Origin of the sequence: Nostoc sp. C117, assembly GCF_043099735.1 — a bacterium.
Classification (GTDB): domain Bacteria; phylum Cyanobacteriota; class Cyanobacteriia; order Cyanobacteriales; family Nostocaceae; genus Nostoc.
Map to the genome: position 1 here is coordinate 6,924,084 of NZ_CP170991.1, position 57,671 is coordinate 6,981,754.

46 protein-coding genes and 1 pseudogene (2 of these 47 cut by a window edge) are annotated in these 57,671 nt (G+C 39.3%); 27 read left to right on the forward strand and 20 right to left on the reverse strand.

The window, feature by feature from the left end:
- The 12 genes from ACFG4S_RS29660 to ACFG4S_RS29715 form a co-directional block, all read left to right on the forward strand.
- Positions 1–309: the 3' portion of an NAD(P)H-dependent oxidoreductase gene (locus ACFG4S_RS29660; RefSeq protein ID WP_392532472.1), read on the forward strand. It extends 1,005 nt beyond the left edge of the window; the window shows 309 of its 1,314 coding nt (coding positions 1,006–1,314); its start codon lies beyond the left edge, outside the window; its stop codon occupies positions 307–309.
- Between the two features lie 173 nt (positions 310–482).
- On the forward strand, positions 483–1,583 hold the full coding sequence (locus ACFG4S_RS29665) for a glycosyltransferase (RefSeq protein WP_392532473.1): 1,101 nt from the start codon (positions 483–485) through the stop codon (positions 1,581–1,583).
- A gap of 158 nt (positions 1,584–1,741) precedes the next feature.
- Entirely contained in the window at positions 1,742–3,970 is a 2,229-nt protein-coding gene (locus ACFG4S_RS29670) for a GumC family protein (protein WP_392532474.1), read from the forward strand.
- A gap of 685 nt (positions 3,971–4,655) precedes the next feature.
- Positions 4,656–5,375, forward strand: a complete 720-nt coding sequence (hepC, locus tag ACFG4S_RS29675) for a heterocyst development glycosyltransferase HepC (protein WP_392532475.1) — start codon at positions 4,656–4,658, stop codon at positions 5,373–5,375.
- 168 nt (positions 5,376–5,543) lie between these two features.
- Positions 5,544–7,385, forward strand: coding sequence for a heterocyst formation ABC transporter subunit HepA (gene hepA, locus ACFG4S_RS29680; RefSeq protein ID WP_392532476.1), 1,842 nt, complete (start codon positions 5,544–5,546; stop codon positions 7,383–7,385).
- Between the two features lie 229 nt (positions 7,386–7,614).
- A complete protein-coding gene (locus ACFG4S_RS29685; protein ID WP_392532477.1) occupies positions 7,615–8,454 on the forward strand; it encodes a hypothetical protein in 840 nt (279 codons plus the stop codon).
- Positions 8,455–8,524: 70 nt separating this feature from the next.
- The gene (locus tag ACFG4S_RS29690) at positions 8,525–9,727 is read left to right on the forward strand and encodes a glycosyltransferase family 4 protein (RefSeq protein ID WP_392532478.1); all 1,203 of its coding nucleotides are present in this window, start codon (positions 8,525–8,527) and stop codon (positions 9,725–9,727) included.
- Positions 9,728–9,762: 35 nt separating this feature from the next.
- Complete coding sequence (locus ACFG4S_RS29695; RefSeq protein ID WP_392532479.1) at positions 9,763–10,746, forward strand: glycosyltransferase family 2 protein; 984 nt, start codon at positions 9,763–9,765, stop codon at positions 10,744–10,746.
- Between the two features lie 214 nt (positions 10,747–10,960).
- Positions 10,961–12,205: a glycosyltransferase family 4 protein gene (locus tag ACFG4S_RS29700; RefSeq protein WP_392532480.1), complete on the forward strand. Its 1,245-nt coding sequence runs from the start codon at positions 10,961–10,963 to the stop codon at positions 12,203–12,205.
- Entirely contained in the window at positions 12,123–13,073 is a 951-nt protein-coding gene (locus tag ACFG4S_RS29705; RefSeq protein ID WP_392532481.1) for a glycosyltransferase family 2 protein, read from the forward strand. The genes ACFG4S_RS29700 and ACFG4S_RS29705 overlap by 83 nt, the downstream gene beginning before the upstream one ends.
- Positions 13,074–13,120: 47 nt before the next feature.
- Positions 13,121–14,551 (forward strand): O-antigen ligase domain-containing protein, encoded by a 1,431-nt coding sequence (locus tag ACFG4S_RS29710; protein WP_392532482.1) that lies wholly within the window; start codon positions 13,121–13,123, stop codon positions 14,549–14,551.
- Positions 14,552–14,648: 97 nt separating this feature from the next.
- Entirely contained in the window at positions 14,649–15,770 is a 1,122-nt protein-coding gene (locus ACFG4S_RS29715) for a glycosyltransferase family 4 protein (RefSeq protein ID WP_392532483.1), read from the forward strand.
- A gap of 227 nt (positions 15,771–15,997) precedes the next feature.
- On the opposite strand, the gene ACFG4S_RS29720 is transcribed toward ACFG4S_RS29715, so the two are convergent.
- The 3 genes from ACFG4S_RS29720 to ACFG4S_RS29730 all read right to left on the reverse strand — a co-directional run bounded on the left by ACFG4S_RS29720 (position 15,998) and on the right by ACFG4S_RS29730 (position 17,959).
- Complete coding sequence (locus ACFG4S_RS29720) at positions 15,998–16,189, reverse strand: hypothetical protein (RefSeq protein WP_392532484.1); 192 nt, start codon at positions 16,187–16,189, stop codon at positions 15,998–16,000.
- A 115-nt stretch (positions 16,190–16,304) separates the two neighbouring features.
- Positions 16,305–16,844: a DOMON-like domain-containing protein gene (locus ACFG4S_RS29725; protein WP_392532485.1), complete on the reverse strand. Its 540-nt coding sequence runs from the start codon at positions 16,842–16,844 to the stop codon at positions 16,305–16,307.
- Positions 16,841–17,959, reverse strand: coding sequence for a phosphotransferase enzyme family protein (locus ACFG4S_RS29730; protein WP_392532486.1), 1,119 nt, complete (start codon positions 17,957–17,959; stop codon positions 16,841–16,843). The genes ACFG4S_RS29725 and ACFG4S_RS29730 overlap by 4 nt, the downstream gene beginning before the upstream one ends.
- 361 nt (positions 17,960–18,320) lie before the next feature.
- Here ACFG4S_RS29730 and ACFG4S_RS29735 point away from each other — a divergent pair, with 361 nt between their 5' ends.
- The 3 genes from ACFG4S_RS29735 to ACFG4S_RS29745 all read left to right on the forward strand — a co-directional run bounded on the left by ACFG4S_RS29735 (position 18,321) and on the right by ACFG4S_RS29745 (position 21,201).
- Complete coding sequence (locus ACFG4S_RS29735) at positions 18,321–20,351, forward strand: FAD-dependent oxidoreductase (RefSeq protein ID WP_392532487.1); 2,031 nt, start codon at positions 18,321–18,323, stop codon at positions 20,349–20,351.
- 196 nt (positions 20,352–20,547) lie between these two features.
- On the forward strand, positions 20,548–20,874 hold the full coding sequence (clpS, locus tag ACFG4S_RS29740; protein ID WP_392532488.1) for an ATP-dependent Clp protease adapter ClpS: 327 nt from the start codon (positions 20,548–20,550) through the stop codon (positions 20,872–20,874).
- Between the two features lie 6 nt (positions 20,875–20,880).
- A complete protein-coding gene (locus ACFG4S_RS29745) occupies positions 20,881–21,201 on the forward strand; it encodes a DUF2103 domain-containing protein (RefSeq protein WP_392532489.1) in 321 nt (106 codons plus the stop codon).
- Between the two features lie 70 nt (positions 21,202–21,271).
- Here the strand turns inward: ACFG4S_RS29745 and ACFG4S_RS29750 are convergent, their stop codons facing one another.
- From ACFG4S_RS29750 to ACFG4S_RS29765, 4 genes are all read right to left on the reverse strand, one after another.
- Entirely contained in the window at positions 21,272–21,592 is a 321-nt protein-coding gene (locus tag ACFG4S_RS29750; protein ID WP_392532490.1) for a hypothetical protein, read from the reverse strand.
- A 205-nt stretch (positions 21,593–21,797) separates the two neighbouring features.
- A complete protein-coding gene (locus ACFG4S_RS29755) occupies positions 21,798–22,286 on the reverse strand; it encodes a molybdenum cofactor biosynthesis protein MoaE (protein WP_392532491.1) in 489 nt (162 codons plus the stop codon).
- A 409-nt stretch (positions 22,287–22,695) separates the two neighbouring features.
- Positions 22,696–23,124, reverse strand: a complete 429-nt coding sequence (locus ACFG4S_RS29760; RefSeq protein ID WP_392532492.1) for a KTSC domain-containing protein — start codon at positions 23,122–23,124, stop codon at positions 22,696–22,698.
- 128 nt (positions 23,125–23,252) lie between these two features.
- Positions 23,253–24,098 (reverse strand): class I SAM-dependent methyltransferase, encoded by an 846-nt coding sequence (locus tag ACFG4S_RS29765; protein ID WP_392532493.1) that lies wholly within the window; start codon positions 24,096–24,098, stop codon positions 23,253–23,255.
- Between the two features lie 74 nt (positions 24,099–24,172).
- Here ACFG4S_RS29765 and ACFG4S_RS29770 point away from each other — a divergent pair, with 74 nt between their 5' ends.
- Entirely contained in the window at positions 24,173–24,526 is a 354-nt protein-coding gene (locus tag ACFG4S_RS29770) for a cupin domain-containing protein (protein WP_392532494.1), read from the forward strand.
- 9 nt (positions 24,527–24,535) lie between these two features.
- Here ACFG4S_RS29770 and ACFG4S_RS29775 read toward each other — a convergent pair whose 3' ends face one another.
- The gene (locus ACFG4S_RS29775) at positions 24,536–26,152 is read right to left on the reverse strand and encodes a 2-isopropylmalate synthase (protein ID WP_392536108.1); all 1,617 of its coding nucleotides are present in this window, start codon (positions 26,150–26,152) and stop codon (positions 24,536–24,538) included.
- Between the two features lie 76 nt (positions 26,153–26,228).
- On the opposite strand from ACFG4S_RS29775, the gene ACFG4S_RS29780 reads away from it, so the two are divergent.
- Positions 26,229–26,909 carry a GntR family transcriptional regulator gene (locus ACFG4S_RS29780; RefSeq protein WP_392532495.1) on the forward strand — a complete coding sequence of 227 codons (681 nt, stop codon included), beginning with the start codon at positions 26,229–26,231 and terminating at the stop codon, positions 26,907–26,909.
- A gap of 84 nt (positions 26,910–26,993) precedes the next feature.
- Positions 26,994–27,413, forward strand: a complete 420-nt coding sequence (locus tag ACFG4S_RS29785; RefSeq protein WP_392532496.1) for a hypothetical protein — start codon at positions 26,994–26,996, stop codon at positions 27,411–27,413.
- A gap of 59 nt (positions 27,414–27,472) precedes the next feature.
- Here ACFG4S_RS29785 and ACFG4S_RS29790 read toward each other — a convergent pair whose 3' ends face one another.
- From ACFG4S_RS29790 to ACFG4S_RS29800, 3 genes are all read right to left on the reverse strand, one after another.
- Positions 27,473–28,165, reverse strand: a complete 693-nt coding sequence (locus ACFG4S_RS29790; protein ID WP_392532497.1) for a nuclear transport factor 2 family protein — start codon at positions 28,163–28,165, stop codon at positions 27,473–27,475.
- A 446-nt stretch (positions 28,166–28,611) separates the two neighbouring features.
- Positions 28,612–34,035 (reverse strand): AAA family ATPase, encoded by a 5,424-nt coding sequence (locus tag ACFG4S_RS29795; RefSeq protein WP_392532498.1) that lies wholly within the window; start codon positions 34,033–34,035, stop codon positions 28,612–28,614.
- A gap of 453 nt (positions 34,036–34,488) precedes the next feature.
- The gene (locus ACFG4S_RS29800) at positions 34,489–35,025 is read right to left on the reverse strand and encodes a nucleotidyltransferase family protein (RefSeq protein WP_392532499.1); all 537 of its coding nucleotides are present in this window, start codon (positions 35,023–35,025) and stop codon (positions 34,489–34,491) included.
- A 158-nt stretch (positions 35,026–35,183) separates the two neighbouring features.
- Between ACFG4S_RS29800 and ACFG4S_RS29805 the strand changes: the two genes are divergently transcribed.
- From ACFG4S_RS29805 to ACFG4S_RS29820, 4 genes are all read left to right on the forward strand, one after another.
- Positions 35,184–36,452: a plasmid pRiA4b ORF-3 family protein gene (locus ACFG4S_RS29805; protein ID WP_392532500.1), complete on the forward strand. Its 1,269-nt coding sequence runs from the start codon at positions 35,184–35,186 to the stop codon at positions 36,450–36,452.
- Between the two features lie 137 nt (positions 36,453–36,589).
- Positions 36,590–37,045, forward strand: coding sequence for a GFA family protein (locus tag ACFG4S_RS29810; RefSeq protein ID WP_392532501.1), 456 nt, complete (start codon positions 36,590–36,592; stop codon positions 37,043–37,045).
- A 346-nt stretch (positions 37,046–37,391) separates the two neighbouring features.
- Positions 37,392–38,069 carry a cob(I)yrinic acid a,c-diamide adenosyltransferase gene (gene cobO / locus ACFG4S_RS29815; RefSeq protein ID WP_392532502.1) on the forward strand — a complete coding sequence of 226 codons (678 nt, stop codon included), beginning with the start codon at positions 37,392–37,394 and terminating at the stop codon, positions 38,067–38,069.
- Positions 38,070–38,563: 494 nt separating this feature from the next.
- Positions 38,564–39,619, forward strand: a complete 1,056-nt coding sequence (locus tag ACFG4S_RS29820; RefSeq protein ID WP_392532503.1) for an acyltransferase — start codon at positions 38,564–38,566, stop codon at positions 39,617–39,619.
- 183 nt (positions 39,620–39,802) lie between these two features.
- Here ACFG4S_RS29820 and ACFG4S_RS29825 read toward each other — a convergent pair whose 3' ends face one another.
- Positions 39,803–40,480 (reverse strand): hypothetical protein, encoded by a 678-nt coding sequence (locus ACFG4S_RS29825; protein ID WP_392532504.1) that lies wholly within the window; start codon positions 40,478–40,480, stop codon positions 39,803–39,805.
- Positions 40,481–41,605: 1,125 nt separating this feature from the next.
- Between ACFG4S_RS29825 and ACFG4S_RS29830 the strand changes: the two genes are divergently transcribed.
- Positions 41,606–42,814, forward strand: coding sequence for a hypothetical protein (locus ACFG4S_RS29830; RefSeq protein ID WP_392532505.1), 1,209 nt, complete (start codon positions 41,606–41,608; stop codon positions 42,812–42,814).
- A gap of 34 nt (positions 42,815–42,848) precedes the next feature.
- On the opposite strand, the gene ACFG4S_RS29835 is transcribed toward ACFG4S_RS29830, so the two are convergent.
- Complete coding sequence (locus tag ACFG4S_RS29835; RefSeq protein WP_392536109.1) at positions 42,849–43,529, reverse strand: S-layer homology domain-containing protein; 681 nt, start codon at positions 43,527–43,529, stop codon at positions 42,849–42,851.
- Between the two features lie 526 nt (positions 43,530–44,055).
- On the opposite strand from ACFG4S_RS29835, the gene rpiA reads away from it, so the two are divergent.
- Positions 44,056–44,766, forward strand: coding sequence for a ribose-5-phosphate isomerase RpiA (gene rpiA / locus ACFG4S_RS29840; RefSeq protein WP_392532506.1), 711 nt, complete (start codon positions 44,056–44,058; stop codon positions 44,764–44,766).
- Positions 44,767–44,947: 181 nt separating this feature from the next.
- Here the strand turns inward: rpiA and ACFG4S_RS29845 are convergent, their stop codons facing one another.
- From ACFG4S_RS29845 to ACFG4S_RS29860, 4 genes are all read right to left on the reverse strand, one after another.
- The gene (locus ACFG4S_RS29845; RefSeq protein WP_392532507.1) at positions 44,948–45,406 is read right to left on the reverse strand and encodes a hypothetical protein; all 459 of its coding nucleotides are present in this window, start codon (positions 45,404–45,406) and stop codon (positions 44,948–44,950) included.
- A gap of 9 nt (positions 45,407–45,415) precedes the next feature.
- Positions 45,416–46,039, reverse strand: coding sequence for a hypothetical protein (locus ACFG4S_RS29850; protein ID WP_392532508.1), 624 nt, complete (start codon positions 46,037–46,039; stop codon positions 45,416–45,418).
- Complete coding sequence (locus ACFG4S_RS29855) at positions 46,029–46,787, reverse strand: TIGR04255 family protein (protein WP_392532509.1); 759 nt, start codon at positions 46,785–46,787, stop codon at positions 46,029–46,031. The genes ACFG4S_RS29850 and ACFG4S_RS29855 overlap by 11 nt, the downstream gene beginning before the upstream one ends.
- Before the next feature lie 260 nt (positions 46,788–47,047).
- Complete coding sequence (locus tag ACFG4S_RS29860) at positions 47,048–48,649, reverse strand: peptide ligase PGM1-related protein (protein ID WP_392532510.1); 1,602 nt, start codon at positions 48,647–48,649, stop codon at positions 47,048–47,050.
- 740 nt (positions 48,650–49,389) lie between these two features.
- On the opposite strand from ACFG4S_RS29860, the gene ACFG4S_RS29865 reads away from it, so the two are divergent.
- Entirely contained in the window at positions 49,390–50,262 is an 873-nt protein-coding gene (locus ACFG4S_RS29865) for an SDR family oxidoreductase (RefSeq protein ID WP_392532511.1), read from the forward strand.
- Positions 50,263–50,415: 153 nt separating this feature from the next.
- Entirely contained in the window at positions 50,416–50,673 is a 258-nt protein-coding gene (locus ACFG4S_RS29870; RefSeq protein ID WP_392532512.1) for a hypothetical protein, read from the forward strand.
- 129 nt (positions 50,674–50,802) lie between these two features.
- Here ACFG4S_RS29870 and ACFG4S_RS29875 read toward each other — a convergent pair whose 3' ends face one another.
- Together ACFG4S_RS29875 and ACFG4S_RS29880 are read right to left on the reverse strand one after the other, a co-directional pair.
- Positions 50,803–50,970 carry a magnesium transporter gene (locus tag ACFG4S_RS29875; RefSeq protein ID WP_392536110.1) on the reverse strand — a complete coding sequence of 56 codons (168 nt, stop codon included), beginning with the start codon at positions 50,968–50,970 and terminating at the stop codon, positions 50,803–50,805.
- A 479-nt stretch (positions 50,971–51,449) separates the two neighbouring features.
- Positions 51,450–51,758: pseudogene (locus ACFG4S_RS29880) on the reverse strand (CBS domain-containing protein); the annotation flags it as partial.
- A 949-nt stretch (positions 51,759–52,707) separates the two neighbouring features.
- Between ACFG4S_RS29880 and ACFG4S_RS29885 the strand changes: the two are divergent.
- Positions 52,708–56,232, forward strand: coding sequence for a PA14 domain-containing protein (locus ACFG4S_RS29885; RefSeq protein WP_392532513.1), 3,525 nt, complete (start codon positions 52,708–52,710; stop codon positions 56,230–56,232).
- A gap of 213 nt (positions 56,233–56,445) precedes the next feature.
- On the opposite strand, the gene ACFG4S_RS29890 is transcribed toward ACFG4S_RS29885, so the two are convergent.
- On the reverse strand, positions 56,446–57,671 hold the 3' portion of the coding sequence (locus ACFG4S_RS29890; protein ID WP_392532514.1) for a mercuric reductase. Its footprint extends 325 nt past the window's final position; 1,226 of the gene's 1,551 nt are visible here — the last part of the coding sequence; its start codon lies beyond the right edge, outside the window — the gene reads right to left on this strand; it ends in the stop codon at positions 56,446–56,448.

The following is a 57,671-nucleotide window of genomic DNA, read 5'->3' on the forward strand; positions in this document are numbered from 1 at the left end:
TCTCCAATCGCAGGTCCCTTAGTAGATGTGATTACCACCGCCAAAATCGACTTGAAAGCTGGAGAAACCTTGGATGGCATCGGTTACTACATGACCTACGGACAGTGTGAAAATTCCGATATCGTCCAACAGCAAAATCTCCTACCAATCGGTTTAGCCGAAGGATGTCGCTTAAAGCGAGACATTTCTAAGGATCAAGTCCTGACATACGAAGACGTAGAGTTACCTGAAGGCAGACTTTGCGATCGCCTCCGAGCTGAGCAAAACATCCATTTCGCCCCAGAAAAAATCCTGGCGACAGTTGGGTAATAGCGTTTCATATTATTAACGTGGGGACGGGGGGGGACGGGGGGATGAGGGAGACAAGGGGACAAGGGGACAAGGGGACAAGGGGACAAGGAGATAAACAAAACTCCTAACTCTTAACTGCTAACTCCTAACTCCTAACTCAGCACTCAGCACTCCCAATGTAGGTAAAATTCATGAAAATTGCTCTAGTCCACGATTATTTAACCCAGCGCGGTGGGGCAGAGCGTGTATTTGAATTGCTTTGTAAGCGCTATCCGGAAGCAGACATTTTCACATCTCTGTACGATCCGCAAAAAACTATCGATCTAGGCGATCGCGTAGTTAATACAACTTTCTTACAAAAGATTCCCTATGCAGCAAAGTATTTTAGGTCAATGGCTCCTTTGTACTTTCCTGCTTTTCGTGCCTTGGATTTACAAGAGTATGATTTGATTATTAGTAGTAGCACTAGCTTCGCCAAAGCAGTGCGAAAAAATCCCAATGCTCGCCACATTTGCTTTTGCCATAATGTTACCCGTTTCTTATGGGATACGACAACTTATTTAAAGGAGTATGGAGACTATAAATATTTTGCTCCTTTAATCGAGCAAGTCTTCCAAGTAATGAGAAAGGTAGACCTGAAATATTCACAGGAACCTGACCTTTATATTGCTAACTCTAGTGTTGTTGCCCGCCGGATTGAAAAGATTTATGGCAAACAGGCAATGATGGTTAACTATCCAATTGATACTAGTAAATTTGTTTTTTCCGATATTAAAGATGAATATTATCTTGCCTCTGCTCGAATGATTAGCTATAAGCGTCTTGATATCATAGTCGAAGCTTTTAATTGGCTAGGGTGGAATTTATTAATATCAGGTGATGGACCAGAACTCGAACGTTTAAAATCAAAAGCATTACAAAATATTCAGTTCTTGGGACATGTAAGTGATAAAATCCGCAAAGACTTGTTTTCTCAAGCAAAATCAATTATTGTTGCAGCTTTAGAAGACTATGGATTAGTTCCAGTAGAGGCTAATGCTAGTGGTACACCAGTTATCGCTTATGGAGCAGGTGGAGTATTAGATACTCAAATACCTGGTGAAACAGGAGTCTTTTTCAAAAGACAAACACCAGACTCATTGCAAATTGCATTATTAGAAGCCAAAGGAATCTCTTGGGATTACGATCGCATCCGTAATCATGCAGTTGCCAACTTTTCCGAAAATGCCTTCTTTGGTAAAGTTGAGCAAATTATCAACCAAGCTTGTGGTGTGCATCAATTATTCATTTAATTTCTGAATCTCTTCCGACTACAAGATTACCTATTTATTTTATCTCTCTTCCTTGGTGTCATTCTTTTAGGAGATGCTATATGAAGAAAGTTAGTTAAAAAAATAGGTATTCTTCGGAGTATCTCTTAGCGTAAGTCTCGAAGACAAGGATAATAAAAGTGGTTCAAACGAGTCTAAATCCTCATATAACTCCAGCTTCTGAAACTGAACCAAGCTATGGACAAATTTTTACCGTATTTATACGAAGATTCCCTTGGTTTTTAGTAGTCTTTATTAGCTCTCTTGCGATTGCAAGTATGGTAACTTTAAAGACCAAGCCAACTTATAAAAGTTCCATGCAACTGCTAGTAGAACCTAACTATCAAGGTAAGACAGAAGGTGCTGGGTTAGACAATCAATTTACCGATTCTAACGTTGTTATAGATACTGCAACTCAGCTTAACTTGATGCAAAGTTCAGGACTTATCCAAAAAGCAGTTGATAAACTTCAGTCTGATTATCCAGACATCACCGCAGGCGAGATTAAAGGTTCTTTGGTCTTAACTCAATTAAGAAGCAAAGAAGATAATGTTGCAACTAAAATATTTCAAGTTGAATACACTGCTGGAGATCCAGATAAAACACAAAAAGTTCTGGCTGCAATTCGCCAAGTTTATCTTGAATACAACAAAGAACAACAGGATTCCCGTTTACAAAAGGGTCTGCAAATTATCAGGGAACAGTTAAGTAAAGCCAGTGAAGAAGTAAAAGCAGGTGAGACAAATTTACAAAGATTTCGTAGAAACCAAAATTTAATCGATCCAGAATCACAAGCCAAAGCAATTGAGACCGCTTTAAATAATATTGCCCAAGAACGTCAGACAACTCGTTCTCAATATGGCGAGGCTTTAGCACGCCAAAAATCTTTAGAAGAACAACTTAATCGTTCTCCACAAAATGCCTTAGTAGCTTCTCGTTTGAGTCAATCTGTTCGCTATCAAAGCTTACTTAATGAAATCCAAAAAACCGAACTAGCACTAGCACAAGAACGCTTACGTTTTACCGATCAAACTCCCAGCGTCCAAAAGCTCAAAGAACAGCTTCAGAGCCAGAAAGAATTATTGCAACAAGAGGTAGGAAGAACTTTAGGTGGACGTTCTGCTAGTGCATTCACTTCTACAGATTCTCTCTTAGAAAAAGGACAGCTTGGTCAAATTGATCTCAGTCTTGCTGGTCAGTTAGTAGAAACCCAAACAACCATAGTTGCTTTAAGTGCCCGCGATCAAACTTTAGCTCAGAAAGAAAACGAATTGCGTTTTGAAATCAAACGCTTTCCGCCTCTATTATCTTACTACAATCGGATGCTACCACAGTTGCAATTTAGTCGTGAAAGATTAGAGCAACTTTTAAGAGCAGAACAGCAATTGCGGCAAGAACTTTCTAAAGGTGGATTTAATTGGGAAGTTGTAGAAGAACCTCAAAAAGGTGGACAATTAGGTCCTAATCTTCAGCAAAATTTGCTGTTAGGTGCAGTGGTTGGGTTTATGTTAGGAGGTATTGCTGCCTTTATTCGAGAATCAGTTGATGATGCAGTCCATACCACTGCTGAATTAGAGAAACAAATACCCCTACCATTGTTGGGAATAACTCCCAAATTACCGCCAGCTAAACCAAAAGAATCAATGATTAAGTTGCCTTTTGGCAAGCCAGAAGTTCTCGCTCCTTGGACAATTCAAGTATTGCAATCTCCACCGCGTTGGGAATCGCTGGATTTGATTTACAAGAACATTGAACTTTTAAATACTGTTTCTAATTTAAAATCTTTGATGGTAACCTCGGCTTTGGCAGATGAGGGTAAATCAGCTTTAGCATTGGGTTTGGCAATGAGTGCTGCTCGTTTACATAAAAGGGTACTGCTGATTGATGCCAATTTACGCGATCCCAGTCTGCACGAACAGCTGAATCTTCCTAATGAACAAGGGCTTTCAACTCTACTGGCTAGCGATGCAACTCTACCCAACCAGATTAGTATTCAATACTCAGGCTCAGCCTATATCGATATTTTGACTGCTGGTCCCAAACCTGCCGATCCAGCTAATCTGTTGAGTTCTCCTCGGATGATGCAACTGATGGCAGCATTTGAAGAGAACTATGATTTGGTACTCATAGATGCTTCGCCAGTCCTCGGTATGGTAGATGCCATGCTCACCGCATCATCTTGTCGTAGTGTTGTTATGGTGGCAAGTATCGGTATTGTGACACGAAGCCACCTGACTCAAGCTACAGCCATGCTGAGCAAGTTAAACCTGATTGGGGTTGTAGCTAACGGGGTATCAAACTCTAGCAGTAATTACGTACCTTATATCAAACAACAACAGTTAGCCCTGCGCCAGGCTGTAGAAAAATAGATTTATTGGGCATTGATTAGTCGGTGCATTGTGCGCGTTGGCCTAGATCCCCCACTTCTTCAAGAAATGGGGGATCTAAATCCACATATCTTTTTAACTGAGCAAGAAAATTTGGGGTGGCACAGCTGTGCTACCCTACTTTTTTTGGGTAAAAATTTCAATTTGTTACTATCAGGAAAAATTAAGTATATTTATGCTATCTTTATGGCTTTCGATAAAAAATACTAACCATTTAAAGAGTGAATAAAGAAATTATTTAAGCGATCGCTATTTCTACGGACTCTTATATTCTAGAGATTAAAGGACTTACGAAAACTTAGAAGACAAGAGTGAACTCGTTTTGTTAAATCTCTCGACACAAATAACACTTCAGTACAATTAAACGTAGATATAGATTTATAAGTAATTTCCCTCTACATTTCTCTACTGTCAGTAGTTTCCGGAAAAATACCAATTACCCATGAATCTTGATAATAACGTTGCTCGTAATTCAGCATCAGGTTTTAGACCCGACTCTACCTATAAATTTCTTTCAGCTAGGGTTTAAATCTCCATTTCAAACATAATTACGAATTAGTTTTCAATTATCTCCAACTTTTTGGATTAACAACAAAATTTGGGTCTTTGGCATTCATAGCCTCTGATAACGCCTCAGCAATTCACTCTTGTATAAACCCAAAGACATATGACAAGTTCAATAATTCCAACTCTAGAGAATTTCTATGATCTAACCCAGCCACACCGAGATAATCATTCTGGGTACTGCACACTCCAGTGGCGACGGGGTAAACTGTTGGTGAAGTCACCTGGCCAAGTGAAATTACCATATTTACCTTTATTAAATAGTGAGCGATCGCTAGTAGAATGCTTAAAACGTTCTCCTGTAAGTTTGGTTAGCATAGATCCAAAATTAGGTGAAGGTTTACTACAGTTTTGGGCTGATGCGTGTGAACAAGCTGATAAACCAATATTTCTACGCATACCTGTTAGTAATAAATTGCCAAAACAAGGTAACCAAACTTTCAGATTGTTACAGCGAGTAATTGATTGGATGATTGCTTTAGTGTTGCTGCTATTACTCAGTCCAGTTATCCTAGTATTGATTGTATTGATGCAAATTTACTCGCCAGAGTCAGTTTTTTGCCATGAATGGCATGTTGGAGAAAGAGGTAGACTTTTTCGAGCAATTAAGTTTTCTAGAACTGCAAAGCACAACATCATACCGCTAGCAGCTTGGATGCATAAATACAATCTCGATAATCTGTCACTGTTATTTAATGTGCTGCGAGGTGATATTAGTTTGATGGGATCTCGTTCTTGGACTTTGACGGATGCAATAGAACTCAGTTCACAAGGACAACTAGTTGAAGAAGAATTCAGAATGGGCTACGCCCCCCTACGCTAACATAATTCAGAATTCAGAAATTTATCTGTACGCTAATTGATAGTTTCATTGTCATGATTCAGGAGTTAGAATTCAGAATCTAGAATTCTGACTCTTTTACAGACGTGATTAATTGCGTCTCTCCTAACTCTTCACTTTTTAGATGCCAAATTATTATTAGAACAATCAATGCTCTTGAAACTTACTCAATCACTCCGTAATGTGTTTAAAGCTACCAGCTTTTGGAAAGAAAACTATTTGATATTGCAGGAATTTAAACACTTTCGCAAAATTGCAATCTTAGCTCTGGTATTCTCGATTTTGGCAGCGACATTTGAAGGTATCAGTATTGGTTTTTTACTTTCTTTTTTGCAAAGTTTGACTACTCCAAATGCTCAACCTGTCCAGACCGGAATAGAATGGTTTGATATTTGGATTTTAGGAGCTAAGACATCTGCACTTAATCGTCTATATCGCATATCTTTGCTGATTTTATTGAGTACTTGGTTACGTGTTGCCTTCAATTATTTTTCGCAAGTCTATATTGAATTATCTCAACTTCATCTTGGCGATCGCTTACGCAAGCAAATTTTTGAACAGTTACAATCTTTATCGCTAAGTTACTTTTCTAAAACTCGCTCTGGCGAACTAATTAACACAATTACCACAGAAATTGAAAGAATAAGACAGGGTTTTAGTGGCGGAGCATTTTTGTTTACTAGAGGACTAACAACTGTTGTCTATTTAATATCAATGTTTTTGATATCATGGCAACTAACTTTGATTTCAGCATTACTATTTACACTTTTGGGTGTAGGATTATCCAATCTAAATGCTAGGGTCAGAGAATCAAGTTTTGGTCTAACAAATGCTAACGCTAATTTTACATCAACAGCCGTAGAATTTATTAATGGCATTCGCACTGTTCACTCTTGTGGTACTCAAGAATTTGAACGCCAACGTTACTATAAAGCTAGTGACAAAATAGTAAGTAGTACAACTAAAGTTGTATTCACTTGGACACTTGTTAAGCCAATTGCTGAAGGCGTAGCTACTACAGTATTAGTAGGAATGATTATTTTAGCATTCACTAGTCTAGTTAGTAATGGAACTCTACAAGTTGCTTCTTTACTAACATTCTTCTTTGTGCTATTTCGTTTTATTCCATTCGTTCAAGATATTAATGGCACAAGAGCATTTCTCAGTACTTTACATGGTTCAGCAGACAACATTAAAAATCTGTTAAAAAGTGAGAAGAAAAATTATTTTCAGAATGGCAGAATTAAGTTTAATGGGTTACAAACATCAATAAATTTAGTGTGTGTAGATTTTGGCTACGATGATGAAAATCTAGTGCTGCATAATATTACCCTAACCATTGAAAAGGGAAAAATGACAGCATTAGTTGGAGCCTCTGGTGCTGGTAAAACAACCCTTGCTGATTTAATTCCGCGATTTTACAATGCTACAGAGGGAAATGTTTACATCGATGAAGTTGATGTGCGGCTGTTTGAAATTAATTCCCTACGTCGCAAAATAGCTGTGGTTAGTCAAGATACTTTTATCTTCAATACTAATGTTTGGCAGAATATTGCTTATGGGACTCCAGACGCCACAAATGATGAAATTCAAGAAGCTGCTCAACTAGCAAATGCACTCGAATTTATTTTAGAAATGCCCGAAGGTTTTAATACCCAATTAGGAGATCGGGGTGTTAGATTATCTGGAGGACAAAGACAGCGAATTGCGATTGCGCGGGCTTTGCTACGGAACCCAGAAATTTTGATTTTGGATGAAGCAACCAGCGCTTTAGATTCTTTATCAGAAAGGTTAATTCAAGATTCATTAGAAAAGCTATCTGTTGGTAGAACAGTAATTGCGATCGCTCACCGTCTTTCTACTATTGCTAAAGCCGATAAAGTCGTAGTTCTAGAAGCAGGGCGGATAGTAGAACAAGGGAAATATCAAGAATTACTGGGACGCCAAGGCAAGCTTTGGGAATATCACCAGATGCAATACTATAATTCTTAATACTTCTCTACGAGAGGCTGCGCCAACGGCTACGCGGTAGTTGAGCATAGTCGAAACTCAGTACAAGTTCGTAATACTTCGGCTCCCTTCTCCTGTCGGAGACGCTGCGCGAACGGCTTCGCGGTAGTTGAGCGTAGTCGAAACTCAGTACAAGTTCGTAATTCGTAATTGAATAATTACGAATTAATTCTCCTATCCGATTATTTATAGTTTGAACGAGGAAAAATAAATGGTAAATATAGGATATCACACTGCTAAAATGCATGGTAAATTTAATCGCTCTGTATATAAAGCAGCGATTTCTCAGATTGTCAGCATCCCCATCAAACAAAGTCGGAAAGTTTCGATAAGTGTTTATGCTTTATCATGTGAACGCGATTTGCCAGAACAAGTTGCAAGTATTCGCTCATTCATTCGTCATGTTGGCATTCCAGATACATTCACTGTAGTTTCTGATGGTAGTTACACGGATTCTAGTTGTAATTTACTCTGTCGCATCCATCCTTGCGTTGAGGTAATACCTTTACAAAAGTTCGTGAGAACTGATTTACCTCAATGTGTTCTTGATTATGCCCAACTACATCCAATGGGCAAAAAATTATCGGCACTAATGTCAATTCCTGTTAATGGTACTACGATTTACACTGATTCAGATATTTTATTTTTTCCCGGTGGAATTGACTTAGGTAATTTGAGTAAATCGGACAATAAATACTCTCTTTATCTACCTGATTGTTCTAGCTCACTAGATGAGCGAATTATTTATGATGATTCTGAGAGGTTAAATCCAGTAAATGGTGGATTTATCGTATTTAGGCATGAACTTGACTGGACTTTTGCTATTGAACGTTTAGCGAATCTTCAAGAAACTCCTTCTTATTTTACTGAACAAACAATTGTTCATTTGACAATGCATCACAATCATGGTGTACCTCTCTGCTCAAAAAAATATGTTCTCAATGTAGAAGATCAGTTCATCTATCCAGATAAATTTGCAAGTAAAAAAAATGCTCTTAGACATTATGTTAGTGATGTCAGACACAAGTTTTGGTTTAATGCTGGCATATAAAATTATGAGTTTCAGCATCTATTTATATGAGCATTATAATGGATAATTACGTGAAAATAACTGGTGATTAATGCCTAACTCAATCAATAATCTCAAGCAAAACGAGAAACAATTGCACAGTCAACTTGTTGAAAAAAACCTGATTTATCAATGCTCTAATTTTGAGGTAGGTGAAGGCGGGGGTGTTGAAACCTATTTAGGTTCTCTATTTGACCATCGTCCACCTAATGTTAGCGATCGCGTGATCAAATCGCTTAAGGGTGTTGACCAAAGTCAGTTTAGATTACTCCACATCCACAGCCCAGACCTATTATTGCAGCTTACAGGTGAATGTCCTACAGTCTTCAGTGTCCATAATCATGGGCTGTATTGCCCTAGCGGTACAAAGTATTTAGCCGGACAGCGCACAATCTGCGATCGCAACTTCTCTTATTTAGGATGTACCTGGGGTAAACTAGTAGACAAATGTGGTACCCGTAGACCACTAAAAACTGTCAAAGAGCTTCAAACCACTCAACAGTTTTTAAATGTTTTAAAAAAGAGAAAAGTTACTTTTATTGCTAATAGTGAATATGTGCGTCAACAGTTAATTAAAAATGGCATATCATCTGAGAAAACTGTAACAGTACATTGTGGTATTTCTCTACCCCAAACACCAACTGCACCTCTAAGTTTAGAAGTTCACCAAAATCAGAGAATTTTGTTTGTTGGTCGGATTGTTTCTGATAAAGGTTTGGAATGGTTGATTAAAACATTAATACATACAGACCCACAAATTAAACTTGATATTGCTGGTGAAGGTTGGGAACGACCACGGTTAGAAAAGTTAGCAAATACGCTCAAATTGAATAACCGAATCACTTGGCATGGTTGGTGCGATCGCCATCAAATTAATCAACTTTATCAACAGTGTTTTGCAGTTATTTTCCCCAGTGTTTGGCCTGAACCTGCCGGTCTTGTGACTCTTGAAGCTTATGCTCGTTATCGACCTGTAATTGGTAGTGCAGTAGGAGGGATTCCAGAGCATTTACGAGATGGAGAAACGGGTATTCTTGTTCCAGGCAATGATATTCAAAAAATGGCTGATGCCATTAATGATTTGTCTAAAGATTATCAAAAAAGCCGACATATGGGCGAACAAGGTCATGCTTTATTGATGAAAGAATTCACAATGGATACTCATGTTAAAAATCTGCAAAAAATTTATGCAGAAACAATAGCTGAGTTTGATTATCACAGGGAAAAAATATATAGTATCCCTCAATCTAAATAATTATTCTTACTTAGAAAAATCAGCAGAGAAAAATTATGTCATTGTATCAACAACCATTAGTCAGCGTTATTATCCCTACTTATAATCGACCTGAATATCTTAAGCAAGCGATCGCTAGCGCTGTTAAACAAACTTATCAAAATATTGAAATTATTGTTTCTGATAATTGTAGTCCACAAAATACCCAAGCTATTGTTGCATCTTTTGGTGATTCACGCATTAGATTTTGGCGACACGAGCAAAACGTGGGTATGCTTCCTAATCAGCAGCATGCGTTCAAAATGGCGCAAGGTAAATATGTTGCTAGCCTTCATGACGATGATATGTGGAATGAAGACTTTCTCACAAAGTTAGTACCACCCTTAGAAGCAAACCCTGAGTTAGTTCTCGCTTTTTGTGACCAATATATCATAGATGCAAATGGTATAATTAATAATATTGGTACTGAAGCAAATACACGCGGTTATAAGCGAGACAAACTAACACCAGGAATTCATAAAACTTTCTATAAAATTGGGTTAATAGATAAAAGTATACCCACTGCTGCATCTTGTGTAATTCGTAATAACTTTGTTGATTGGGATAGTATTCCCTCAGAAGTTGGTGGAATGTGGGATTTATATTTAACCTACCTTTGCTGTATATCTGGTCGTGGTGCTTATTATTATCCAGAAAGATTAACGCGATATCGTGCCCATGAACAAACTGATACTATGCTCAGTGGTAGCCGAGATGTACAGGCAAAAATTCGCAAGGCTAAAAGCGAAATGTTTTGTTATCAAGCCTTTCTCGAAGATGTTCGTCTACAACAATTTAGAACACACTTTCAACAAAAATGGTTGGAAGCTAATACCACATTGGGAATTGGTTTACTACGAAGTGAACAGATAGCAGCAGCACGTCCTTATTTTTGGCGAGCGCTGAAAAAACAAAAATTTAATGTCCGAACTTTAGCGGCGCTTACTCTGAGTTTCACTCCGCATTTTTTAGGAAATAAGTTAATAGGAGCATCGAAATAATCAAGTAATCGGAAGTTATTTGTTTAAACGAACCGCATACCCCTCTGGGGAAGCAAGCTACGCGTTAGCGTCTCCCCTTCTCCCAAAGGGAGAGGCTAACGCCAAGGGAGAAGGACGCAAAGAGCGCAAAGGGAAAGAAAGAAGATTATTTTTTAAGTCTTTTTCTGCGCCTCTGCGTCTCTGTGTGAAATTTTATCCTTCAAAAAAGTAGTGTATGAAACTTTGTATTGTTACCCATAAAATCAAAAAAGGCGATGGTCAAGGCCGGGTAAACTACGAAGTTGCTCAAGAAGCAATTCGTCGTGGTCATCAACTAATATTATTAGCAAGTGAAATTGCACCAGAATTAGAACACAATAGTCAAGTTGATTGGGTTGCAATTCCAGTCGAAGGCTATCCCACGGAATTTGTGCGTAATTTCATCTTTTCCCAAAAAAGTGCAAATTGGTTGCGTCAACATCGCTCTGAGATTGATTTAGTTAAAATCAATGGTGCGATTAATCTGGCTGCGGCTGATGTGAATGCTGTACATTTTGTCCACAGTTCATGGTTGCGATCGCCAGTTCACATTTCCCGCAACCGCCGAGACTTATATGGCTTGTACCAGTGGCTATTTACGGCTTTTAATGCCCGTCGCGAAAAACAAGCTTTTCAAAGAGCTAAGGTTGTTGTAGCAGTATCCGAAAAGGTCGCCCAGGAATTAGTCAACATTGGTGTACCCCGTTCTGGGATTCAGGTAATTGTCAATGGTGTAGATCTAGAAGAATTTGCTCCTGGTAAAAGCGTAGGCATATCCCAACCTAGCGATGCCTGCGGCGGGCTACGCCTACGCCAAAAGTTAGGTTTACCAGAAAAAGAAAATGTCACCCTAGCACTGTTCGCCGGAGATATCCGCACACCAAGAAAGAACTTGGATACAGTGCTGCACGCCCTAGCGAAAGTTCCCGATTTACATTTGGTCGTCGTTGGTCATACCGAAGGTAGTCCTTTTCCCCAAATGGCAGCATCTTTGGGGTTAAATCAACGCGTTCATTTTGTGGGATTTCGCCGTGATATCCCCGAAATTATGCGAGCGGTAGATTTATTTATTTTTCCTTCCCGATATGAAGCTTGTAGCCTCGTATTGTTAGAAGCACTTTCTTCAGGATTGCCAGTAATTACTGCCGCAGCTACCGGTGGCGCAGAGTTGGTGACACCAGAATGTGGCATCGTTTTATCAGACTCAGATGATATCGATGCTTTGGCAATGGCGCTGATGTCTTTAGACGCGCAGCGGATGCAGCAAATGGGTGAAGCTGCTCGTTCTGTGGCAGAACAACACAGCTGGAGTACTATGGCAAAAACTTATGTGGATCTATTCGAGGAGTTAAGCAAGAATGCGGAACACCGTTCTCATACCAACTTATCGCCGTCCACAAGACCTATCACGCTGCCTTTTGGCGCTACAGAAGCAAACTAAACCCGTCGCTCAGGTGATAGTGGTTGTCCGCGATACGGATGCACAAACGTGGGAATTTCTCGCCCAATTTAAAGCCGATAACCTACCACTACAACCCGTGAAAGTTACACAATCGGGGGTAGTCGCAGCCTTGAACGCCGGACTGGCTGCGGTGGAGGGCGATATTGTTTCTATTACTGATGATGATGCTGCACCTCATCCTGATTGGTTAGAGCGCATCGCCGCTCATTTTACCTCTGATAGTCGCCTTGGCGGTCTTGGGGGGCGTGATTGGGTACATCACGGCAGTAAATTAGAAGACGAATCGCGCTTAGTTGTCGGACAGTTGCAGTGGTTTGGGCGTGTGATTGGTAACCATCATCTCGGAGTAGGAGAAGCTCGTGAGGTCGATGTTCTCAAAGGCGTAAACATGAGTTTTCGTAAAGAGGCCATCGGACAATTGCGCTTTGACGAGCGAATGCGGGGGACAGGAGCGCAGGTACACTTTGAAATGTCATTCACCCTGGCATTAAAGCGAGCTGGTTGGAAGATAATTTACGATCCAAATGTTGCTGTAGATCACTATCCAGCACAACGTTTTGATGAAGATCAACGAAATAACTTTAATGAAGTTGCCTTTATTAATTTAGTTCATAATGAAACCTTAGTTTTGTTAGAACATTTGTCATTTATCCGCCGAATTGTATTTTTATTCTGGGCAATCTTAGTTGGAACATGTGACAGTTTGGGCTTAGTACAATGGTTGAGATTTTTGCCCAGCCAAGGACAGTTGGCAAGTAAAAAGCTGTTAGCATCTTGGCGGGGGCGTTGGCAAGGATATCAAGAATTCAAAATTCAAAACTCAAAACTCAAAATTAAGGAAATTTGAATTTATTGCAAGCTGCCAAATTTATTTATGTGTAAATCTAAAATTGAATGAATTCTAGACAGATACTTTTTAATAGTTTTTCAGAAGAAAACTATTCTCCTGAAGAGCGATCGCTACAAGGATGGATGGCGATCGGAGGCTTCATATTATTAACTGTGGTTTGCTATTTTGCTGGTGCGGCTGCATTATTGCGTCTAGTTTATCCGGTAATAGCTTTAGTAGTAGCGGTCTTTTTATACTTACGCCATCCCATTCTCTACATCAGCTTTACTTGGTGGATTTGGTTTCTCACACCCTTAGCTACCCGCTTAGTTGACTATCGAGTTGGCTGGGATGCTACCCGCCAAATGCTCATAGCACCTTATTTAGTGGTGTTTGTCACCATAGCAACTTTTTTCCGACACTTTCCTCGCGCCTCTCGCCAAGGAGGTTTAGCATTTGTTTTGGCTTTTATCGGAGTCTTTTACGGCTTCTTAATCGGTCTAATTTATAATCCACCAATTCCTGTAGCACGCGGTTTATTAGATTGGCTCAGTCCCATAATCTTCGCTTTTCACCTATTTATAAACTGGCGAGATTATCCCAGCTATCGCCAAAATATTCAGCGAACATTCCTTTGGTCTGTCTTGATTTTAGGGACTTATGGTGTCTATCAATTTGTTGTAGCTCCTGAATGGGATAGGTATTGGCTTATACAATCAAAACTATTCATGAGTTCTGGAAACCCTGTACCTTTTGGTATGCGGGTTTGGAGTACATTGCACTCAGTCGGTCCTTTTGGTTCAGTTATGCAAGCTGGCTTGCTGTTGTTATTTACTAGTTCTGGAAATTTAATTTTTCCCGCTTCAGCCGTTGGTTATTTATCCTTTTTATTGACACAAGCGCGGACTAATTGGGGAGGCTGGTTATTGGGAATAATTATGATTATTGGTTCAGTCAAAGCCAGAATTCAAATGCGCTTAGTTACCATAATTTTGGTGATGGCAATTTGTGTTGTGCCATTGACAACAATCGAGCCAATTTCTGGGATTGTCGCAGCTCGGTTAGAAACTTTTTCCAATCTTCAAGATGATACCAGTTTTAAAGATAGATCCGGGAGTTATGACAAAAACCTGAGTCTAGCTCTTTCTAATGGTCTAGGAAATGGGTTAGGAAATATCTGGAAAGTTAATGAAAAAACTGGTCAAATTGAAGTAGTAGTAATTGACAGTGGTATTTTAGATATGTTTTTCACCCTTGGTTGGTTTGGAGCAATCTTTTATATGGGTGGATTAATATTGTTAATTATTAGTGTTAGCCAATATGGTGAAGGTCGTTTTGATAGTTTTATCAGTGCTGCCCGTGCCATTGGTATTAGCTCTGCGACACAACTAATTATTGGTAGCGGCATGTTAAGCGTCGCAGGTATGATTCTTTGGGGATTTTTAGCGATGGCTATGGCAGGGCATAAATATTATCAAAATCAAAATAATTTATAATTATGAATTATTTTGATTTTGATTTGACTGGATGGGAATTATTTTTGTCGCTCGTTAAAAACAAAATCTTACAACTTAAATAGGATTACTATAGGTTATGAAAGTAATTATTGTAATGCCACTAGCCGAACAACGAGGCGGCGGTGAAATGATGCTCTGGGATTTAGTGCAACAGGGACGTAATGCTGGTGTAGAGTGGCTAGTAATATTTTTAGAAAACGGCCCGATGGTCGAACAAGTAAAGTCACTTGGCATTGATGCGCGAGTTGTGGAAAGTGGACGTTTACGCCAAATTCACCGTTTTATTGCTGCTGTTTTTCGGATAGCTGCGATCGCCCGCGACGAACGTGCAGATATAATTGTCAATTGGATGTGGATTACCCACATATCTGGAGGTCTAGCGGCGATGTTGGCGGGTTTACCTGCTGTATGGTATCAGCTAGAAGTTCCTAGTGATAAAACCTGGTTAGTCCGACTTGCTACTTTAATTCCAGCCCAAGCAATTATCACCCTCTCCCAAGATGGTAAGCAAGCACAGGCAGAGATTTGGCCCCACAGACCAACACCTTTGGTTTATCCTGGTGTCGCACTAGACCGATTTGAACCTAATGCTTTACCAACTCCTGAAGAAGCACGGCGTAAATTAGGCTTACCTTTGCACGGGCCATTGATTGGAATTGTCGGACGATTGCAACGCTGGAAGGGAATGCACGTATTGGTACAAGCAATGCCCAAAATTTTACAGAAGTATCCTGATGCCCATTGTGTAGTGGTTGGCGGTAAGCACGATTTAGAACCGGATTATGAGGATTTTTTAAAAGCAGAAATCGCAGGTTTAGGCTTGAAAGAGCAAGTAATTATGGCTGGGTTACGGCGCAATATCCCAGAGTGGGTGCAGGCGATGGATGTATTTGTTCATGCATCGGATAAAGAACCCTTTGGTATTGTGATTATTGAGGCGATGGCGCTAGGAAAACCTGTGATTGCTGGCGACGCCGGGGGACCGACGGAGATTATTACCGATGGGATGAATGGCCTATTAACACCTTACGGCGATGCGGATAAATTAGCGATCGCTATTCTGCGTTATCTTGATGAGCAAGAGTTTGCCCAAAGTGCGGGAATCGCTGCACGACAACGCGCGCTGGATTTCTCAACCCACAATTATGCTCAAAACTTTATCAATGCCCTTCGTTCTGTAATACCAAGCGTTTCATAGATTACAAAGACACGATAAATCACCGTCTCTACAACAATCCGTATTTCGTAGAGACGGCTATTTATCGCGTCTCTTGCTTTAACCCTATTTTAGTTTTGTGAGTTGCGCTTAGCTTAACCCAGGCTAGTTAATTCAAAATCAAAACCTCAATCTTTATTAGAGTAGACACCACCTCCATAAACTGCAAAGCCACCGTATACAAAAGCTGGCATAATTAGAACAATCCATCATTTTCCGAACAGCCACCATTGATTTACAGGTGTACTCGGATCAATATTGTTAGTGATAAAGAACCCCAAAGCAGTTGCTAAACCCGCTATCACATGAATGTAGAGAGGGCATCTGAAGCCAGCTTTCCACCACGCCACCATAGCAGATATCAAGATAAAAGCGATAAAAATAACTTGGATCGTACTCACGTTTAGTCCTCAACAAATTGAACTCCTTCAATCGTGTTCAGTAATCTCAATATGTGAGTGCTTTACACTCAGGAGTCGATCCCTATAGTATTCGCATATTAATTTCAGACATAACTCACAACTCAACAATAAAACTATCTCGCAAATGAAAATCAGCCTCCGCGCCTCTATGAATTAACGCCCAGTAACTCACCTCACTATCTCTATGTTTAATAACGGTAGTAATGGCAACTTCAATAGCTTCTTCTGCCAAGATAATTTTATCTAAATCAACATTTAAAGCTAGTGTTAAATTATCAGCTTTATTTTTAACATTAAATGTCAATGTTGTAAAAGCTTTTTCCTCTTGCATTCCTTGACGGTATCCATCAAAGCGATAAACATTCCAGTGTCCGGCAGGGGAGAGGTTAAATTCCCAATATTCTGGAGAATTTTTGATGCCCAAAAAAAACTCAAAGCACGTATCTTTCCACAATTCATGCTTGCGTGATGGTGTATTTGATGGTGGGTTGATGGCAATTTCTTTTAAATCGCCTGCAAGCATATAACAGATGGTAAGTTGATGAGAATTTCGAGCAATATCACCGACAATTTTCAAATTAGCTAGGGATTCTGTAGAAGGAAACGGTTGCAGAGAAAATGTCTGGTTATTCATTTAATATCTTTGATAATTTTGCGAATCTGTATTTCTTGGGATTCGATACTCTCGGTTAATTTAAATTGCACGATCGCCCTTGCTAAATTATGTTCTGGGTGCTTCACTTTAAAATAGACATTTCCGGCTAAATAATCAGCAAAAAATCTCAATCCTAATTCAAAGGCGATGAGACGAATTGCATCGTAGATGTAGGCATAATCATTGTCGGTGAGAAACGCCTTTGCTACACCGAGATAACCTGCTAAAATTTCCTTGCACAGATCAGTATCAAAATAAACATTTTCCCACTTCTCCGTTTCTTCTCCACCCGGATTGCAACCCGATCGCAAACAATCGCCAATATCGTAATGTACTAAACCGGGTTTCACTGTGTCGAGGTCGATCACACTGACGGCTTGCTGGGTAGCAATGTCGAACATGACATTATTTATTTTTGGATCGCCATGCATCAAACGTAGAGGTAATTTGCCTTCAGCTTTCGCATTTTCTAGGATATGTGCAAAAATTTGGCGATCGCTAACAAACTGCAAGCAATAATTAATCTCAATATTTTTACTTACATTACTTATCGCTAAAACTTCCTCGTAATGTTGGAGGTAAAGCGGTGTAATATGGAAACCTTCGAGAGTATCGGCAAGTTTTTCTGGTGGTAAATCGCTGATCAGATTGTGGAACATTCCCAAGGCATAACCGATTTCTTGGGCGTGTGAGCGATCGTGCATAGTATCAAAAGATTGTGAGCCTTCAATAAAGCTAATCGCCCGCCAAAAGGAACCATCTACATCTTTCCAGTGGTCTTGAGCATTCTTGGTTAGTAATACTCGCGGTACTTCCCAGCGACGATTCAGAGGAGTAGATTGTAATCTTTTACGAACATGCTCCGTAAACATACACATGTTCTGCATAATTAGTTGAGGCTGACGAAAAACCTGTGTATTAATCCGTTGTAGGACAAAATGCTGCAATTCTAAAGAATCCAGAGTCACCAAGAAGGTGTCATTGATATTACCACTTCCAAAGGCTTTAACGTCTGTAACCTTACCCTGTTGGGCGAATTGATCGGCGATCGCCACCAAATTTTCTGTACCCTGTGTATTCAATTCTTTTATCATGTTCGTGTTTGACCTGCACTATTGCTCATCTACCTTGCACAAAGGCAATAGGGGATATCCTAGCGCAAGTATCAAGATAATTTGTAATTCGTAATTTCAAACATCCTCTTAGCTTGACTTTATCCATTTTTTGGTATGAAAGCTTTGTGGGACAGTAGCTTTAGTTTTTCGATTTCACCGATAATCAGTGAGATGGAAAAAGTTTTTGCCAAAAAGTTAGGATTTTGCCAGATCAAGGGAACAGAAAACAGGAAAAACTGTTAAGCGTTCCCTTTTTTTGAGCAAAAATTTCTTGTGATCGACATTTGTTGAATGCTACCGTCTACAAGGTGACAGAGGATTTCAAGGGGTTTCTTTAACAATGAACCACAGACACAAAGTAGCTTTTGGCTTGACATCGCTAATTAGTCTCAATTTAATATCTAGTTTTGTTGCATTTAATGGGGTGAACGCTACACCACCGAAAACGCCAGATAAAAGTGTCAATTGCGAGATTTTAGTTGTGGGTGGTGGACTATCGGGTGTGGCTACAGCTTACGAAGGTTTACTTGCAGGACGAACGGTTTGTCTCACAGAAATTACCGATTGGCTAGGAGGACAAATTTCTGCTCAAGGGACATCTGCGTTAGATGAACGTCCAACCCAACGAGCTCTTAAATTCTATTCTCGCGGCTACTTAGAATTGCGAAACCGCATTGGGCGTAAATACGGTAAACTTAACCCTGGTGATTGCTGGGTAAGTGAATCTTGTTTTCTTCCCCGTGATGCTCACAACATTTTGATTCAAATGCTTAAAGATGCCCAAAAGCAGGGCAAAGGTAAGCTGGAATGGTTTCCCAACACAGTAATTAAGGATTTAGAAATCAGTGCTGATGGCAAAATAATTAATAGTGCGATCGCTATTCAACATCAACCAGCAAAAGGCGCACCAGCCCTCAATACTTTTACGTTATCTCAAGTTATTGAAGACGCCTATACCTACAATAACTCGTCTCGATTTACCAAAACTATTGTCCGTTTTGTTCCCAAGACAGTTAAAGAGGATGCTCCAAAATGGTACGTCGTAGACGCCAGCGAAACTGGGGAAATTATCGCCCTAGCTGATGTCCCCTATAGATTGGGTATTGATGGGCGTTCTTACCTAGAACCTTCAGCTTCCAGTGCCACCAACGATCCCTATTGCCCTCAAGGCTTTACCTACACCTTTGCAATGGAGGCAACTAAGGAACCGCAACCGCAGAAAATGCCTCCATTTTATGGACAATACTCGTCATATTTCAGCTATGAATTAACCAGACTAGCTAATTTCGACTTAGTTTTTACCTACCGTCGCATTTGGAATCCCCACAAAGGTAAACCAGCAAAATTCGGTGGTGTAAACTTTACCGCGCCGACACCAGGGGATATCTCGATGCAAAACTGGACTTGGGGTAATGACTATCGCCCCGGAACAGCTAATGATAACCTAATTTATACCCGCCAACAGCTAGAGGCTACTGGGCAGTTACAACCAGGAGGTTGGATGGGAGGGCTGCGAACAGAAACCCTCCACAAAGCTGAGGAAAATGCCCTATCTTTCTATTACTGGCTGGTAGCTGGGACTACAGATTCTCAACTAGGGGAAGGTGTCAAGCAGCAACAAAGTAATAATCGCTTGTTATCAGGGCTAAATTCCCCAATGGGGACAGTGCATGGCTTATCGAAATACCCATATATGCGAGAAGGACGCCGCATCATTGGCCGCCCTAGCTGGGGACAACCAGCAGGTTTTACTATCGGGGAAATTGATATTTCTCGGCGAAATTACAATGACGAGTATTACCGCAAAACTTTGCCAGGAGATATGTATCGGCAGTTAATAGCCGCAGTGGCTGGATTAGAAGCTACATCTGTAATTGCGGGTGAAATCTCACCAGACAAAGCAATGCGCCGGACTCGTTCTACCATCTTCCCCGATGCTGTGGGTATTGGTCACTATGCCATAGATTTTCATCCTTGTATGACAAATAGTCCTCCAGAAGCCCCTGGGAATACAGAACGTGCTGGAGAAAGACGTGGTGCTGGTCAAGCTTATCCCTTCCAAATTGCTCTGAGGGCAATGATTCCCCAGAAAATTGACAATTTGCTGGTGGGAGGTAAAAGCATTGCTACTAGTCATATTGCTGCTGCTGCCTATCGAGTACATTCATTTGAATGGTCAGCTGGCGCAGCTGCGGGGACTGTTGCTAGTTTTGCCATCAAAAATGCGATCGCACCCTACCAACTAGTCGATGACTTGCCCAAACCAGAACCACAACTGGAAGCACTCAAAAAGTTGTTAGAACAAAATGGCAACCCCACCGCCTTCCCCGATACATCCATTTTTAACGAAAACTGGGATAATTGGCGGTAGGGGATTGAGTACTGGGTATTGGGGACTAGGTACTGGGCATTGAAAATTTACCCATTACCCATTACTTATTCCATTCCCTACTCCGTCATCTTCCCCAGTCCCCAGTCCCTAGTCCCTAGTCCCTAGTCGCCAGACAATAGACTAGACTAGTTACTTGTAATGTAGTTTTGTAAAATCCTATTGACTAAATTGTTCTATGGTTACGACACTTTCAGCAGATGTTTACGGGATGGCCACAGCACCAACTGTAGCTCCTGAACGGTCTAATCAAGTTACCCGTAAGACTTATCCGAATTACAAAGTGATTGTATTAGACGATGATTTTAATACATTCCAACATGTGGCTGAATGTTTGATGAAATATATTCCAGGAATGAGTGGCGATCGCGCCTGGGATCTAACTAATCAGGTACACTATGAAGGTCAAGCGATCGTCTGGGTTGGTCCCCAAGAACCTGCGGAACTTTATCACCAGCAGCTGCGCCGCGCAGGTTTGACAATGGCACCTTTAGAAGCAGCTTAAATCATTATGGGCAAACCCACCGCAGATCCTGACCGAACGGCTTCGCAAAAAGCTGCCAGACTAGTTTGGAACCACTCCACACACCTTTCTGGACTTATCCCAATTTTAGAACGTCTGTGTCAACAGGATGGTATCCAAACTGTCACGCCCGGAGTCATTGGACGAGTCAGAGGTCATTGCCCAAAAATGCAACTGCGCGTGTCAGTACCAATTCGAGGTGGCTACAAAGTCATCGCACGCCAGGGGAAAACAGTGCAAGAAGTATTTATTTTAACTACTTTGACCCAAGAACAATTAGAGGCGGGATTAGCGATCGCTATGAGATGATAATTCTGTCATGTGTCATTGGTCATTTGTGAAAAGCTACTATAATACCCAATGCTCGATGCCCCATACCCTATTCCTCGACACGATGTACTGCAAATTTATGTAGCGGCAGACTAACTATGCAAGAAAATGTTAAGAAATATGACAGAGCGGTAGTTATTCTTAAAGTCATTAATACAGATTCCCATTCGGATAAAACTATTTTTTCTATGCCGAAAGCAATACAATAAACTAACCAATAAGAAAAGCTCATTCTAAACAAAATGCACTCTGTTTCTTCCACATCATTTTTTTGATGCTTCCCATCCCAGAGTAATGCTAGCCCAATGATGCAAGCTACAAAAGAAACACCAACTACAAATTCGTGAGAAAATATATTTAACGAATGCATTTGTATTTATCTCCACATTCTTTATATTAAAATTCAGTCTAAAGGAATATTCCTTGGAGAAATACAAAATATTTACAAACCTCAATAAAATCAGGGAGTTGATGTAAACAAATGCAACATATAAATAATCATTTGTGATTTGTCCGTTGTGCGTTGTCCTTTTTTATTCACAAATGACAAATGACAAATGACAAATGACAAATAACTAAGAACAATTTTCTCCTAACTGTTCGCAAGCAGCAATACTCACCCAGCGGCTAGAACCATCTTCCCAATGTTCTTTTTTCCATATAGGTGCATTGTGTTTAAGGGTATCAATAGCATAGCGGCAAGCTTCAAATGCCTCATTACGGTGAGGACACCCGACTGCTACTAAAACGCTGATTTCCCCAACTCGCAAACGTCCGATGCGATGATGAATTGCTACTCGATTCACATCAGATGCAGATAAACGAATATCAGCAGCAATTTGATAAAATATTTGCAATGCCATCGGTTCGTAAGCTTGATATTCTAAGGCAACCACAGGTTTACCGTCGGTTTGATTCCGAACCATTCCACTCATCACAACCACAGCCCCATTAGCTGGATCGTCAGACTTTGTGTAAATATCTTCAAGAGACAATGGTGCAAAGCTAATAGCAAAACTATCTTCAGTTCTTGGTTTAACAGGAGAGGCAAATGTAGTTGTCATAACTGGGTTGATATTATGTGGGCTTTTTCTATTCTCCCCGAACAAAGCACTGCCGATCTATCTTGACTTGCTTTTGGTGTTTGCTCAAATACCCAAAATTTGGCATTGCTGAATAAGGGGATGATTGTGGCTGAGACGGCGACGCGGTGACTATGTATTGATTGATCCAAATTCTCAAATCATCCCCCAATTATGCGACGCCCAAAATTTGCTGTTATCATCGTTTAAGCGTTCGTCGGTTTCTGGCAACCTTACACAACGCAAGAATTATTGAACACTTTATATGCAGTTATTAAGCTGATGCGTGTCTAAAGTATATAAACACTCTTGATGGTCGTTGACTGTTAACTGTTGACGGGTTTTCAGTCATCAGTCATCAGGTAAATGTACAAATTAAATGCGTAACAGCTTAATCATTAGTATAATCAGCGTTATCTATCCGATCGCATTCATATCTACCTTTGATCTCGCAATTGAAAAAGCTGCCAATTGAATCAGCGGAATGTAAATCTTCCCAAGTATCCTCGTCTACGCCTAAGTACTGATAAATGGCTCCATTTTGAAATTGAACTTGCAAAATTTGTTCGTCGCTATGGTAGCCTACAGCAGCTGCCATTGTTGAGCTAACTGGTAACATCGCAATTGGTTCTTCTTCAAAGTGTAGTGCAGTAGTTTCAGCGATCGCCTCGTTTAGTTCTTGCAATCCTTCATAAGCTTGTATCGGTGCCGGAATTTCCAAAAACTCTATTTCGTCGCCTCTATCGAGTAACAACTGCAAATATCCATCAGAGTGAGCGATCGCTACTAAACTGCTCAAGTCTACCTTAGATAGCCTCATTTATTTTATGCTCTCCTATTGGCGTAGTCGGGAGTGTTAAAGTTTTATACAACACGAAATTATTTATAGTATAAATGTACTATAAAAATGGTTGTTTGTCAAGCTTTTACTGAGGCTAAGAATCTTGCTTATCGGCTGTAGTTTATTGGTTTGCGCCCAAAGGTATAAAAGATTGTCATATCATTCCAGATGCCTTGTTCAGTTACTAATGTTTCCAGTTCTGCGTCAAATTCTGCCTTAACTTGCTGTATTTGCTCAGATGAAAGTTGTGACAGGGGATTTGGGAATTGTCCGGGTGCTGGATGAGAACCGCCAGTCCACATTTGTTTTGCTTGCTCTAGACTGATATATTTACCGTCTGGCTCAACTTTAATGTCAATCTCCTCAAAGCTTGCTGTTGCCATTAGTTCGTGGCATTTTGCAACTGTGCCTGTTGGTTCGCTGAATGCCAGTGAAACACCATACTTTTGGGCGACCTTCTGCGAAATTACGCCTTCCACAAAAGCAGTGTCTGCAAATGCATGAAAGCCAATTAAGCCCCCAGGTTTCAGTAAATGACGCCAAAGGCTTAATGCACCAGGGATGTCAGCCATCCAAATCAGAGCCGAGGAACACAGTACCACATCAAAACTGTTAGCTGGAAAGTTGAGTTTTTCGGCATCTGCGAGTACAAGCTGAATATTATTTAGTCCCAACGCCTCAATTTTGCGTTTTGCCCGATCGAGCATTCCAGTTGAAATGTCAACTCCAACAACTTGACCTGCAAAACCTACAAGCTGTGCTGCTTCAATCGCCACCATACCTGTGCCAGTTGCAATGTCCAACACATACTGTCCTTGGCTAATGCGTGCATGTTCAACCAGACGATGAGCAATTCGAGGATGCCAATCGCCTTCATCATAAGTTTGGCTTCTGCGACTGTATAGATCTGCAATGTGTTGCTTGTATTCATTGAGATTGAGTTGTTGATTCATAATTGTCTTGCAATAGTGTCTTTTCTTTTACATAATGCTAGAACATTGATTCAGTATTGAAAACAGTAAACAAAATGTCAGAACAAAGCTTTATTCAAACTGACTCTGAGCGATTGCTCGATATTGAGCAGTTTCCTGGCGCGAAGTTTTTGCCTTTAGCTGAGCCTGTACCGCAAGGTTCAATACACCTGTTGACAATGAAAGCGGGTACTACGATTCCTATTCATACTCATCCTTGCGATGAGTATGTTTATGTGATGAAAGGAGTTGTGGAAACTGGGGGAAAAAGTTGTTCTGCGGGAATTTTTTGGTTCACCCCAGCCCACACCCAACAAGGTCCCCACGTAGCGATCGCCGATGTGGAAATACTCACGATTCGCCTTGGGGCAATGGGCGTATTTGAGTCATCTGCCCCAGATGCAATTTAGCGATCGCCTTTACCCAGAAACCATCGCAGTGTCAACCGTCTGAGGCTGAGATTTCTCAATCTGCAAGTAACGATAAAGACGATTCAGGGCATTCATATGGGCATAAGCTGCCGCTACCACAATATCAGTATCAGATGCTTGTCCGGAGAAGATCCGCTCCTCATACCTCAAGCGAACTGTGACGGTTCCCAGTGCATCAATACCGCCAGTCACAGATTGCACCGAAAATTCAATTAGTTGATTGGGAATCTGCACCAATCGATTGATTGCTTGATACACTGCATCCACTGGCCCCGTACCTACACTTGCATCCGTGAGGATTTTGCCTTCAGGAGTGACAATTGTGATGGTTGCAGTGGGGCAAGTGCAGTCACCGCAGATTACTTGGACGTGTTCAATTTGAAAGCCACTTTCTATTTGAATTTGGGTTTCATCTCGAGCGATCGCCTCTAAATCCCAATCCGATATCTCTTTCTTCTTATCAGCGACTTCTTTGAACCGATTGAAGGCTTTGTTCAAGTCTGCTTCGTTCAGTTCAAAACCCAATTCCTTCAGTCTGGTACGGAAAGCATTTCTTCCCGAATGCTTGCCTAAAACAATACGATTTTCTGGCAAACCGATGGTAGCAGCTTCCATAATTTCGTAGGTTTCGCGGTGCTTAATAATCCCATCTTGGTGAATTCCCGATTCATGGGCGAAAGCATTTGCCCCAACGATCGCTTTATTTGGCTGAATCAACATTCCAGTTAGTTGAGAAACCAAGGATGAAGTTTTGTAAATCTCTTGGGTTTTGATATTGGTTAAAGAGACATCTGATTCAACAGAACGGCCAAAATAAGGGTTAAAAAAGGGTTTGCGAACCTGCAACGCCATGACAATTTCTTCCAATGCCGCATTCCCGGCTCGTTCGCCAATGCCATTAATCGTACATTCCACCTGACGGACGCCATATTCAATTGCTGCTAAGGCGTTAGCTGTCGCCAAACCCAAGTCATTTTGGGTGTGAATGGAAAGAATTACTCCCTCAATGTTGGGAACATGCGAGCGAATTCCCTGAATTAAATTACCAATTTCTTTCGGCGTGCAGTAACCAACCGTATCAGGAATGTTAATTGTACTGGCACCAGCGGCGATCGCTCTTTCCAAAACTTCATAAAGAAACTCTGGTTCAGTGCGACTCGCATCCATTGGTGAAAATTCTACATCGTCTACAAACGATTTGGCATAGGCAATCATTTCTGATGCGATCGCCAATACTTCGCTGCGGGATTTTTTCAACTGATATTTCAAGTGAATATCAGAGGTAGAAATCATTGTGTGGATTCTCGGACGAGCCGCGCCTTTCAAGGCTTCGGCGGCTGCTTGAATGTCTTGGCGAACAGCTCTTGCCAAACTGCAAATTATTGGACTACCAGGTATCCCGACTTGTTGGGCAATGGTTTTCACAGCTTGAAAATCTCCAGGACTAGCAGCGGCAAAACCTGCTTCAATCACATCGACGCCAAGGAGAGACAGTTGATGAGCGATCGCTAATTTCTCTTCTACATTCAAGGTTGCGCCTGGTGACTGTTCGCCATCCCGTAGCGTGGTGTCGAAGATGATAATTCGGTCTGGTTGAGATGCAATGCTCATAACTGTCTCCCGAAGAATACTATTCTGGATATTGTATACAATTTTATGTATATTGTATACAATATAAAATATGAACTTAAATGATTTAGCAGCTAACGTGCTGCAACAACAACGCAGTACTCCAGATTTAATTGCCGATGCTTTGCGGGAAGCGATTCTGCGGGGAATTTTTCAGGAAGGACAATCCCTGAGACAGGATGAAATCGCCACTCAGTTTGGAGTTAGCCGCATTCCCGTGCGTGAGGCGCTGAAGCAGCTAGAAGCAGAAGGATTGGTGACACTGCATCTAAATCGTGGTGCTATAGTATCGGTGTTGACAGCCTTAGAGGCGCAAGAAATCTGTGAAATTCGTAGCGCCTTGGAAGTAAAAGCGATGCAGTTGGCAATTCCCAAGTTGAGGGAAACAGATATAGAAAAAGCTGCTGTGATTTTATCAGCAACAGAACAAGCAAGTGATGCTGGTGCCTTGGCAAAACTCAACTGGGAATTTCATGCGACGCTGTATGCTACTGCCGAACGTCCGCGGTTGTTGGGGATGATTAAAACTTTACACGTTAATTGCGATCGCTATGTTCGGGTACAATTAGCCCAGATGGATTACCAAGAGCGATCGCAAAAAGAACATTATCAACTCTTAGATGCTTGTCGCCAGCGCGATTCAAAAACTGCTATTCGGCTACTAAAACGACACATTGACACTGCTGGAGAACAGCTAGTTGCATACTTGCAGCAAATTGCTAAGAAAGGCTGATTTTTGTTGAAACGAGATGATCTACCAGAACAGACCCAACAGGAAATTTACACTATCCTATCAGAGAAGTCAGTCGGGTCATCCATGAAAAAATTGATCCAGCGTCTTAACGCATTGCTCAAACGTATCCTGAAAAAATATTCATCCAATTCTCAGCAACCATCGCCTTTAATAAATGTTCGCCCATTAGACACTTCCATTCCTACTGTTGCTGTGCAATGGGAATCTGGTTTGGTACTTGTGTGTTCGCAATGTGCAAACGAGCAATCAGGCTCAACAGCTTCCGCAAACTTAGAGAATTGGTTGAAATCGTGCCTGAAGTTTGAGGGATTATGGGGTGAATTTCGGGTAGTTAGCACCAGTTGTTTAGGAGTTTGTCCGCGAATGGGGATTACTGTGGTGGTTGTCAGTAATGCAACTGGTGGGAAGAGTCCATGCTTAATTGTAAACCCTCGGAGCGATCGCGAACTTCTCTACTCATACATCAAACATCACAAAGGTTAAAAAGTAAAAAGCAAAATTTGCTTTTTACTTTTTATTTTTACCGTGTCCAGTCGTAAATATTAATGCTTTAAGCGAGGTATATTTGGTCTGACAAAGGTACTTTCAGAATCAGTGCTTTCAGAATTAGTAGTTAAAGAATTAGTGGTTCGGGCATTAGTGCTTGAGGAATTAGTCGTTGGGGAACTCAGATTTAAGAAATCGATGAGTTTGAGAGTACGATTACGGATTTGCCACTTTCCATTTTTCTTGACAACTTCATCTTCATAAGTGCCATTAGCAACATCAATACTAGTTTCCGAACGTTTGTGAGTCGCATGGAGGTAAGAAGTCATCGTTGCGTCATTACCTTGAACTGAAATGTTTATCGTACCCATTAAGTGTTGAGTAGCTGTATAACCATTTCCTTGGAATACTGAAGAGACAAAATCTGCCCAAGAATCTGTCCCATAACGTGTTTCACTCGCGCCATCAGGAAAAATGGCAGTGAGGACTGCATCCTGAGTAAAACACTTCCGATAAATATTCTTTCCCTCTAGCAGATTTCCTCTACCAATAGCATCAGTTCCCAGTGAGTAACAGGATGCTAATTGTTGAATCTCAAATTCCGCGTTAGGTTGAGTTGCACTTGCTAATTCAAATCTACCTCCAATAAACAGCACAAGACTGACTGCAACCACCATCAAAGCTATATTTTTTAACAAAAACGAGATAGCCTTTGAAACAATTTGCCCATTTTCTCTTCTTTTTTCCACAAGATAACTCCCTTAATTTTTACAAGTTTCGTATCTTGTACTTTGCCATAACTGAAAGTGAAAGCTAATAACTTTAGCTCATAAAAGGTTGCTAAAATCATTGCATAATCCACTCTATCTGATATGAAAGATCAGCCAAATGAGGCATTTTCTAGTAAATGATAAAGCTAGTACAAGATTTGATGCATATCACCATTTATAACAGACAAATAACTATTTTTAAGTGTTGATTTAAACGAAGAGTGTGTTGATTTGATTAAGTAAGAAAGTTGCTACTTAGATATTTTTATAAACAGCAAAGTAACTTTTTATTTGAGCAATTGTTCTAACTCAAATAGAATTACTATAGCAATTATGAATTATTCGTGATAAATAACATCTCCCACTTCTCAAAGAAATCGGGAATCTTGGGTAAAGATTAGATATTTTCTTGATGTGTAAGTCCGTTATTCTCCAGAGATGGGAATAGAAATAATAAATTCTGTTCCTTCTCCTAAGACTGATTCACAAATCAAATTACCTGTGTGGTTTTCTACTATAATTTGGCGACTAATAGATAATCCTAATCCTGTCCCTTTACCTACAGATTTGGTAGTAAATAGATTTTCAAAAATGCAGGTTTTAACTTCTTCTGACATTCCCTTAGCATTATCTTGAATCTTAATTACCACATTTTTGCTATCTTCATTTAACTGAGTGAAGATAGTTATAATATTAGGATATTTTTCTTCTATTTCTAGAAAATCACGACCGATGTTTGCTTCTTCTAAGGCATCGATAGCATTTGCTAGAATATTCATAAATACCTGATTCAGTTGCCCCAAATAGCATTTTACTAATGGGATATCTCCATAATTTTTAATTACCTTAATGGCTGGACGATTATGATCTGCTTTGAGACGATGCTGTAAAATCATTAAAGTACTATCAATACCTTCATGAATATTCGCTAATACTTTAGAGGTAGTATCAGCACGCGAGAAAGTACGGAGAGACGTACTAATATTACGAATACGCTGTGTTCCCACTGTCATTGCATCAATCATTTTTGGTAAATCTTTTAGCAGGAAATCTATATCTATTTCTTCAGCTTTCTCTTCAATTTCAGTGCCAGGATTGGGGAATTTTTTGCGGTAAAGTTGCAGATAGTCAATTAAATCTTTAACAGTATCTTTTGCTTGGGCAATACTACCTGTAATAAAACCAATGGGATTGTTGATTTCGTGTGCTACACCTGCAACTAAATTTCCCAGAGAAGACATTTTTTCGCTTTGGATAATTTGTAGTTGTGCCTCTTGGAAATCTTTAATTAACTGTTCTAACTCTCTAGATTTTTCTTGTGCTTTTGTGTACAGTCGGGCATTTTCTATAGCAATCGCCATTTGAGAAACTAAGACTTTTAATACTTCTACCCTTTCTGGAACAAAAGCTCCTGATGATAACTGGTTTTCTAAATAAATAATTCCTGTAAGCCGTGATTGATAAATAATCGGCAAACAAAAGATTGATTTGGTTTGAAATTCCTGAATATAAATATCAAAGTTAAAAGGTTCTGCAATTATTGCATCATTTAATACAATATATTGTTGAGTTCGGAAAACATAATTAATGACAGATAGTGGTATATGATATGTTTCAACAGGAATAGATCGTAAAACTGTTACTGTATTATCAGTACTATTCCCAGAAGCTTCTATATATAGTTGATTATCTTTGACTAAGAGTAGTACTGCTTTTTGTGCGGCAGCGTTTTCTAGCAAAATTCTGATTAACTTGCCTAATAAATTTTCTAAAACAATTTCATTGGTAATTGCTTGCGAAAACTTGATGAATGCATTAAAGTCTAAAAAATCACTCAAGCTACTATTAGTAGTCGTGGTAGTAGTAAGGTGGATTTTATCTAGTTTGGAACTAGAAGTTTCTAGAGTAGTAGTTTGTCCTACTAGAAAAGCATACTTTAATTCTAGATGTTTAACTTTAGCGATCGCCCCCCAACGAATATAGGCATAATACGCTTTAGTTATATACGTTTGAGAAATTAACTCTTTGCCTAGAGATTGATAAAATTTCCCAGCTAACTCATAAGCTAAAGCTTCTTCTTGGAGAAAACCATTTTCTTGAGATTTGGCAATAGAATTTTCATAGTAGTCCATTGCCTCCAGCTTTTGACCCAAAACTTGATATCGCTCTGCCTCCACAAGATAAAATCTATGTAGGTGATTTGTGGGAGCATGAGTAGCCCAGAGTTCCATTTTTTGCTGATTATCTCGGACTTTTACCAAAATAGTTTGCTGCTCAGACTCTTTCGCGGTATGATATATTGCCAAATGGGCTAAAGAATCGTAAAAATAGAAGAGTGGAACAACAAACAAGCCTGTAACACCACCTAAAGATTTTTCTGCGATCGCAGCATTTTCTACAGCTTTAAAATACTTCCCAAATAAGTAAGAAAGCATTAGCTTATTCACAAATAAATGGTTAATTGTATAAAGGTCATTTACTTGCTGATGAATTGGGAGCATACTTTGCTCGTCGTAGGCTTCTCCAATTAAACAGTCCACATTTTCAAAATTTCCTTTCAGATTCAAAACTGTCTGTAAATATACTAAGTTCCAAGTCAAAGCTACTTGTTGCTTGATTTTTTTCAACGAATCACAATAAGCTATTAGTTCTTTTTCTAAAACCCAAAGTTCCTTACCCAACCAAAATGAATGATAAGGATAAATGTAACCACAATAACCAGCATATTCCAAATCTCCAGTTTCCAAACCACTAGAATACCCTGCCATCGATAATGTTAATGTCTCTCTAATATGCTCTTTCCAATGCATAACATGAGCGCTAACAACCGTCAGAATTTTAGCCTTGAGTTCTTCAGCATTAAATTGCGACACTAAATTGGAAGCCAATTTACCAAATTCATAGCCAGAATCAATTTCTCCTTGAACTCCACAAAGAAGTAATCCATAAAGACTATAACCATAAGCAGATACAGCGGTATTGCCATATCTTAATGACAAATTGACCATTTTACAGACAATAATTGGCATCATTGCCGGAGCAGTTTGAAAAGCTGCGGGGAGAACTCCCATTAAGATTCTCATAGCTGCTATCTTGTTAGGATCGCTCATTAATGGTAAGTTAATTAAATCTCCAATGGCTTTCCCTTTCAAAGAAGCAGCAATTTCATCTATTCCTTCTTGAATATCAGTTAATGTTGGTTCACCTGGAAAACTTATTCCTAATAATTGTAGAGTTGATACTGCTATCTGAATAGCTTCGAGTTGCTTGCTTTGAATTATAGCAGCGATAATCCGTACTTCATAGACTTTCACTTTATCTAAAAGGATTTTCGCTTCTTGCTGGACTACCTCAGCCCATTGCTGCATTTGCTGAAAATTACCACTCAAATAGGCTACCTCTGCGGCTCCTTCATATAAACCTATAGTTAAAGTATATTCACTTTTCCAAGCGTCTATACTTAAAAGTTCTATCCCATTTGTAAAGTATTTAAGAGCAGCTTCATAAGCTGTAGAAGCCTTAGCTTTTCTTCCAGCAATTAAATTTAATCCTGCTAATTTAGTTTTTTGAGATTGCTCTATCAGGTTAACAATACCTACATTTAACTGATTGACAATATCAAAAATATTTGCTTCTATTTCCTCCTCAGGTATATTTTCTAGAAGCAATTGGCCAATTTTTAGATGAGTAGATTTTTTTTGTTCTTCTGGAATCAACGAATATGCTGCTTGTTGTACTCTATCATGCAAGAACTTATAACTCACCCGTGAACTATCGAAATTTAAATTAACCGCTTCTTCTTGATTAAAAACTAAAGGAATACGATAAGCTTCACTTAAAGGTAGAATTAATCCCGCTTGCAAAGCTGAGTGTAAATCATTTGCTGTCAAGGAAGGTGATTTTTCATTGACTATTGATAAAACATCCAGACTAAATCTATCGCCCACACAAGCTGCTAGTTTTAAAACTTCTTGGGTAATTTTTGGTAGCTTTTCAACCCGAGTAGCAACTAGTTCAACTACACTTTTATCCGTAATTCCAATTGCTTGAATATCTTCTATACTCCATTGCCATTTAGCATTATTAAAGTCAAATATTAAAAGTTTTTCTTGATAAAGCACCTGAAGTAATTGTGTAATAAAAAATGGATTACCACCTGTTTTATTACAAATTAATTCAGCTAATTGAATAATCTGCTGATTAAAAATACTGCTTTTTTCATCCTGATGAAACTCTGTTTTTTGTAAAGTTTCAGTAACTAACTGAGTCACATTTTGCAAATTTAAAGGTTGCAATACAAGATTATTGATAACTATGCCAGCATTCTTAATTTCTTCTATTTTTTGTATTAAAGGATGTGCTGGACTGACTTCATTATCTCTATATGCTCCAAGAAACAACAGATATTTACTGTCGGCATCAGTTATAAGTAATTGGATTAAATTTAATGTAGCTGAATCTGCCCATTGTAAATCATCTAAGAAGATGACCAATGGATGTTCTTTTTGAGTGAAAACTTGGATAAATTCTTTAAAAACGTGATTGAAGCGGTTTTGGGATTCTGTTGCTCCTATTTGAGCAACTTCCGGCTGTGTACCAATGATTAATTCTACTTCGGGAATTACGTCAGCGATCACTTTTCCATTTGATCCCAATGCTGATAATATTTTATAACGCCATATTTCTATTTGTTCGTTATTCTCTGTTAGCAAATATCGCATTAAATAAGCAAAAGCTTGAATTAAGGAAGCATAAGGTATATTTCGTTTTAGTTGGTCAAACTTACCAGAAATAAAATAACCTTGTCTATGAGTAATGGGTTTATTAACTTCGTTAACTAAAACTGATTTGCCAATGCCAGAATAGCCAGAAACTAGCATAATTTCACTAGTTCCAGATGTAACTCGCTCAAATGCAGCTAAGAGCTGATTAACTTGTTCTTCACGACCATATAATTTTTGCGGGATTAATAACTGGCTTAAAATATCTAAACGACCTGGAACAAAATCACTGATTTTACCATTAGTTTGTAGTTCTTTGAGACATAATTCTAAGTCTGCTAATAATCCTATAGCACTTTGATATCTGTCTTCAGCATTTTTTGCCATCAGCTTGATGACAATTTCTGAGATGGTGTTAGGAATTTGAGTATTTAATAACTGTGGGTTTATTGCTTGAACAGCAATGTGACTATAGACTATTTCTAGGGGATCTTGACTAATAAATGGTGTTTTATCGGTAAGCATTTCATATAAAGTTACGCCAAGAGAATAAAAATCAGTGCGATAATCAAGAATGCGATTCATTCTCCCAGTTTGTTCAGGAGACATATAGGCAAGTGTACCTTCAACACAGTTAGGGTTATTAAATTGGGGATTTTCTTTATTCAGGCGGGAGGCTATACCAAAGTCAGTGAGTTTAACGATACCTGTTTGGAAATTAACGATAATGTTACTAGGTTTAATATCTTTATGAATAATCTGGTTTTTATGTAAATAATCTAAAGCTTTAGTCAGTTGAATAACAATTTTTAAATGGTTAATTAAGTCAAGTTTTTCAGTTTGTAAAATTTGAGCTAAAGATTGTCCGCCAAAGTCTTCTAATAACAGTCCCAATCGATTGTCAAAGCTTTCTAGACTGATGGCTTTAACTATATTGGGATGGTCTAAATCTTGCTGAATTTGATATTCATTTTTCAGGCGAGTAAAAGTTTCAAGAGTAGGATATTCATTTTTCAGCAGCTTGAGAATAACTCGCTGTTGTGTCTTTGGCATTTGTGTCTGATAAATAATGGTTTGGATTCCTTCATGGAGAGTCGAGTTGATTTGGTATTCAGTAAGATTTGGCATTGATTTTTGACCATAATGTTAAAAAATTATCATCACCCCCGTTCTGTCCTGAAAGGGGTCTATTCTAATTATTCCCAGTACGTAGAAAATTATTAACATTGCGATTCAGTGTAAAAGGGTTGTAAATTAAAAAGCTGATTTCCCTTGTAACTGAGATGTTGCAGCATTCTCCATTTCTAACCGCTTACAGCTATTTTCAGGTAAATAACCACATTTTTTTATCTCACGCAGAGGCGCAGAGAGAAATACAAGAGTGTGGTCTAAATACATGAAAACTGCTGTAAAAAAGGGGTTGGGGGGATCTGAAACTTTGAAAACATGCCCTAGTGGTGTGTCAAATTCATTTTGACGCTTAGAGAGACGCGATAAATCGCCGTCTCTACAAGGAATTTATCCATCAATTATTTATTGACAGACTACTAGCACACTGTGGCTAAAACCGGATTGTGACTTTTAGGCCAACCGCAAATAAGGACACTTTTGTAAAAACCCAGAGGCCTTGTTATGGGCATCTATATTATGAGTATGTGCTGGTGTCGGTCGAATAATCCCAGCAAACAGATCGTCCAAGCCATAAGGTGTGAAAAATTGCCATTGTCCTTGTGCATTTAGTCGAACTCCTACAGCAGTAGCAGTGTGTAACCAATCTGTGATTCCATCCTCTGTACTGCTGTAGGGTCTGCTACCAAGACGCCAACGAGCAAAACTAGCTTGATTTTTGACATCAAACAGGTGATGAGGAAATTGTGCTGTGAGATTTGCCTTGGCTGCGAGTTCCTGGGAACGATTTCCTTCTATATCAAAAAATGCAATATCAAAGTCTTTAATAAATAACCCACAATTATCACCAAAAATTGAACGCCAAACTGTGTTTCTGACTGCACCTCCAGCTAACCACCAGTTAGGTAGATTTAGTTGAGCGATCGCAGGTAATACTCTATCAATAGGTGTATCACTTAAAATCATCTCTAAATACGTGTTACTATTCATATCAAATTTCTGTGATTGTCAAGTAAAAGGTGAAAATATTATCATTCACATTTCAGCTTACGTTGTTGATAGTCCTGTTGTAACCTTTAACAACTTCTGTAGTAATAAGTACAAATAAAACAACGTGACATAGAAAAATAAATTTAGAATTTCTATTTATGGAAGATTTATTTGCGCGGCTAGAACGCACACTCAATCCTGAATTACCTACGCTAACAGAGTCACAACAACAACTCTTACAAGAACTCAGCATTAACGAAAGTCAACCTGGTAGGATTCTGCATGACTTTCAAATCCTGATAGATTTTTTACAACCAAATGGTGTGGAAGTTAGTAGTGTTAATAACTTGCTTCCACTGAAGGTACTCTCAGAACTTAATTCTCAATTAAGTCACCCAATTGAAACTCAACTCAAACGCCCCGTACAAAAATCATACCCTTACATTAATGGACTATATCTGTTATTACGGAGTTCTGGAATAGCGCAACTTAAATCTCAAGGTAAGAAGCAAATTTTAATATTAGACGCAGCCATCTTAGAATCATGGTCAACCCTAAATGCAACAGAACGCTATTTCAACTTATTAGAAGCTTGGTTAATTTGGGGAAATAACGAAATTTTGGGCGAACATCCAGACTCATTTGGTAATTTATTTAGATGCATTCAACTTTGGTCTCGCGTCCCAGATAAAGGTTTAAAATTCCCTAAGTATGAAAATCAACACGATATCAGTTATTACCCTGGTCTCCATAATGTTGCTCTTTTAGAGTTATTTGGATTCCTATCTATTCAACATGGAAAACCAGAAGCAGGTAAGGGATGGCGGATTAATAGTTTACAACGCTTGCCTTTTGGTGATGCTTTGTTACAGTTACTATTTCCGCTGGGGATACGAGGAGAATTACAGGATGATGTCAATGTAGTTTTTGGAACATTGCAGCCAAATTTACAACCGTTTTTTTCAGAATGGCAGCATAATTTAACTTTTCCTCAACAAGGCTTCACCGATGGTATTTTTATTTTTAAAGTTTCTATTTCTAAAGCTTGGCGACTCATTGCTATACCAGCGAACAAAACGTTAGGCTGGCTAGCAGAGACTATTCTCGATGCTTTTGATTTTGACTACGATCACCTGTACGAATTTAGTTATAAAGACCGTTTTGGTCGTATCATCAAAATCGGTCATCCCTACATGGAAACACCGCCATTTGCCGATCAAGTGCAGATTGGTGATTTGTCCCTAGAACCAGGTGCTAAAATGATCTATCTTTATGATTTTGGTGATAACTGGAAATTTGATGTGCAGTTAGAAGCTATTAATCCACCTGATAACAAAATTAAAAAACCCAAGATTTTAGAAGTTCACGGAAACGCACCTCAACAGTATTGGAGTGAGGATGATGAATTGCATGAAGATGAAGGATGAGGAGGAATTAGTTAGGTGCAGAGAATGAAAATTTTATCGTGTCTCCGTGTATTCTTTTATGTCTGCTAAAAACCGCTTTATGATTAAGATAGTTTTAGTTACAATAAAGCAACACAAATTATCAGGAGATAAAATCTGTGAGTCTTCCATATAGTGGAGGTTGTCAATGTGGACAGATTCGTTATGAAATTCATGCCCAACCGTTAACCCTTTACCTATGCCACTGCAAAGAGTGTCAGAAACAATCATCTAGTGCTTTCGGAATGTCTCTTACAGTACAACGAGATGCTGTTGTGATTGTTCAGGGAAAACCGAAAGTTTGGACTCGGAAAAATGATAGCGGACGCGAAGTAAATAACCTATTTTGTGGCGACTGTGGAACGCGATTGTTCCATGAACGGAGTTACAATCCAAATACTATCAATGTCAAAGCCGGAACCTTAGATGATACAAGTTGGTTACGCCCAGTGGGTAACATTTGGACACGCACTGCCCAGTCATGGGTGGAGATTTCAGAGCAATTGCTCAACTATGATGGGCAACCAGAGGATACCCAGCCTTTATGGGAAAAATGGAAACAACAACATCCATAAATGTACAATTCCCGATATTCAGATATCATACCCTTGATACTTAAACTAATGCCTTTAGTTGGTAGTTTAACTTATAGAAGATAATAATTTTTTACTGGTAAAGTGCTTTAGTGGATATATTAAATTAAAAAAAAATAGTAAACTAAAATTATAAGTTCAGCTTGTAGCTCATATATATTTTCATACTTGTATGCAAATCATGTTAATAAAACTAATACACTATTAATAAAATTTCATATAAAAACTTCCTGGACATTTTCAATCAAGTGATTTCAGTAAAATTGGATAAGTAAGACTATTTTTGTTCATTTTCAACACTTTTAACAGTTATTTCTAGACAAGCTTGATGAAAAACGATACACCACAAGAATTGAACCCAGACCAAGAGATTGGTCGCTTGATTGATGAAGTCATGTCTTCATCTCTGACTGATGAACAGTATCGGAAAAAGATGCAGCGACGCAAAGAAGTGCAAGATAAACGCATAGCAGAAGCTGTACCAGAAAAAGGGTTAATTATTGTAAATACTGGTAATGGTAAGGGTAAAACCACTGCGGCTTTAGGAATGGTGTTACGATCGCTTGGTCATGGGTATAAAGTAGCGATCGTCCAATTCATCAAAGGTAGCTGGGAACCTTCCGAAAAAAGGGTTTTCAGTTCTTGGGAAGACCAGTTAGAATTTCACGCAATGGGCGAAGGCTTTACCTGGGAAACTCAAGACCGCGATCGCGATCTTGACAAAGCTAGCGCCGCTTGGCAAAAATCATTAGAATACATCCGCAACCCTGACTTTCATCTGGTGCTATTGGATGAAATCAATATCGCCCTGAAAATGGCTTATTTAGAAGTAGAGGATGTTTTAGCAGGTTTGGCAGAAAAACCTGCTAACAAACACGTTATTCTCACAGGAAGAGGCGCACCAGCTGCTTTAATTGAGCGTGCTGACTTAGTAACAGAAATGACTTTAGTTAAACATCCTTTCCGCGATCAAGGTGTCAAAGCGCAACCAGGAATTGAGTATTAAGCAATTAATAGACTAAATACTGAAATATTAATAAGCTAATCCGCCTTGAAGTTGCATAATCCTTAACCTTACAAAGATAGGGGGATGCAATTTGAATGATTATTAGCTATATTATAGCATTTTCTAAGCAACTGGTACACCTAAATCGTAGCTTTGAAAGCGTACCTCATCACGCCGGGAACCGCTATATATAGCAATTACAGATAGGTTATGAAATAAAGTACAAATATGGTACTCTGGATACTACATCATAGGAATCCTATTTGATTTGTGAAAATTGAAAGTCAAATATTCCCAACTTCTTTGATAAGTATGGGGTTTGTCTGTCATAAACAATTTAGGATTGCTATAGAAGAAATAAAAGTCTCAAATTTTCTTAGCGAATAAACACTTTACTACGTTCAAGCATCTCTCTTAAGTTTGCTCGCAAATTTTTTGCTTTGTCAAGACGTTTATGTACGATTTATGTTTATATTATCCTAAGAATTTAATAAATGAGCAACAATAAAGATTTGTCTTTTCAAGCATTTCGCGGAATTGCAATCATCGCAGTAGTTGCAATTCATGCATCTAATACAGGAAAATTATTTATTAATGGTGAATTTTCCTCTTTGAACTACGAACTTTCATTAGTATTTAGACAATTTATCAATTATGCTGTTGCAGTTTTTATCTTCATTTCTGGCTTTTTTGCACCCACAAATGATTTTTCTACAATATCGGATTATTTAGTTTTTTATAAGAAGAGACTAACTAGACTTTTAATACCTTACTTGTTTTGGTGTTTTTTCATCATTTTGTTTTTTAAATCTAGTTACAATTGGAATTTATTCAAAATATTTACAGATATAATTACAGGTCGTGTTCAAGGACCTTACTATTTTATAATTGTCCTGACACAATTAATTATATTAACCCCTTTCATGATTTCATCTATCAGGAGTAGAGCAAAAAGTATTTTATGGCTATCGTTAACTCCTTTATCCGTATTAGTTTCATATTTTTTGCTATTTTATTTCAAGCATGAGATAAACTTTCCTTGGAACGTCATGCCTTTTTCTATATGGGTTACTTTTTATTACTTTGGGATTCTAGCAAGAAATAACCAAAAAATAAGTGATTTTTGTTATAAAAGAATCGACATCACCATTTTTTTATATATAACTTCCTTATTTTTTTCTATTGTAGAAGGCTTAGATTTGTGGAGAATTTGGAAATTAGAAAGTTTGGCTGGTTCTCAAATTAAAATATCATCAATTTTATGTTCTTTTTGTTTGATATTATTCTTTTTGGGATTGCGGAAAAGTGTTGAATATTGGCCTAAAGTTTTGGTTATTCTCGGCGAATTTTCTTTCGGTATTTATTTATCACATATGTTAGTTCTTGAGTTGATAAATAAATTAACCAGTAAAATACAAATTATTTATAACTTCAATTTACTTTGTATATTTATTGCCACTATTAGCACAATTTTTATCTGCTATACAATAATATATATTACGAGAAAAATTATAGGTATTGATATATCCCAAAGATACTTGGGATTTTAAAGTTTATTTTGATACATATGAACGAGATTTGATTCCTGAATCACTCAGACAGAGAGCTAACAGGGAAAGCTTTGTTCAAAAATAAAGTAGGAGTCCTATAGCTCGATTTTTGATCGACTTACCCATTTGGGATTCATCATTAAGATTTTATTTGACTAATTTGGTATATAAACTTCTTGAAGATTATTTGCACATTTGTAATATGCGGCGATCGCTAGCACTGATAGAATTTAACGGATGAAAGTCTTGCAACTCTACCGAATAAGCATAAGTGTATGGCTCATCTTCACCGAGCTTAGGCAGTCTATTGCTTGCAGCTACCTGATTAGACTCATCAGAACTGGCTTCATTGGATGAAGCAGTAACCGTCATTGCTAACTCTCCCGACTGGTCGAGTGTACCCTGAAAACAATTAAACTCTGATTGGGGCATGTACAAAGCACCAGTCACTTTGTCGCGCCGCTTCTGGAATATAATGTAAGCTTGACCAATCTGGTTTGCTTCTGGGGATTGACCATAAAGATAAATCCCATCTTTTGTCGGAAAATTTGCTCTTGGTAAAACTCCCTGAGAATCTGGAACGAGTGCTGTAGTTGTAGCTTTTTGGTTCTTATGCGCCAAAATGCCTGTGTCCCCAGAAGCCATTTGAAGTTGACTTCTTTGCTCTCTAACTTTTCTTAGCTGGGATAAGAGAGAAGTGTCGGAGGTTTTGTGAATCTGAGCCGATGATAATGGAGTATCTGTAAGCGAGCTAATTTGAGTCTGCTTACCTATAAAGCCCAAAGTAAGAAGTAAGCCTAAACCCGCCAGGGAAATCCCCCATTGACGAGGAGATAAGAACCGATGAAAGTTGTTAAGCACCCTACTTCTCCTGTTGATTCTGTTAAAAAGCTAACTAAGTTTTCTAGATTTACTTAAACTATAATCGAGTCTTGATTGCTAATCACTTAATTTCTATTGTCTGAAAAACAAAAGTCTCGAAAACTAAAGTTTTTATTTAATTTAATTTTCCACTCTTTAGACTACCATCAATTAGAGTATTTATGCTTCAGCCAACGGATTAATTCTATTGGGTGAAGTTGGTATTGAGCCGAGATACTAAAAACTCTTTTCCAACTCGAAGATGTTGCCTAACCCCCTTTTTCAGGCAGCACTAATTCATTTTACAAGAGCAAGGAGTTTGTCAATGTCATCACAATACGGTTCGGATAAGCATTTTTCACAATCGAGTGTGGTCTGGGGAAAGGGTAAGGGGTCAAGGGGAAAGGATGTATTCAAAACATGAGTCCCTTTAACCTTTCCCCTTTAACCGAACCGTATTAAATGTCATCAGAGACAAATCTTGGAGCAATTATGATGGAAGCATAACCATTTCGCCGAAGCAGTGAAATCATCAACAACTGACAGAACAGCGATTAAGACTAGTGCTGGTTAGTTAAGCGATCGCTCTAGGTTTGGGGATACTGCAAACCTGCTTGGTGACTATCATACCAATTTGTAGGAGCCAGTAACGCTCTGTTATTGACTTTTTTGGAGAGAGATTACTCGCACACCTTGGTCATGACATAAAATTGTCTAAGTTTCGCTGATTACTTTTTCTGGCGGAATTGAAAATAACGCTCTCTACGAGAGGCTGCGCGTAGCAAGGGAGCGCTAACAAAATTCAAAATGAATACAGCATAAGCGTTTCGTTAAGGGATATCCAAAAATTAAATTATCCATTTTTTCAGAGCGAAGACCATAATTGTCTTCTTCCTCCTCTGCTTCCTCTGCTCAATAACAGCTTACCAAAGCGATTGATTATTTTTTTATTTGGGAGTCCCTAATGTGGAATGGGTGGTTTATTTTACACTATGCTATGGTACGTAAATTTTTGACTACTAGATGTCTAGTGTTAATGACTAATAACTTCTTGAGAAGTTAGGATGAAATTACCATCCAACTTCAGTTGAGATATTTACTCAGTAAATTTCAATTACCAATCCCATGCCACGTTCTCATTATCCTCCCGCCTACTTACGCTATCTCAGAGCCAGGTTGTCGAATCTAGGACGACCGACTTTTTGGATACCTGCAATTCTTTTATCTGCATTAGGGCTAGTAACCTGGGAATATTTGTCAAACCCAGATATTTTCGTTTATAAGCAAAAAAATCAAGTTGCTTCACAAAATCCTTCTGACTCCTCTCTATCAGAAGAAAACAAAGCTATTGCAGCAGATATTGATAATTTGCCAGCTTTGTTTAATGACTTTGACCAAGCAACTCCCCCAGTAACGGCCAACACCCCCAAAGAAAAAACTGATCTAAAAAAGAGCAAAGGCTTATTAGACGATTTCATTAACAAACAAAAATCTGTTAGTGATAACAAATTAAAATCTGGCTTAGGAACTACTAATCCTGAATCTCCCTCAACCTGGAAAAATCCCTTTATCACACAAACAGAAAATTTATTGCGTACTGGGACAGTTGATAGCAACAGCCAGTTTATAGGTCTCAATTCTAATGGGGCGTCTGAAACACAAGACGGAGAGACATCTTCTAGCCTAGGAATTGGATTAAATAATCAAACCAACAAAAATCAAAATTCTGTCTCTATTAGCCCTCTACAAGCAGCACTCAACCAATCCACAAATCAGAACCTGTCTAACCTTAATGGTATTAGTGGAACTCAAACAAATTCCTTGAGGCGGGTCTCTGACACAGGAACAACTTTAATACCACCGACTAACAGCTTACCCAGTCAGAATTCTGTACCAAGTACTGACTTAAGTTCAGGAACAGGGTACACGTCATCTGGTACAAACTTGTCGCCAAATCCATACGGTAATTTAAATAACGCTCAGGTAGTGCCTAATACAGCACCAGTGACGCCCCCGTTTAACTCTGCTACACCAACTAATATTACACCTTACTCCAGTCAGAGTCAGAGCGTTGTGACGCCCACAAACCCTGTAGGATATGGGAATTATGGATTGCAGCAACCAACACAACCAATACAACCAAACTACGGGAATTATGGATTGCAGCAGCCAGCCCAACCAATACAATCAAACTATGGGAATTATGGGTTGCAGCAGCCAACCCAACCAACACAATCAAACTATGGAAATAATGTGTTGCAGCAACCAACACAATCTAATTCCTTATATCTTCGCCAGATTCGAGACAAGTATAGAGGTACAGGTCAAAACTGATTTGAAGCACATCGCTTAACTAAATTTTATCCAGCTAAGGAGATTGTGGACTATTGGGAATGATGGGAACCTCTGGGGTTTCAGATTGTTGCTTTTGGCGTTGCAAGTATTTACTTAATACATAAGCCATATCCCCACGGGTGACGGGCTTTAATGGGGAAATATTGTTTTGAGCATCTGTATTGAGAAATCCTTCAGTGACTACTGTGGCGATCGCTTTTCTCGCCCAAGATGGGATAGACTTTTCATCTGGATATCCAGCCAGAGTCTCATTCACAGCGTCATCGGGAAATTGAAATACGCCATAAGCCTGGGCGAAAATCGCCAAAGCTTCTGCCCTTGTCACCTTTTGATTAGGGAAAAATTCATTGCCGCGATAGCCTTTCATGATATCAGTTTTTAAGACTATCTGTATATCATTAAATGCCCAATAAGAACGAGGAACATCTGGAATAGTTAAATTTTCTTTTTTAGTAGCTTCTCTTCTATCTAGGTGAAATGCTTTTACCATAATCGATGCTAATTCTGCCCTACTCACTAGCCTTTCTGGATAAAATTTGCCATCGGAAAAATTTGTCATCCATTTAACAGCAACTACCTGTTGAATCGAATCAGATGGTATTCCAGAAGTTGTCTCTGGGACTTGACCTTGAGCAATTGCAGGTAAGTTTTGTAGTAGTACTACTAAAGATACAGTAATTGAAAAGTGACGCATCATAATAACTACTTTTAGCGGATAAAGAATCAAAAAAAACTACTTTAGAGGATGTTTTAAAAGTTCTAGCTGAGGTATACCAAAATTTAGATATTCCTAAATACTCCTTAAAGAATAAGATTTTGATAAGGTTATTCCTCCTTTTTCAGGTAGGTTAAATCTCGATACAACAGTAGATTTTACAAACATCATCTAATAACCTGTAACTCAGCTAGTGACGATTTTAAAGTCCTCAATGTTGCGTAGCTACGTAGGGTATTTACTAGTTGTAGCTGCTTGTTATGCTCGTCAAGGAAGTAGGAATCCAATACTGCTCGGTTAAGCATTTTTAACTCGGAATTGGGTTTGGGGTAAAGGTTAAAGGGTAAAGGTTAAAGGTTTTTTCTTTCCCCTTTCCCTTTCCCCTTTTCCCCTTAACCGACAAGTATTGAGTAGGAATCAGCAAAAAGTTGTTTTTTAGCTTTCATCTTTTGGTGTTATCTGCCCACTACTATGGACTATAGTCAGTTTTTCAGGAGTTTTGGCAATGACCGCAGCAGCAGATCCCGTAAAGTTGATGAAGCAAGAAGTTGGCAAAGCCGCCGCCGCCTTAGTAAAGTCGGGTTCGATTGTCGGATTGGGTACGGGGTCAACTACAGCATACACAATTCAGTATTTGGGCGATCGCCTCAAGTCTGGGGAACTCAAAGATATCATTGGTATACCGACCTCGTTTCAGTCAGAAGTGCTGGCGAAGGAGTATGGTGTCCCTCTCGCCACCTTGGACGCTATTGACCACATTGATATTGCCATTGATGGGGCAGATGAGGTCGATCCGCACAAGAATTTGATTAAAGGCGGTGGTGCAGCACATACCCGCGAAAAAGTCGTAGATTACCTAGCAGAACAGTTTATCGTGGTGGTAGATAGTGGGAAGCTAGTAGAACGTTTGGGTTCTAGTTTCGCTGTACCCGTGGAAGTGATTCCAATGGCAATTACTCCTGTAACTAATGCCATCAAAAAACTCGGTGGCAAACCAGAACTCCGTATGGGTGTAAAAAAAGCTGGCCCAGTCATTACTGACCAAGGCAATTTTGTTTTAGATGTCAGATTTGACTCCATTGAAGATCCAGCCAGTCTAGAAAAGACATTAAATAATATTCCCGGCGTTCTGGAAAATGGGATTTTCGTTAACTGTGTCGATTTAGTTTTAATTGGTGAAGTTAAAGATGGTCAGCCATTAGTTCGGCAACTGTAAGAATTTTAGATTTTGGATTTTGGATTTTAGATTTCTCTAAAATCCAAAATTAACGATTCAGAAGCGTAGAGCAATCGCTTTGCTTTTATCCTATAAACTTTTTGATTCTCAAACAAAAACACCACTCTACACAGTGGTGTTTTAAGTGAATATGGACAGATGATAAGCATATCAGGAGCGACTAGGTTGGTAAATCCTGTGGTTTAATCTCCCAATCTTCTTTCTTGATTCTCTGGGTTGCAAGCCGTGCCAGCTTTTCTGCAACTTTCCTAAAAGTTCCTTTGTTCGTGTAATCAGGAGATGGCTCAATTTGTGCGTGAGATGGATTGTCATCTGTTGGTCTTGGACAGACATCAATTTTGTAATTAAAAAGTGGGTTGCCTTTTTGATCGTTTTGAGAAACATTTATCATCCGAACTTCGCCAGCAATTAAACTCACTACACCATCATCTGGGTTTTTCTGTGTGCATTGCGGGTCATAACCACAAAGCTTTGCTCTGTCAACAGAAGGAGCGTGATTTCTATCTGTAAACGCTTGCGAGCTAAGTTCTAACCCAGATTCTCTAATGTGATAGTAGTGTCCTGATCCACAAAAAATGCACCGATACAATAGCTCATCATCTGTAACCACATCGCTCACTGCAAACCTCTATGAAACTAGCCATTTCCAAAGAGCCGTAAGTTCAGCAGGTGATGAAGCCGTGCCGTCTTCCATTTCATTGTCAATGTCAGTCCCCCAAACTTTGATGTATTCTGCGGTATTTCCCAGAATATAAACAGTTAACTTTTTGGTTTCGTGCCACCATTCAAGAACTATTTCTGAGTCAAAGCTCAGATTTACCAGTGGTTCACCCCACCACATTTGGTTAGCAGCAACAACCGCGCGTAGTTGCTTCAACCATTCTATGGTGTATTTATAAGTTTCATTGTCAGATCCTAGTTCAGCAATTCTTCTGTGAGTTTTGTGAGCTGGTGAATAGCTCCAGTTTGAAAGCTCCAGGACTGCATAATTATCAGATTGCTCAGAGATAGCCTTGATCCTTTGAACTGAAGAAGCAGCTATCTTAGACCGATATTTCCAACTCCCCACGGTTGATGTTCTGTCTGTCGCAAAAATAACAAGATTGGAGTTTTGCCCATCTGATGCACTTTGTAAGCCTTCTGCTGATTGAGAAAGCGGAAGTTGGGTTAATTTGCCACGTATCTGAGATAGGGCTGTTGTCTCTGAATTGCGACGATCGTCTTTTATGTAATAGGCGGCTTTACTTGACATCGAATAACTCCCTTGTGCGATCCGTAATCAAACTCTCAAATACTTGCCCTTCTCTACTCTTTAATTCATGTAAATTAGAAAGCACTTCTTTAAAGGATAAAGGTTTTTCTATCCAGGTTTGAGAAATGTCCAAATCAAGTATAAATACAACTTGTTCAGATGGTGGTTCGGAATCCGATAAGGTTATGACTAGACTAATCGGAATATCTTCATAAATTGATTCAGTTCGGGTCACAAATCCGGATATGTTGTTTGGAAGGCTATCTGGAAACTGAGGATATATATTGAAATACTCACTAAGGTCAACTGCCTCATCAGGTGAAATAACTATTCGATTTATGTAGCGAAGAGAAATACGGGTTATGCCAACAGGTTTAGCAACTTCTAAATAAAATTGCAATGCCCGATCAATTCTGTGACTAAATTCGTCCCACCCTTCATAGGGGCGAAGGCTATGGATGCTCAGTGCATCCGGCCCTACACCTACTATTTTTGTGGCATCGGCGGAAGGGAAGAAAAACTTGGGCAGCTCTTGCGTTACCTTAATCTCAGGCTTTGCAGGCGGCATCTGCCTAAATTTAAATTCTGTCGCTATTAAGTTTTGCTGCTGTGGCTCACCTGTGTATAAATCTCTTACTTTTTCATAGAACAAGCCTGGCGTTGTAAAATTCCATGTTTGTCCAGGAGCAAAGCGAAACTCACAGATTGCCTCTTCTATTGGTGGATTAGTATACTGACGGCGTGTCATAAATTACCCAACTGCGGCATAACCTCACGTTTTTAGTAAGCTACAAATTTAATACGAAAAATAACGATTCCTGTTTACTAATCTTAAGATATCTAAGTCTGTCAAAGCTGAAAAGTTTTTTATAACCTCACAATCTCGCTACTGCTATTCGATCGCGAGAGATTTTGTTCACTGGGCATAAAAGCGATCGCCCCCTGGTTCTCAATCCAAAATAAAGCGATCGCCAATCCAAAATTTAAAATCCAAAATCCAAAATGGTATTAGCTATATTCATCCCAAGCCACGGGAAAGGAATAATCTGAAAACGCCGAGAAACCTTGATTTTCACTGCGCGTTTCTTCATCCAAAACTTTGACGACTTTGTTATAAATATCTTGTGCTTGTTGCGGAGAATCACCGATGCTGGTTAATCCCAACTTGCCAAACTGCGAAAGACAACCCATAAGATGAAATACTGTGCCTGTTTCAGTACCACTGTCAAAGTGCAGTCTGTGTTCAGCGATGATATCCATCAAATCATTAGGTAATAATCCCCGATAGCGGTCTTTTTGCAGGTTGTCAGTGGCAATGTAGTATTTTGGACGACCTTGCTGGCTGTAAAATAAGCCTGTGGAAAGGTCATAGCGTCCATTTGTTAACAATTTCAAGGTCATGAATGGATGAGTTGTGCCGCCTTTACGCAGGTTAATTTCGATCGCCTGAATATCCCACTCTCCATTACCCCTGTCAACGGTGATAAAATCGACGCCAAATCGCTCTAAAGCCCCTTTTTCGGCTAGCTTTCTGCCAACTTGTAGCCCCACTTGCTGTAATTGCAATCGATAACTTTGATCAGCAGGAAAGCGACAACCAAGATAAATTTGACCGTCTGGGCCTCCGAGAATTTGGTCGTGAGTTGAGAGGATTTCGACTTCGCCTGTGGGTGTGATTCTTCCTTGAACGCTGGGCGATCGCTTTATTTCTCCTTCCACAAATGCTTCGACAATTGCCCCTAATTCCGTGATTCTTCCCGAAAAATTCTCCCAAGTTTCCAGTTTTGCTTGAAAGCGCATTGTTGAAAAGCGATCGCTAATTGCCGCTACCCTTTCGGTATGAGTACTTTTGTCAGGTGATACATTCTCAATCGGTCTTAAATCCACCAGCGCATTCCCTTCTCCAGAAATGCCTTCGTTGAGTTTCACGACTATCTTTTGTAATGTCGGCTGGCGTTCCCACAAATTACTAGCAGCTTCTGCTAAATCCCGATGATTCCAAACTTTTTCGCTACCATCTGGATGAGGTACTCCACTTTCGCTAAAAATTTGCCGACTACCACTTTTTGTCCCCCAAATCTGTAAATCTGGTGCGGCAGCATATAGCGGTACACCCAATTTTAAAGATAATTCGCCTTCAAAATCCGATGAATTATAGCATATCATGAATGCTTTATCAAGTCTCAAACTTTGATGAATTCGCTCTAGCAAACGGGGACGTTCTAAAATCTTTTGGCTCAGAGGCTTAAGGGAGGAATCGTAAGTAGAAAGTAGCAGCAACCGATTACGAGCATGAGAAAAGGGAATTCCTGGCAAAAGTTGCAAATAATAATCAATGATACTGGGATGTAGTGGTACTGAAGTAATATAAATCAGCCTAGTACGCGGATTCCGCAACCGAATCAAGGAAAATAGTAATCTTTCTTCATAATGTTCGCAGCCTTCGATTTTTTGGAGTTCCCGCTGGTCAAGACTTAGGGAGGGAACAATTAAAATATCTGCTTCACTATTATCAAATAGTTCGATGGTTTTCCAGCGATCGCGCAGGGTTAATTGCAGATGACGAAACTTTTCAAACTGCTCTAACTCAGAAATATCCAGTGTTCCCATAATTTTTACCCTGTCACGCTCCAAAAACTGCTCTACTGTTCTGCTACATCCCAAGTAACTTCCTTAACAACTCACTCAATTGAAGGAAATTAAATAATATTAATTTTCTTGATAAAAAGTTGAGTAGCTTGAGAAATTGGTTTAAGCAAAGCAGAAAAATTTGACAAAAAGTGCTAGAAGATTCTCTAATAATACCAGCTTAAACTCATATTAACGAAAATAGTATCATCATGCATATTTTTGTATTTTATGAATGGCAAGGTAAAAATTTATATTTTAAGTTATCGAATTTTCACCGTTTATAGAGCAACTTTTCAAAATAAGAATAGATAGTTATCAGCAACTTGATAGCTAGGATGGGTTAAATTTATTGTATGTCTTAAGGTTGAGTGAACTTCTAATTGTTTTACGTCTCAGGAACGATAATCTATAGAAATATAGTCGTTAAATTGAAGACAGATAAATAAGTCAAAATCTCTGGTTATATGAGATTTATTTATATTTTTTAGTGGTCGGCTTAATTACTGTATATTAAATAATTTAATCTACATAAAATGTGATAAAGAAGTAGATTTGGCAATTATTCTGTGTCTAAAATCCTAAATTTGTAGCGAAAATCAACCTTGGATTGAATTTCCAATCTGGGGTTTACTTTTGAAATCAGGGAATAAAAATTAATAATTACTAAGATAATCCCCCGCTTACCAGCAAACTAATATTCAATTACCAAGATAAAACCGATGCCTAAATCAAAAGAGAAAAAAGAACAGAAATTACAACCCCCACAGCAACAAGAAGTTCCAGGTGTTGAATCAGAAATGACACCTAAACCGAAAGCAGATGATGCCCAGTATCGGGGTAGTGGCAAGTTACAAGATAAAGTAGCATTGATTACGGGTGCTGATAGTGGTATTGGTCGTGCTGTAGCGATCGCCTTTGCCAAAGAAGGTGCAGATGTGGCGATTCTTTACCTTAACGAACACGACGATGCTAAAGAAACAAAACATTTGGTAGAAAAACAAGGTCGTCGTGCAGTCACCATAGCAGGCGACATTGGCGATGAAACCTTTTGTCAGCAGGCTATACAACAAACAGTTGGTGAGTTTGGCAAACTTGATATTCTCATCAACAACGCTGCTGAACAACATCCGAAAGAAAGTATTGAGGAAATCAGCAAAGAACAACTAGAACGAACTTTCCGCACTAATATATTCTCGATGTTTTTCATGACTAAAGCTGCACTCAAGCACTTACATCCAGGTAGTTCTATCATTAATACCACATCGGTGACAGCTTATAAAGGTAATGCACAACTACTAGATTATTCCTCAACAAAAGGTGCGATTGTTGCGTTTACTCGTTCCTTATCACAAAATTTGGTATCAAAGGGAATTCGTGTTAATGCTGTCGCACCCGGTCCCATTTGGACACCTTTAATTCCTTCAACTTTTCCCGAAGAGAAAGTTGAAACATTTGGAAAACAAGTACCAATGCAACGAGCCGGACAACCAGAAGAAGTTGCACCTAGCTATGTATTTTTAGCCTCGGATGACGCTTCTTATGTCTCTGGTCAAGTGTTACATATCAATGGTGGAGATGTTGTCAATGGCTAAGTTAGTCATTAGTTATTAGTCATTAGTTATTAGTCATTAGTAGTTTTAGACAAAGGACTAATGACTAATTTTCCTCCATTTGGAAGATGAATTAATATTTAAACATTGCTAATCTATCTAGCAGCAAACACTTAATGAATCATAACTACGTCTATGGCTTCTCCTACACCACTGCATGGCACAGAACTAGTAGATTGTGCTAGAGCAAATGCTAAACAAGGAATCGAAACTGCTGCTTATCAATGTGGCTATGGTGAAGATCTGAACAAATTTGCGCGAGAACTTAGACAAGCTTGCGAACAAATGAATTTACAAGTGAAGGAACTTAGTGAACTGATTACTGACCAAGACTTGATACTAGAATTGGGTACGGGCGAAATCATTGCTCCAGATACAGCATCAGAATTGTAAAAGTTGGTCGTTGTCATTTACTAATGCCCAATACTTCTCTACGAGAGGCTACGCCAACGGCTTCTCTACGAAACCCTGCGCGTAGCTTACCCGTAGGGGTACCTTAGTACAAGTCCCCCATACCCCTTTTCATAACTTTAAAATTACTCGCGCCAAATTGAAGTAAATTAAAACACCGATTACATCAACTGCTGTGATAATAAATGCTACAGATATCAACGCCGGATCTAAACGGAGGTAGCGAAATAGGAACGGCAGTGCTGAACCAGAGAGAGAAGCTAAAATAGAAATAGCGATTGATACTGGTGTTTAGAGCGATCGCTACTTCGTAATCATCCTTGCAAAAAGTCAGCTCAGACAGTAGCGATCGTACCTAACATTTCTCGCAATCAAGCTCCGACGATCGCCTCCCTTGCAATTACCTACATGGGATACATACTGTCAGTGTCACCACTTTTGTTAAGATATATTCCTCTTTGGGGCTAAATAATCGTTCCTATGATATTGAAGCCTTATACCAATTTAACGTGAAGTTGCACATATCTTAATCCCCCTAAATCCCCCTTAAAAAGCGGGACTTGAATAGATGTTTTTCTGGTTCCCCCCTTAAGAAGGGGGGCTAGGGGGGATCGAATTATATGCAGCTTCATAAAAAATTGGTATTACAAATTTAATTTGTTGTAGATTTACCTGATGACTGATGACTGAAAACCCGTCAACAGTTAATAGTCAACGACCATCAAGAGTGTTTATATACTTTAGACGCGCATCAGCTTATTAGCGATTGGTAAGACTAATAACCACACAACTCGCTTACGAGCAACTTCTAATAAATTTGTTTAAAAATAGTTTTCAACCCCGAACTCCACACCACCACCCAAGGCGTAGATATCCTGGGTGGTTTCTTATTGTAAAATATCAATCACATAGTCTACAGTAACAATACTTACTAAAAGCTGTTCTTGATCTACTACAGGCACAGCCAGGAAATGATATCTTTGGATTAATCTGGCAACTTCTTCTTGGTCTTCATGAGTGTAGATAAACACCACATCACGCGTCATCATCTCGCCAATCATTTGCTCAAGCTTTTGTAAAACCCTTCAATTTAGTAACTTTAGGTTAGTAATCTATACTCTGCTAATTCTTGTAACGAAAATCTCAATTAAGAGTCACGATAAAGTAAAGGATACATAATACTTTTTTAAATCTTTAAATAGAAAAACTTTCTTTATAGAATATTTATATAATTAGTATTCATGCGGAGAAAAAACATGGGATCATTCTCTACATTAGTAATTTTTAATTAAAAATCATAAAAACTTTGATATTCCTTTAAAAATCTGTATATCAATGTGAATATTTAAACAAAGTTGCACAAAAGAGATAGACATAACACGGTCATCTAGTGTCCAATGTGTAATTGGTTAATCTAAAAAATACACCTAAATACAAGAAACATGAATCATTACATTGATTGCTTACGTATATAATTACTATCATTAAGGGTTGCTTCGCCTTAACTTGATCTGCTTGTATATTCAGTTAGATTATTCGCTTTGAAAAATGGTGGGCTGCAATTTTTAAATAGAATTGACCCAACTAAACTTAGACACACATGTATGTTTTAAATCTGTAGAATTACAGCAGGTTTAAGAATGACTTATGCATCTTTAAATTAATCTCGATTGTTTCTGATATACATATTTTCCTATATATCTGATCTGCTTTGAGTGGAGATATAGGAAGGTATGTAAGTTCATGCAGTTTTATTTGAATTGTTGATACAAAAAGGCAGTACAGGAGCAAACATAGAAGGGCAAAGTAACATATGATGGGAGAAAATTTGTATCAGCAATTAAGTAAAATAATATATACATTCATTAATATATTAATAAGCAGTTAATGATTAGCTTATCAATATATTTACATTAGGGTCATCACACATTTTTCTTCAACAAATTCAGCATAGAACTAATCGTCAAGCATTAATGATGCTATTAGTTTTAAATTTTTTGTGAGGCATATATCTCAATGAATGATTTACAGAATTCAACTACTAATCAACTCTCAACAACATCATCTACAAGTTTGCTAGCTGCTAGTCCATCATCTTCTTTAGCAGCTGCGGATCAGGCACAACCCAAAATATTATCTGGGGCTAATAGCCCCGTGCTTTCTCAGGGAAATGGACTCAAGGCGGAATATTTTGATAACATCGACTTGACCAACCTAAAAGTAACTCGTACAGATGCAAAAGTGGACTTTTTCTGGGGTAGTGGTTCTCCAGATCCGCTGATTGATTCAGATACATTTTCAGCGCGGTGGACAGGTCAAGTACAAGCTAAGTATAGTGAGAATTATAACTTCTATACCAGTAGTGATGATGGTGTGCGATTGTGGGTTAACAATCAACTGCTCATCGATCGCTTTGTCAATCAATCAACTACAGAATACAGTGGCTCCATCGCACTGGTTGCAGGTCAGAAGTACGATATCAAACTAGAGTACTTTGAAAATACTTATACTGCGGTTTCCCGACTTTCTTGGTCAAGCGCCTCTCAGACCAAGGAGATTATTCCTCAATCACAACTTTATAGTCAGGTTAATCCACCTGTTAATCCACCTGTTGGTAATGGAAATGGACTCAAGGCGGAATATTTTGATAACATCGACTTGACCAACCTAAAAGTAACTCGCACAGATGCAAAAGTGGACTTTTTCTGGGGTAGTGGTTCTCCAGATCCGCTGATTGATTCAGATACATTTTCAGCGCGGTGGACAGGTCAAGTACAAGCTAAGTATAGTGAGAATTATAACTTCTATACCAGTAGTGATGATGGTGTGCGATTGTGGGTTAACAATCAACTGCTCATCGATCGCTTTGTCAATCAATCAACTACAGAATACAGTGGCTCCATCGCACTGGTTGCAGGTCAGAAGTACGATATCAAACTAGAGTACTTTGAAAATACTTATACTGCGGTTTCCCGACTTTCTTGGTCAAGCGCCTCTCAGACCAAGGAAATTATTCCTCAATCACAACTTTATAGTCAGGTTAATCCATCTGTTGGTAATGGGAACGGACTCAAGGCGGAATATTTTGATAACATCGACTTGACCAACCTGAAAGTAACTCGCACAGATGCAAAAGTGGACTTTTTCTGGGGTAGTGGTTCTCCAGATCCGCTGATTGATTCAGATACATTTTCAGCGCGGTGGACAGGTCAAGTACAAGCTAAGTATAGTGAGAATTATAACTTCTATACCAGTAGTGATGATGGTGTGCGATTGTGGGTTAACAATCAACTGCTCATCGATCGCTTTGTCAATCAATCAACTACAGAATACAGTGGCTCCATCGCACTGGTTGCAGGTCAGAAGTACGATATCAAACTAGAGTACTTTGAAAATACTTATACCGCGGTTTCCCGACTTTCTTGGTCAAGCGCCTCTCAGACCAAGGAGATTATTCCTCAATCACAACTTTATTCACCAGCTCTTGCAACCACTATCACCTTGAACCCATCTCCCACCAGTGTGAACGAAGGTGATGGTACTGTGACAGTTACTGTATTAAGGACTGGCGATCTAAGCGGCACATCTTCAATCAAGTATGCGACCTTAGCTGGTACTGCAACAACAGGGGCTGACTACGGGAATGGTGCTGAGGAAATTGGCGGGACGCTCACCTTTAAACCAGGAGAAAGTAGCAAACAGGTAGCAATTCGTATCGTTGACGATTTATTAGTGGAACCAGATGAAACTTTTAGTTTCGCTATCGATCAACCAGACGGTGCAACATTAGGAATCCAAAGAACTCTCGGAATCACCATTAAAGATAATGATAGTAGTGGTTTAAGTTTCACTCAGCCAGTAGTTAATGAGAATGATGGTACTGCGACAGTGACAGTTACACGGAGTAATGCTTCGGGGGCTGCTAGTGTCAACTATACAACTGTGGATGGGACTGCTAAAGCTGGATCTGACTATCAAGCTATATCTGGAGTCTTAAACTTTGCAGTAGGACAAACTAGTAAGACCATTTCTATTGCTATTAAGGATGATACCGTTACTGAAGCGGATGAAACGTTTACTTTGAAGTTTAGTAATGCAGTTGGGGTGTTGCTGCCTATCACTCAGACGAGTGTGACTATTATTGATAATGACACAGGTAAATTTCAGAAAAAGACTGAAGTTTCTGGGTTAGATACACCTACAGAGTTTGATTGGTCAGCCGACAATAAGCTCATGTTCATTGCCCAGAAAGATGGGGTAGTGAAGGTGTTGAACACCGCTACAGGCGTTTTAGAATCAAACCCATTTGTTGATATTTCTTCAGAGGTAAATGATGTATCCGATCGCGGTTTGTTAGGTATGGCGGTACATCCAGATTTTGGTAAGAGTCCGACCGGTAACAACTACGTTTACCTGTTGTTTACCTACGATCCACCAGAAACTAATCCAAGCAATCCCAAGAATATTCCTGGTAAGTCGTTAGACAATCCCGACCAACAAGGTAACCGTGCTGCACGGCTAGTTAGGTACACAGCTGACCCCAAAACCGGCTACAAAACTGCGATCGCTGGCAGTGAAGTTGTACTATTAGGCAAAAATAGCATTTGGGAAAACATCAGTCACCCAGAAATGGACAGTACATCAGTCAATCCTGACAATACATTGAATGTTGGACCATCAGGTATTAGAAACAAAACCACTGGAAAGTTATTTGCCACTACCCAAGATTATTTAGACGCTGTAAAAACCGACAACATCTCAAACATCCAGGATTTTCTAGCGACTGATAGTGGAACTCATTCCGTTGGTAGCGTGCGCTTTGGTAACGATGGTACTCTGTTTGTGAGCTTTGGTGATGCTACTTCCTACAACCGCACAGACCCCCGAGCAATTCGTTCCCAGGATATCAATAATCTGTCTGGTAAAGTCCTGCACATTGACGCTATTACTGGTCAAGGTTTAGCAAGTAATCCTTTTTACAACCTCACTGGTGACCCCAATAGCAATAGTTCCAAAGTCTATAATTTCGGTCTGCGTAACCCCTTCCGCTTCACCGTAGATCAACGAACTAATATTCCGTTTATCGGCGATACGGGCTGGTACACTTGGGAAGAAGTCAATACTGGTGGACCGGGCAAAAACTTTGGCTGGCCATACTATGAAGGTGGTAAAGATTCAGCAGGAAATCTTGTCAGCTTAAAACAACCACTTTATGCTCTGCAAGATGCAGCGAAGAAGTTTTATGCTAGTGGCGCAGCTGTTACAGCACCGATTTACGCCTACGATCATTCAAGCGGTTCCACTTCCGTTGGTGTAGGAACTTTCTACACGGGTGGTAGTTTTAACAATTCTTTGTTTATCTTCAATCCGAGTAAGGGAACTATCGATGCTTTAACGTTAGACAGTCAGAACAAAGTTACTGCAACTACGCGGTTTGCTTCGGATTTATCTGTACCTGTAGATGTTAGAGCAGGAGATGATGGCAAGTTGTATTACGTAGACTTGGGATTAGGTGAGATTGATAGCTGGAAACCTGTTTAGGACTGGGGATTAGGGACACTGCTCTGCGAGAGGCTGCGCCAACGACAAGCTCAGTGCATCGCTGGGGACTGGAGAGATGAGGGAGACAAGGGAGACAAGGGAGACAAGGGAGACAAGGGAGATAAGGAAATAAATAAAACTCCTAACTCAGCACGGGCTAAACGCCCTGCTACCGCTAATAGCACTCCTAACGCCCAATGCCCCATGCCCAGTTCAAGATAACTTTGTCACAAATCCCAGCAGTTTTTTCGTAGTTGATGTCAAGAGTGTGCGGCGATAAGCGTCAGCGGCTTTTTTAATAGCTTCGGCTTGAGTGGGATAAGGATGAATTACACTGCTTAACTTACTTAAGCCGATTTTATTGACAATTGCCGTAGTCACTTCTGATATCATTTCACCCGCGTGACTGGCGACGATGGTTGCACCGATAATTTCATCAGAACCTTTTTTATGATGAATTTTCAGAAATCCTAATTCTTCACCATCGGCGATCGCTCGGTCTACACTATTAAAAGGAATGGCGATAGTTGTTACCTCAATACCTAACTTCTGCGCTTCGTGTTCGTACATTCCGACATGGGCAATTTCCGGGTCGGTATAAGTTACCCAAGGCATTACTAGGCTACTGAGTTTGGCACGTCCGATGCCAAAGGGAGAAAATAGAGTATTCTTGATTACAATCCGCGCTGCTGCATCAGCAGCATGGGTAAACTTCCAGTTCATGCAGATATCACCAGCTGCGTAGATTTTGGGATTGGTTGTTTGCAGGTAATCATTTACTTTTACGCCTTGGTGCTTGTCATATTCTACACCCACGACTTCTAAATTTAGATTTTCGACATTTGGCGATCGCCCTGTACCAACTAAAATTTCATCTACTGTCACAGAATCTCGATGGCCATTGGAAGAAAAGTAAAGCCGTTTACCTTCGGTGACTGTTACTACTTCTTCTAATTTGGAATTCAACACCACGCGAATTCCTTCACTCATCAAAACCTTTTGGAGAATTTTAGCGGCTTCAGCATCTTCTTTATTTAGGATATGAGAACCACTATGGAAAAGTACCACTTCAGAACCCAAGCGCCGGAAAGCCTGTGCTAATTCGCAACCAATGGGACCCCCACCAATTACCGCCAAACGTTCTGGTCGTTGAATCAGGGAAAAAACTGTCTCATTGGTAAGATAACCTGCTTTTTCAATTCCAGGAATCGGGGGTTGTGCGGCTCTGGCTCCAGTTGCAATTACAGCCTTTTTAAACCGGAGAGTTTTATCGCCAACTTCCACGGTATTTTTACTTGCAAATCGACCGCTACCTAAGAACACATCAACACCCAAACTTTTAAATCGTTCTGCTGAGTCAACATGGCTGATATCAGCTCTGATGCGGCGCATCCTGGCCATAACTGTAGGAAAATCAACATCAATATTATGTTGGGGCA

What these genes read in the sequence shown, in the direction of transcription:
- ACFG4S_RS29805 (WP_392532500.1), top strand. Translation starts at nt 35,184, where the DNA reads ATGGAAGATTTATTTGCGCGGCTAGAACGCACACTCAATCCTGAATTA.
- ACFG4S_RS29710 (WP_392532482.1), top strand. Translation starts at nt 13,121, where the DNA reads ATGAATTCTAGACAGATACTTTTTAATAGTTTTTCAGAAGAAAACTAT.
- ACFG4S_RS29765 (WP_392532493.1), bottom strand. Translation starts at nt 24,098, where the DNA reads ATGAATCAACAACTCAATCTCAATGAATACAAGCAACACATTGCAGAT.
- ACFG4S_RS29730 (WP_392532486.1), bottom strand. Translation starts at nt 17,959, where the DNA reads ATGATAAAAGAATTGAATACACAGGGTACAGAAAATTTGGTGGCGATC.
- ACFG4S_RS29725 (WP_392532485.1), bottom strand. Translation starts at nt 16,844, where the DNA reads ATGAATAACCAGACATTTTCTCTGCAACCGTTTCCTTCTACAGAATCC.
- ACFG4S_RS29830 (WP_392532505.1), top strand. Translation starts at nt 41,606, where the DNA reads ATGCCACGTTCTCATTATCCTCCCGCCTACTTACGCTATCTCAGAGCC.
- rpiA (WP_392532506.1), top strand. Translation starts at nt 44,056, where the DNA reads ATGACCGCAGCAGCAGATCCCGTAAAGTTGATGAAGCAAGAAGTTGGC.
- ACFG4S_RS29860 (WP_392532510.1), bottom strand. Translation starts at nt 48,649, where the DNA reads ATGGGAACACTGGATATTTCTGAGTTAGAGCAGTTTGAAAAGTTTCGT.
- ACFG4S_RS29705 (WP_392532481.1), top strand. Translation starts at nt 12,123, where the DNA reads ATGCGGAACACCGTTCTCATACCAACTTATCGCCGTCCACAAGACCTA.
- hepC (WP_392532475.1), top strand. Translation starts at nt 4,656, where the DNA reads ATGACAAGTTCAATAATTCCAACTCTAGAGAATTTCTATGATCTAACC.
- ACFG4S_RS29735 (WP_392532487.1), top strand. Translation starts at nt 18,321, where the DNA reads ATGAACCACAGACACAAAGTAGCTTTTGGCTTGACATCGCTAATTAGT.
- ACFG4S_RS29685 (WP_392532477.1), top strand. Translation starts at nt 7,615, where the DNA reads ATGGTAAATATAGGATATCACACTGCTAAAATGCATGGTAAATTTAAT.
- ACFG4S_RS29785 (WP_392532496.1), top strand. Translation starts at nt 26,994, where the DNA reads ATGAAAAAATTGATCCAGCGTCTTAACGCATTGCTCAAACGTATCCTG.
- ACFG4S_RS29770 (WP_392532494.1), top strand. Translation starts at nt 24,173, where the DNA reads ATGTCAGAACAAAGCTTTATTCAAACTGACTCTGAGCGATTGCTCGAT.
- cobO (WP_392532502.1), top strand. Translation starts at nt 37,392, where the DNA reads ATGAAAAACGATACACCACAAGAATTGAACCCAGACCAAGAGATTGGT.
- ACFG4S_RS29715 (WP_392532483.1), top strand. Translation starts at nt 14,649, where the DNA reads ATGAAAGTAATTATTGTAATGCCACTAGCCGAACAACGAGGCGGCGGT.
- ACFG4S_RS29795 (WP_392532498.1), bottom strand. Translation starts at nt 34,035, where the DNA reads ATGCCAAATCTTACTGAATACCAAATCAACTCGACTCTCCATGAAGGA.
- ACFG4S_RS29850 (WP_392532508.1), bottom strand. Translation starts at nt 46,039, where the DNA reads ATGTCAAGTAAAGCCGCCTATTACATAAAAGACGATCGTCGCAATTCA.
- ACFG4S_RS29885 (WP_392532513.1), top strand. Translation starts at nt 52,708, where the DNA reads ATGAATGATTTACAGAATTCAACTACTAATCAACTCTCAACAACATCA.
- ACFG4S_RS29690 (WP_392532478.1), top strand. Translation starts at nt 8,525, where the DNA reads ATGCCTAACTCAATCAATAATCTCAAGCAAAACGAGAAACAATTGCAC.
- ACFG4S_RS29665 (WP_392532473.1), top strand. Translation starts at nt 483, where the DNA reads ATGAAAATTGCTCTAGTCCACGATTATTTAACCCAGCGCGGTGGGGCA.
- ACFG4S_RS29695 (WP_392532479.1), top strand. Translation starts at nt 9,763, where the DNA reads ATGTCATTGTATCAACAACCATTAGTCAGCGTTATTATCCCTACTTAT.
- ACFG4S_RS29800 (WP_392532499.1), bottom strand. Translation starts at nt 35,025, where the DNA reads ATGAATAGTAACACGTATTTAGAGATGATTTTAAGTGATACACCTATT.
- ACFG4S_RS29780 (WP_392532495.1), top strand. Translation starts at nt 26,229, where the DNA reads ATGAACTTAAATGATTTAGCAGCTAACGTGCTGCAACAACAACGCAGT.
- ACFG4S_RS29745 (WP_392532489.1), top strand. Translation starts at nt 20,881, where the DNA reads ATGGGCAAACCCACCGCAGATCCTGACCGAACGGCTTCGCAAAAAGCT.
- ACFG4S_RS29755 (WP_392532491.1), bottom strand. Translation starts at nt 22,286, where the DNA reads ATGACAACTACATTTGCCTCTCCTGTTAAACCAAGAACTGAAGATAGT.
- hepA (WP_392532476.1), top strand. Translation starts at nt 5,544, where the DNA reads ATGCTCTTGAAACTTACTCAATCACTCCGTAATGTGTTTAAAGCTACC.
- ACFG4S_RS29865 (WP_392532511.1), top strand. Translation starts at nt 49,390, where the DNA reads ATGCCTAAATCAAAAGAGAAAAAAGAACAGAAATTACAACCCCCACAG.
- clpS (WP_392532488.1), top strand. Translation starts at nt 20,548, where the DNA reads ATGGTTACGACACTTTCAGCAGATGTTTACGGGATGGCCACAGCACCA.
- ACFG4S_RS29835 (WP_392536109.1), bottom strand. Translation starts at nt 43,529, where the DNA reads ATGCGTCACTTTTCAATTACTGTATCTTTAGTAGTACTACTACAAAAC.
- ACFG4S_RS29820 (WP_392532503.1), top strand. Translation starts at nt 38,564, where the DNA reads ATGAGCAACAATAAAGATTTGTCTTTTCAAGCATTTCGCGGAATTGCA.
- ACFG4S_RS29870 (WP_392532512.1), top strand. Translation starts at nt 50,416, where the DNA reads ATGGCTTCTCCTACACCACTGCATGGCACAGAACTAGTAGATTGTGCT.
- ACFG4S_RS29700 (WP_392532480.1), top strand. Translation starts at nt 10,961, where the DNA reads ATGAAACTTTGTATTGTTACCCATAAAATCAAAAAAGGCGATGGTCAA.
- ACFG4S_RS29855 (WP_392532509.1), bottom strand. Translation starts at nt 46,787, where the DNA reads ATGACACGCCGTCAGTATACTAATCCACCAATAGAAGAGGCAATCTGT.
- ACFG4S_RS29750 (WP_392532490.1), bottom strand. Translation starts at nt 21,592, where the DNA reads ATGCATTCGTTAAATATATTTTCTCACGAATTTGTAGTTGGTGTTTCT.
- ACFG4S_RS29760 (WP_392532492.1), bottom strand. Translation starts at nt 23,124, where the DNA reads ATGAGGCTATCTAAGGTAGACTTGAGCAGTTTAGTAGCGATCGCTCAC.